Annotated in this window: 41 protein-coding genes (2 of these 41 cut by a window edge); 28 read left to right on the forward strand and 13 right to left on the reverse strand. The window is 74.6% G+C overall.

The features are described from left to right. Positions 1-256, reverse strand: the start of a protein-coding gene (locus AC1050_RS12065; RefSeq protein ID WP_482387646.1) for an alpha/beta fold hydrolase. 2354 nt of this gene lie to the left of the window's left edge; 256 of the gene's 2610 nt are visible here — the first part of the coding sequence; it begins with the start codon at positions 254-256; the stop codon falls past the left edge of the window. After that, entirely contained in the window at positions 253-1275 is a 1023-nt protein-coding gene (locus AC1050_RS12070) for a 3-oxoacyl-ACP synthase III (protein WP_482387647.1), read from the reverse strand. The genes AC1050_RS12065 and AC1050_RS12070 overlap by 4 nt, the downstream gene beginning before the upstream one ends. A 220-nt stretch (positions 1276-1495) precedes the next feature. On the opposite strand from AC1050_RS12070, the gene AC1050_RS12075 reads away from it, so the two are divergent. From AC1050_RS12075 to AC1050_RS12085, 3 genes are read left to right on the forward strand one after another with little or no spacing between them, the layout of a single operon-like run. After that, on the forward strand, positions 1496-1897 hold the full coding sequence (locus AC1050_RS12075) for a VOC family protein (protein ID WP_482387648.1): 402 nt from the start codon (positions 1496-1498) through the stop codon (positions 1895-1897). Next, complete coding sequence (locus AC1050_RS12080; protein ID WP_482387649.1) at positions 1894-2196, forward strand: hypothetical protein; 303 nt, start codon at positions 1894-1896, stop codon at positions 2194-2196. Before AC1050_RS12075 ends, AC1050_RS12080 begins: the two co-directional genes overlap by 4 nt. A gap of 49 nt (positions 2197-2245) precedes the next feature. Next, entirely contained in the window at positions 2246-3079 is an 834-nt protein-coding gene (locus tag AC1050_RS12085) for a sulfurtransferase (protein WP_482387650.1), read from the forward strand. Here AC1050_RS12085 and AC1050_RS12090 read toward each other — a convergent pair. The 4 genes from AC1050_RS12090 to tkt form a co-directional block, all read right to left on the reverse strand. Beyond that, entirely contained in the window at positions 3076-3786 is a 711-nt protein-coding gene (locus AC1050_RS12090; RefSeq protein ID WP_482387651.1) for a DUF5701 family protein, read from the reverse strand. The two genes, AC1050_RS12085 and AC1050_RS12090, sit on opposite strands and share 4 nt — an antisense overlap. Before the next feature lie 64 nt (positions 3787-3850). Next, positions 3851-4960: a non-homologous end-joining DNA ligase gene (gene ligD, locus AC1050_RS12095; RefSeq protein WP_482387652.1), complete on the reverse strand. Its 1110-nt coding sequence runs from the start codon at positions 4958-4960 to the stop codon at positions 3851-3853. Between the two features lie 39 nt (positions 4961-4999). Then, on the reverse strand, positions 5000-5434 hold the full coding sequence (gene nrdI / locus AC1050_RS12100; RefSeq protein ID WP_482387653.1) for a class Ib ribonucleoside-diphosphate reductase assembly flavoprotein NrdI: 435 nt from the start codon (positions 5432-5434) through the stop codon (positions 5000-5002). 219 nt (positions 5435-5653) lie between these two features. Beyond that, positions 5654-7819, reverse strand: coding sequence for a transketolase (gene tkt / locus AC1050_RS12105; protein ID WP_482387654.1), 2166 nt, complete (start codon positions 7817-7819; stop codon positions 5654-5656). Positions 7820-8027: 208 nt separating this feature from the next. On the opposite strand from tkt, the gene AC1050_RS12110 reads away from it, so the two are divergent. Then, positions 8028-10703: a phosphoenolpyruvate carboxylase gene (locus AC1050_RS12110; protein WP_482387655.1), complete on the forward strand. Its 2676-nt coding sequence runs from the start codon at positions 8028-8030 to the stop codon at positions 10701-10703. Between the two features lie 72 nt (positions 10704-10775). Here the strand turns inward: AC1050_RS12110 and AC1050_RS12115 are convergent, their stop codons facing one another. From AC1050_RS12115 to AC1050_RS12125, 3 genes are all read right to left on the reverse strand, one after another. Beyond that, positions 10776-11984: a cobalamin-independent methionine synthase II family protein gene (locus AC1050_RS12115; protein ID WP_482387656.1), complete on the reverse strand. Its 1209-nt coding sequence runs from the start codon at positions 11982-11984 to the stop codon at positions 10776-10778. A gap of 97 nt (positions 11985-12081) precedes the next feature. After that, on the reverse strand, positions 12082-12780 hold the full coding sequence (locus AC1050_RS12120; RefSeq protein WP_482387657.1) for an alpha/beta fold hydrolase: 699 nt from the start codon (positions 12778-12780) through the stop codon (positions 12082-12084). 179 nt (positions 12781-12959) lie between these two features. Continuing rightward, the gene (locus tag AC1050_RS12125) at positions 12960-15926 is read right to left on the reverse strand and encodes a helix-turn-helix transcriptional regulator (RefSeq protein WP_482387658.1); all 2967 of its coding nucleotides are present in this window, start codon (positions 15924-15926) and stop codon (positions 12960-12962) included. A gap of 425 nt (positions 15927-16351) precedes the next feature. Between AC1050_RS12125 and AC1050_RS12130 the strand changes: the two genes are divergently transcribed. Together AC1050_RS12130 and AC1050_RS12135 are read left to right on the forward strand one after the other, a co-directional pair. Further along, the gene (locus AC1050_RS12130; RefSeq protein ID WP_482387659.1) at positions 16352-17065 is read left to right on the forward strand and encodes an HAD-IA family hydrolase; all 714 of its coding nucleotides are present in this window, start codon (positions 16352-16354) and stop codon (positions 17063-17065) included. A 124-nt stretch (positions 17066-17189) separates the two neighbouring features. Beyond that, positions 17190-17531 carry a PspC domain-containing protein gene (locus tag AC1050_RS12135; protein ID WP_482387660.1) on the forward strand — a complete coding sequence of 114 codons (342 nt, stop codon included), beginning with the start codon at positions 17190-17192 and terminating at the stop codon, positions 17529-17531. A gap of 75 nt (positions 17532-17606) precedes the next feature. On the opposite strand, the gene AC1050_RS12140 is transcribed toward AC1050_RS12135, so the two are convergent. Together AC1050_RS12140 and AC1050_RS12145 are read right to left on the reverse strand one after the other, a co-directional pair. Next, positions 17607-17855 (reverse strand): hypothetical protein, encoded by a 249-nt coding sequence (locus AC1050_RS12140; protein ID WP_482387661.1) that lies wholly within the window; start codon positions 17853-17855, stop codon positions 17607-17609. A 44-nt stretch (positions 17856-17899) separates the two neighbouring features. Continuing rightward, complete coding sequence (locus tag AC1050_RS12145; RefSeq protein ID WP_482387662.1) at positions 17900-19390, reverse strand: DHA2 family efflux MFS transporter permease subunit; 1491 nt, start codon at positions 19388-19390, stop codon at positions 17900-17902. Between the two features lie 170 nt (positions 19391-19560). On the opposite strand from AC1050_RS12145, the gene AC1050_RS12150 reads away from it, so the two are divergent. Continuing rightward, complete coding sequence (locus AC1050_RS12150; protein WP_482387663.1) at positions 19561-20007, forward strand: ATP-binding protein; 447 nt, start codon at positions 19561-19563, stop codon at positions 20005-20007. A gap of 132 nt (positions 20008-20139) precedes the next feature. Here the strand turns inward: AC1050_RS12150 and AC1050_RS12155 are convergent, their stop codons facing one another. Beyond that, positions 20140-20925 (reverse strand): endonuclease/exonuclease/phosphatase family protein, encoded by a 786-nt coding sequence (locus AC1050_RS12155; protein WP_482387664.1) that lies wholly within the window; start codon positions 20923-20925, stop codon positions 20140-20142. A gap of 59 nt (positions 20926-20984) precedes the next feature. On the opposite strand from AC1050_RS12155, the gene AC1050_RS12160 reads away from it, so the two are divergent. From AC1050_RS12160 to AC1050_RS12210, 11 genes are all read left to right on the forward strand, one after another. Next, positions 20985-21611, forward strand: a complete 627-nt coding sequence (locus AC1050_RS12160) for a nucleotidyltransferase family protein (protein ID WP_482387665.1) — start codon at positions 20985-20987, stop codon at positions 21609-21611. A 94-nt stretch (positions 21612-21705) separates the two neighbouring features. Continuing rightward, positions 21706-22212, forward strand: a complete 507-nt coding sequence (locus AC1050_RS12165; RefSeq protein WP_482387666.1) for an RNA polymerase sigma factor — start codon at positions 21706-21708, stop codon at positions 22210-22212. A gap of 101 nt (positions 22213-22313) precedes the next feature. Then, entirely contained in the window at positions 22314-23762 is a 1449-nt protein-coding gene (locus AC1050_RS12170) for a hypothetical protein (RefSeq protein ID WP_482387667.1), read from the forward strand. Between the two features lie 120 nt (positions 23763-23882). Next, positions 23883-24419 carry a hypothetical protein gene (locus AC1050_RS12175; RefSeq protein ID WP_482387668.1) on the forward strand — a complete coding sequence of 179 codons (537 nt, stop codon included), beginning with the start codon at positions 23883-23885 and terminating at the stop codon, positions 24417-24419. Positions 24420-24692: 273 nt separating this feature from the next. Then, on the forward strand, positions 24693-26711 hold the full coding sequence (locus AC1050_RS12180; RefSeq protein ID WP_482387669.1) for a beta-galactosidase: 2019 nt from the start codon (positions 24693-24695) through the stop codon (positions 26709-26711). A gap of 134 nt (positions 26712-26845) precedes the next feature. Beyond that, complete coding sequence (locus AC1050_RS12185) at positions 26846-28090, forward strand: sugar ABC transporter substrate-binding protein (protein ID WP_482387670.1); 1245 nt, start codon at positions 26846-26848, stop codon at positions 28088-28090. Between the two features lie 98 nt (positions 28091-28188). Next, entirely contained in the window at positions 28189-29841 is a 1653-nt protein-coding gene (locus tag AC1050_RS12190) for an ABC transporter permease subunit (protein WP_482387671.1), read from the forward strand. 1 nt (position 29842) lies between these two features. After that, positions 29843-30709, forward strand: a complete 867-nt coding sequence (locus AC1050_RS12195; RefSeq protein WP_482387672.1) for a sugar ABC transporter permease — start codon at positions 29843-29845, stop codon at positions 30707-30709. Between the two features lie 89 nt (positions 30710-30798). After that, positions 30799-33456 (forward strand): glycosyl hydrolase 53 family protein, encoded by a 2658-nt coding sequence (locus tag AC1050_RS12200; RefSeq protein WP_482387673.1) that lies wholly within the window; start codon positions 30799-30801, stop codon positions 33454-33456. A 129-nt stretch (positions 33457-33585) separates the two neighbouring features. Next, complete coding sequence (locus tag AC1050_RS12205) at positions 33586-34596, forward strand: LacI family DNA-binding transcriptional regulator (RefSeq protein ID WP_482387674.1); 1011 nt, start codon at positions 33586-33588, stop codon at positions 34594-34596. A gap of 55 nt (positions 34597-34651) precedes the next feature. Next, complete coding sequence (locus AC1050_RS12210) at positions 34652-35659, forward strand: 5'-3' exonuclease (protein ID WP_482387675.1); 1008 nt, start codon at positions 34652-34654, stop codon at positions 35657-35659. Positions 35660-35877: 218 nt separating this feature from the next. On the opposite strand, the gene AC1050_RS12215 is transcribed toward AC1050_RS12210, so the two are convergent. Continuing rightward, positions 35878-40077, reverse strand: coding sequence for a S8 family serine peptidase (locus tag AC1050_RS12215; RefSeq protein WP_482387676.1), 4200 nt, complete (start codon positions 40075-40077; stop codon positions 35878-35880). Between the two features lie 340 nt (positions 40078-40417). Here AC1050_RS12215 and AC1050_RS12220 point away from each other — a divergent pair, with 340 nt between their 5' ends. The 10 genes from AC1050_RS12220 to fusA form a co-directional block, all read left to right on the forward strand. Further along, positions 40418-42112, forward strand: a complete 1695-nt coding sequence (locus AC1050_RS12220; RefSeq protein WP_482387677.1) for a M15 family metallopeptidase — start codon at positions 40418-40420, stop codon at positions 42110-42112. A gap of 103 nt (positions 42113-42215) precedes the next feature. Continuing rightward, positions 42216-42656 carry an OsmC family protein gene (locus tag AC1050_RS12225; RefSeq protein WP_482387678.1) on the forward strand — a complete coding sequence of 147 codons (441 nt, stop codon included), beginning with the start codon at positions 42216-42218 and terminating at the stop codon, positions 42654-42656. 209 nt (positions 42657-42865) lie between these two features. Beyond that, positions 42866-45736, forward strand: a complete 2871-nt coding sequence (locus AC1050_RS12230; protein WP_482387934.1) for an FAD-binding and (Fe-S)-binding domain-containing protein — start codon at positions 42866-42868, stop codon at positions 45734-45736. Between the two features lie 319 nt (positions 45737-46055). Then, entirely contained in the window at positions 46056-46583 is a 528-nt protein-coding gene (gene rplJ / locus AC1050_RS12235) for a 50S ribosomal protein L10 (RefSeq protein WP_482387679.1), read from the forward strand. Positions 46584-46664: 81 nt separating this feature from the next. Continuing rightward, positions 46665-47057: a 50S ribosomal protein L7/L12 gene (gene rplL / locus AC1050_RS12240; RefSeq protein ID WP_482387680.1), complete on the forward strand. Its 393-nt coding sequence runs from the start codon at positions 46665-46667 to the stop codon at positions 47055-47057. Positions 47058-47815: 758 nt separating this feature from the next. Further along, positions 47816-51322, forward strand: coding sequence for a DNA-directed RNA polymerase subunit beta (gene rpoB / locus AC1050_RS12245; RefSeq protein ID WP_482387681.1), 3507 nt, complete (start codon positions 47816-47818; stop codon positions 51320-51322). Positions 51323-51449: 127 nt separating this feature from the next. Next, positions 51450-55316 (forward strand): DNA-directed RNA polymerase subunit beta', encoded by a 3867-nt coding sequence (locus AC1050_RS12250; RefSeq protein WP_482387682.1) that lies wholly within the window; start codon positions 51450-51452, stop codon positions 55314-55316. Between the two features lie 446 nt (positions 55317-55762). Then, positions 55763-56131 carry a 30S ribosomal protein S12 gene (gene rpsL, locus AC1050_RS12255; protein ID WP_122147700.1) on the forward strand — a complete coding sequence of 123 codons (369 nt, stop codon included), beginning with the start codon at positions 55763-55765 and terminating at the stop codon, positions 56129-56131. 4 nt (positions 56132-56135) lie between these two features. Then, positions 56136-56606: a 30S ribosomal protein S7 gene (gene rpsG, locus AC1050_RS12260; protein ID WP_179687208.1), complete on the forward strand. Its 471-nt coding sequence runs from the start codon at positions 56136-56138 to the stop codon at positions 56604-56606. Positions 56607-56647: 41 nt separating this feature from the next. Then, positions 56648-57671, forward strand: the 5' portion of a protein-coding gene (fusA, locus tag AC1050_RS12265; protein ID WP_482387683.1) for an elongation factor G. 1094 nt of this gene lie beyond the right edge of the window; only the first 1024 of its 2118 coding nucleotides appear in the window; its start codon is at positions 56648-56650; its stop codon lies off the right edge, out of view.

Below are 57671 nucleotides of genomic sequence, written 5' to 3' on the forward strand. Positions count from 1 at the left end.
CGACCCGCCAGACCGGGCCACCCGCGGCTGCCGCGTCCAGGGTCGCGCCGAGCAGCGCCCGCCAGAGGTAGGACCAGGTCGGGTTGCCGTGCACGGCCAGGATCGTCCCGGCCGGGGTCAGCCCGCGTGCGGCGAGCTCGGGGCCGGTGTCCAGGTAGTGCCAGTCGCCCTGCACCTGGCTGAACCGGGCGTCGAGGCCGGGCAGGCCGGCGGGGGCGTGCGTGGCCGGACGGGTGGTGCGGGTCGTGCCAGTCACCAGGCGAGCTCCAGCATTGCGGTGTTGATGCCGGAGCCGACGCCCATCAGCAGCACCCGGTCGCCGTCGCGCAGCGAGTGCTGCTCCTCGACCAGCGTGATCGGCACCGACGCCGGGCCGACGTTCCCCAGGTGCGGGTAGGTGGTGGGGACGCGCTTGCGGTCCAGGCCCACGGCCTTGACGATCGCGTCGGTGTGCACCCGGGACACCTGGTGCGTGATGTAGCGGTTCATCGAGGACCAGTCCCACTCGGACGCGGCCTCGCGCCAGGCGTCGACCACCAGGTCCAGGCCGCCCTCGAGCAGCGCGCGGGCGTCCGTGAACATGCCGTCCGCGCTGCCGACGCACAGGTCGTGGAACCGCGTCGCCGCGCGGGTGACGCCGCCGAGCACGCGGTGCCCGCCGGGGTTCTCGTCGGTGCGGCCGAGCACGGCGGCGGCCGAGCCGGAGCCGAGCGTCAGCGTGGCGAACTCCTGCAGGAAGTCCTCGCGGCCGATCTCGGCGCCGAGCAGCCGCTCGATGGTCGCGGTCTGGATGTCGTCGGCGTCCTCGCCGTTGACGACGATCGCGTACCGGATCTGCCCGGACTCGATCATCCCCGCGGCCAGGCTCATCCCGTTGATGAACCCGAGGCAGGCGTTGGCGACGTCGAAGTTGACCGCGGAGCTGGGCAGCCCGAGCCCGTGGTGCAGCCGGACGGCGACCGACGGCTCCAGGTGCTTGCGCGTCACCGAGGTGTTGATCAGCAGCCCCACGTCACCCGGGTTCACGCCGGCGTCCCGCAGCGCCTGAGCCCCCGCGGCGACCGTGGCGTCGTGCACGTCCTCGCCCGGTGCCCAGTTGCGGCGCTCCTCGACGCCCGCCACGCGCTGCAGCACCGTGCGGGGCAGGCGGAGCCGGCGCAGCGCCGACCCGAGCCGCTCCTGGATCTCGGCCGACGTGGTGACGCGGCTGGGCAGCCGGCTGGCGACCGACAGCAGCGAGACGTTCCCGAACCGGGTGGTGGCGTTACCGGACACTCAAGCTCCAAAAGCGGACGACGGCGTGGCGGTGCGTGCCGCCTGAGGACGCCAGCATGCTGCACGGGGCCGCGTCGCGCCCCACGAGGGTGCAGCGTGCGCCGACCGGGAGACCGCCGAGCGTCCGACGGCGGGCACCGCCGTGCCCAACGGGCGACGGGCTGCCGGAGTTCCGCGGGGGCGGGGTGAACTCGGGCACAGCGCCTGCTACGAAGGGGGGATGGAGCCCCGACTCAGCCTGATCACCCTCGGCGTGACCGACCTCGCGCGTGCCCGCGCCTTCTACGAGGCGCTCGGCTTCCCGCCGCCGCAGCAGCCCGACGACGAGGTGTGCTTCTTCCAGCTGGGCGGCACGGCGTTCGCACTGTGGACCCGGGTCGGCGGGCACGGCGCCCCGGGCGTGGAGCTCGCGCACAACGTGCGGACGCCGGAGGAGGTCGCGCCGGTGCTGGACGCCTCCGTCGCGGCCGGCGGGACGCTCGTGCGCCCGGCCGAGCGCGCGTCCTGGGGCGGGACCTCCGGTGCGTTCGCCGACCCGGACGGCTACGTGTGGGAGGTCGCGCACAACCCGGCGTGGGCGCTCCTCGCCGACGGCAGCGTGCGCATCACGGGCGACGCGTGACGTCGTACCGCGTCGTGCTGGTGGTCGGGCTGCTGCGACCCGGTGCCGACCCCGCGGCGGTGCTGCCGGCCGCGGCCGCGGCGGCGCAGGCCGTGACGAAGGTGGAGGCGCGCGACCTCGCCGTCGTCGCAGGGGAGGCGCGGGTGGTCGTCCGGTACCTCGCGTCGGACGACGCGGCGGCACGCCGGATCGGCGACCGCGTGCTGGCCGGGGTGCGCGAGCTGGCGGAGGTGGCCCGGTCGACCGTCGACCGCCGGTCCGGCCCGCGCTGGCTGCCGGTGCGCGGACCGGCGCGCTGACCTGCCCGGCCCCTCGCGCCGGCCCGCCCGCGCGTCGTAGCGTGGCGGCGTGCCCGACGTCATCGTGTCCGCAGCCGACCTCGCCCGTGCGCTCGCCGGGCCCCGACCGCCCCGGCTGCTCGACGTCCGCTGGGCGCTGGGCGGTCCGCCCGGGATCGACGCGTACCGCGCGGGTCACCTCCCCGGCGCCGTGTTCGTGGACCTGGACGCCGACCTGGCCGCCGCGCCGACCGCCGCCGACGGCCGGCACCCGCTGCCCGACGTCGCCGACCTGCAGGCCGCCGCGCGGCGCTGGGGCCTGCGCGCCGGGGAGCCCGTGGTCGTGTACGACGACTCCGGCGCGATGTCGGCGTCCCGGGCCTGGTGGCTGCTGCTCTGGGCGGGGGTCGCGGACGTCCGGATCCTCGACGGCGGGCTGGCGGCGTGGACCGCGGCCGGCGGCGCCGTCGAGACGGGGGACGTCACGCCGGCGCCCGGCGACGTCGAGCTGTCCGGCGGCCACCTGCCGACCGTCGACGCCGACGGCGCCGCGCGGTGGGCCGACGAGGGCGTGCTGCTGGACGCCCGCGCCGCCGAGCGGTACCGCGGCGAGGTCGAGCCCGTCGACCCGCGCGCCGGGCACATCCCCGGGTCGGTCAGCGCCCCGACCACGGACAACCTCGACGGGGACGGCCGGTTCCGCCCGGTCGACGACCTGACGGCCCGGTTCGCCGCCCTCGGGGCGGCCGAGGGCGGCGAGGTCGCGGTGTACTGCGGGTCGGGCGTGACCGCGGCGCACCAGGCCGCGGCCCTGATGCTGGCGGGCCGCACCCCGGTGCTCTACGCCGGGTCGTGGTCGCAGTGGTCGAACGACCCGGACCGCCCGGTGGCGACGGGGTCCTAGGCGCCGGTCCGGGAGCCCGCGGACGCCGCGCCGAGCCAGGTGTGCGGGTTCCGGTCCCAGCACCAGCCGAGCTTCGGTCGGCGCTCGCTGATCCAGAGGGCGGGCACCCGCTGGTTCTGCGCACGCGACCCCATCAGCGAGAAGCACCGGTGGGGGCGCAGCATGTCCGGGCGCACGACGACGAGCGCGAGGCCCTCGGCGACGGTCAGCGGGACGCGGCCGCGCTCGCGGACCGTGGTGAGCGCCTGCTCCGGCGGCACGGAGCAGAACTCCGTCCCGGTGTCGACGTCGCGCAGCAGGTACGGGCCCGCGGGCGCCGTCGCGTCGGGCAGCGGCAGGTACCCGGCCAGCTCCTCGTCGTCGATGACGCTGACGCCCGCCCGCGGGCCGCGGCGCAGCGCCGGGACGACGGCGTTGGCCCGGGCGGTGCCGCCGTCGAGCACGAGCACGAACGGCACGTGGTCGTCGGGGTCGACGTCCGACGACGGCGTGGACGCGCCGAGCGCCGCCCGCAGCGGAGCGACGGCGGCGTGCAGGCCGTCGGCGGACCAGCCGTGCAGGGCCGCGACGCCCAGGTCGACGTAGGCCTGCACCTGGCGGTCGAGCTCGGCACCCGGCTCGGCGGCGGGGTCGAACGGGGCCGCGGCCCGGTCAGCGGCGGCGACGGTGGGCCAGGCGGGATCGGCGGGGACGACGGGGACGGGCATCGGCGCTCCTCGATCCGGCGGGGAGCGGGTCAACGCCCCGGCGTCCCGGCGAGTTCCCGCCGGCTCAGTCCCCCGCGGGCTCCTTCGGGCGGTCGCGGTCCTTGCTCGGCTGCACGCGCTTGGGCTCGCCCGGCATCTTCGGGTACTCCGGCGGGTAGGGCAGGTCCTCGAGGCCGTGGTCCCGCTCGTCCCGCGCCGCGAGCTCCAGCAATCCGTCCAGCGCGCCCGGCGGCACCGCGTCCGTCCCGTCGGCGGGGGAGGTGCGGGACACCAGCGGGGCGAACAGGTCCCCCACCTCGGCGAACCGCGCGGGCATCGTCGTGACGTCGAAGTCGTCGGGGTGCACGTCCGGCACCTCGTCCCAGCGCAGCGGCGCGGACACGGTCGCCCGGCGGTTCGGCCGCACCGAGTACGCCGAGGCGATCGTGCGGTCGCGGGCCATCTGGTTGTAGTCGACGAAGATCGCCTCGCCGCGCTCCTCCTTCCACCACTTGGTCGTGACCTGCCCGGGCAGCCGGCGCTCGAGCTCGCGGCCCAGGGCGATGGTCGCGCGGCGGCACTGGGTGAACGACCAGCGCGGCTCGATGGGCACGAAGATGTGGATGCCGCGACCGCCGGACGTCTTGGGGAAGCCGGTCAGCCCGTGCTCGGCGAGGATCTCCCGCACGTGCGGGGCCACCCGGGCGGCGTCGTCGAAGTTCGTGCCCGGCTGCGGGTCCAGGTCGATGCGCAGCTGGTCGGGCGCCTCGACGTCGGCGCGCGTGACGGGCCACGGGTGGAACGTGAGCGTGCCGAGGTTCGCCGCCCACGCGACCACCGCGAGCTCGGTCGGCGTCACCTCGTCGGCGGTCCGGCCCGACGGGAAGGTGATGGTCGTCGACTCGACGTAGTCGGGTGCGCCCTGCGGCACCCGCTTCTGGAAGAACGCGTCGCCCTTGTTGTCCACCCGCGTGGACAGCTTCGCGCCCTCGAACCAGCCGCGCGGCCAGCGCTCCAGGGTGGTCGGGCGGTCGCGCAGCGCGCCGAGGATGCCGTCGCCCACGCCGAGGAAGTACTCGACGACCTGCAGCTTGGTGATCCCGCGATCGGGGAAGTACACCTTGTCGGGGCTGGAGACCCGCACGGTGCGGCCGCGCACCTCGATCTCCTCGGCGGGCACCTTCGACGGGCTCATACGGCTCACCGTAGGGCGGTGGCACCCCGCCTGCACAGGTCAGGCGGCCGGTGCGTCCCCGCCCGCGGCGAGCGCGGCGTCCAGGTCGGCCAGGATCCGGCGGCACTCGACCACGTCCCAGGGCGTCCCGGCGATCTCGAACTCGAACAGCACCGGCCGGCCCGAGCGCGCCGCGATGTCCCGCGCCGCGTGCTGGTAGTACCGCCCGAAGTTGCGGTTGCCGCTGCCCAGCACCCCGACCATCCGCCGCCGGTTCACCGGCGAGCGCAGGAACCGGCGCACGGCCTCGGGGACGGTGTCGTTGGCCTCGTTGCCCGTCTTGTACGACGGCGTCAGCAGCACCCAGCGCCCGTCCGCCTCGCTCTGCCGGACCTCGCGGCGCGCCAGGTCGTGCACCGGCCGGTCGAGCCGCTCCGCGAAGGACCGCACGAGCCCCGACGCGGACGAGTAGTAGTACACCGGGGTCTGCCGCACGCTCACCACCCCCCGAGCCAACCCGCGCGACACCCGCCCCGAGCGGGCCCTAGGTCCCGCTCGACCGTCCGCCACGCCGAGCGGACAGCAGATGTCCCCTCAGGATGGCGCGAGGCGACGTCTGCTGCCCGCTCGGCGGACGCGCGGGCCGCGGGGCCCGGGGAGCAGGACGGCCGGGTCGCCCCCGCGAGGGGGCGGCCCGGCCGTGGTCGTGCTGGGTCAGAGCTGGTCGCCCGTGCCGCTCGTCGACGGGGCGTCGGCGTCCGACTTCGGGCCGGCGTCGCCGGCGGCGGCCGCGATGGACTCGCGGGCCGCGGCGACCACGGCGTCCGCCGTGATGCCGAACTCCTCGTAGAGCGTCTCGTACGCCGCGGAGGCGCCGTAGTGCTCGAGCGAGACGGCGCGGCCGGCGTCGCCGAGGATCTTCCACCAGGACAGCGCGATGCCCGCCTCGACGGACACGCGGGCGCGCACCGAGGACGGCAGCACCGACTCGCGGTAGGCCTCGTCCTGCTCGGCGAACCACTCCAGCGACGGCGCCGAGACCACGCGGGTCGGGACGCCGGCGGCCTCGAGCTGCTCGCGGGCGGCGACCGCCAGCTGCACCTCGGAGCCGGTGCCGATCAGGATGACCTCCGGCGTGCCGGAGGACGCCTCGAGCAGCGTGTACGCGCCGCGCGCGACGCCCTCGGCGGACGCGAAGCCCTCCTCGCCGCGCGGGAACGTCGGGACGTTCTGGCGGGTGAGGATCAGGGCGGCGGGGCCGTCGGTGCGCTCGAGGATCGCCTTCCAGGCCTGGGCGGTCTCGTTGGCGTCGGCCGGGCGGACCACGGCGAGGCCGGGGATCGCGCGGACGGCGGTGAGGTGCTCGACCGGCTGGTGCGTCGGGCCGTCCTCGCCCAGGCCGATGGAGTCGTGCGTCCACACGTAGATGGCCGGCACGCCCATGAGCGAGGCGAGGCGGACCGAGCCGCGCATGTAGTCGGAGAACGTGAAGAACGTGCCGCCGTACGCGCGGGTCAGGCCGTGCAGCGTGATGCCGGACAGGATCGCGCCCATGCCGTGCTCGCGGATGCCGAAGTGCAGCGTGCGGCCGTACTCGTTGCCCGCGAACTCGTGCGTGGAGCGCTCGGCCGGGATGAAGGACGGCTCGCCCTTCATCGTGGTGTTGTTCGAGCCGGCCAGGTCGGCGGAGCCGCCCCAGAGCTCGGGCAGCACCGGCGCGAGGGCGTTCAGCACCTCGCCGGAGGCGGCGCGGGTGGCGACGGCCTTGCCCGCCGGGAACGTCGGCAGGGCGTCGGCCCAGCCGGCCGGCAGCTTGCCGGCGCGCAGCCGCTCGAGCAGCTCGGCGCGCTCCGGGTTGGCCTCGCGCCAGGCGTCGAAGGACCGGGTCCACTCGGCCTTGGCGGCGGCGCCGCGCTCGAGGGCCTTGCGGGTGTGCGCGATGACCTCGGGGTCGACGTCGAAGGACTTCTCCGGGTCGAAGCCCAGGATCTCCTTCAGGCCGCGGACCTCGTCGGTGCCCAGCTTGGAGCCGTGCGAGCCGTGGGTGTTCTGCTTGGTCGGCGAGGGCCAGGCGATGATGGTCCGCAGGCCGATGAACGACGGCCGGTCGGTGACGGCCTTGGCGGCCTCGATCGCGGCGTGCAGCGCGTCCACGTTCTCCGTGTACTCGCCGCCCTCGGTCCAGTCGACGAACTGGACGTGCCAGCCGTAGGCCTCGTAGCGCTTGACGACGTCCTCGGTGAACGCGATCTCGGTGTCGCCCTCGATCGAGATGTGGTTGTCGTCCCAGATCGCGATGAGGTTGCCGAGCTTCTGCGTGCCGGCGATGGACGACGCCTCGGAGGACACGCCCTCCTGCAGGTCGCCGTCGGAGGCCAGCGTGAAGACGTAGTGGTCGAACGGGCTGGTGCCCGGCGCGGCGTCGGGGTCGAGCAGGCCGCGCTCGCGGCGGGCCGCCATCGCGAAGCCGACGGCCGAGGAGATGCCCTGGCCGAGGGGGCCGGTGGTGATCTCGACGCCCTTGGTGTGCTTGTACTCGGGGTGACCGGGGGTCTTGGAGCCCCAGGTGCGCAGCGCCTCGATGTCCTCGAGCTCCAGGCCGAAGCCGGCCAGGTACAGCTGGATGTACTGGGTCAGCGAGGAGTGCCCCGCCGACAGGATGAACCGGTCCCGGCCCAGCCACTGCGGGTCCGCCGGGTCGTGCCGCAGCACGTTCTGGTAGAGCAGGTACGCGGCCGGGGCCAGGCTGATCGCCGTCCCGGGGTGGCCGTTGCCGACCTTCTCGACCGCGTCCGCGGCCAGGACACGCACCGTGTCGACAGCCTTGACGTCGAGCTCGGTCCAGCCGACCTGCTGGGCCACAGGAGCCTTCGCGTTCACCGCACCTCATTTCCGCCCGGACCTCGGCGGCCCGGATCATCGGGGGTTCTGCCCGCCCGGTCGCTGGGCGGCCGCGGGCACTGCCACCGAGCCTAGACTCCCGCGCGCATCCCGCAGGACATCGGTCCCAGGGCCCGGCTCCGCGGAACGGGTAACCGACAGGCGGACAACCGTCTCGGGCGTCGGACGGTTGACCTACGCTTGACCCGTGACCGACCCCCAGCCCTCGCTCGAGGCCCGCCGCGGCCTCGCGCGCCACGAGGTCCCCGACCCGTTGCGCAACGACGTCCGGATGCTCGGCGAGTTCCTCGGCCGCGTGATCCGCGAGTCCGGCGGCGACGACCTGTTCGACGACGTGGAGCGCGTGCGCGCGCTGACCATCCGCGCCCACGACGAGCAGGACCCGTCCGCGCTCACGGAGGCCGAGGAGCTCGTCGCCTCGTTCTCCATCGAGCGCGCGCAGCAGGTGGCGCGCGCCTTCACCTGCTACTTCCACCTGGCCAACCTGGCCGAGGAGCACCACCGCGTGCGCGTGCTGCGCGCCCGTGAGGCGGAGCTCCCGGTCGGCGAGCTGATGCAGGACGACTCCCTGCCCGCCGCCGTCGACGCCCTGGCGCAGGAGGTCGGGCGCGAGGAGGCGCTGCGCCGGCTGCAGGCGCTGGAGTTCCGCCCGGTGCTGACCGCGCACCCGACCGAGGCGCGCCGCCGCTCGGTGTCCCGCGCGATCCGCCGCGTGTCCGACCTGCTGGCGGAGCGCGACGCGCTCGCCGCGGGCGGCACGTCCCGCGCGGAGAACGACCGCCGGGTGCTCGAGGAGATCGACACCCTGTGGCGCACCTCCCCGCTGCGCGCGCAGAAGCCGACGGTGCTGGACGAGGTCCGCACCGTGATGAACGTCTTCGACACCACCCTGTTCGACACGTTCCCGACCGTCTACCGCCGGCTGGACGACTGGCTGGGTGCCGAGGGCGCCGGCCGGGAGCAGCCGAAGGTGCAGCCGTTCGTGCGGCTGGGGTCCTGGATCGGCGGCGACCGCGACGGCAACCCGAACGTCACCGCCGAGGTGACCCGGGCCGCCGCCGCGCTGGCCAACGAGCACGTGCTCACCGCGCTGGAGGACGCCGCCCGCAAGATCTCGGCGAAGCTGACGCTCGACGACTCCGGCACGCCGGCCAGCGCCGAGCTGACCGCGCTGTGGCAGCGGCAGCGCGACCTCTCCGAGGACGCCGCCGCCAAGGCCGCGAACGAGGTCCGGCACCAGCCGCACCGCCGCGCGCTGCGCATGGTGGCGGAGCGCGTCGCGGCCACGAAGCGGCGCGACGCGGACCTGTCGTACGCCGGGCCGGAGGAGATGCTCGCGGACCTGGAGGTGGTGCAGCGCTCGCTGCGCGAGGCCGGCGCCACCCGCGTGGCCTACGGCGACCTGCAGCGGCTGATCTGGCAGGTGCAGACCTTCGGGTTCCACCTGGCCGAGCTCGAGGTGCGGCAGCACTCGCAGGTGCACGCCGCCGCCCTGGCGGACATCGCCGAGCACGGCGTCGACGGCGAGCTGGAGCCCCGCACCGTCGAGGTGCTGGAGACCTACCGGGCCATCGGCTCGGTGCAGCGCCGGTACGGCGTCGCCGCCGCCCGCCGGTACATCGTCTCGTTCACGCAGGCGCCCGAGCACCTCGCCGCCGTCTACCAGCTCGCGGAGCTGGTGTTCCCGGACCCGGCGACCCGTCCGGTGATCGACGCGATCCCGCTGTTCGAGACCTTCGCGGACCTCGAGGCGAGCGTCGACATCCTCGAGGAGATGCTCACGCTGCCCGCCGTGCAGGCGCGGCTGGCGGAGAACGGCCGGCGCGTCGAGGTCATGCTCGGCTACTCGGACTCGTCCAAGGACGTCGGCCCGGTGGCCGCCACCCTGGCGCTGGACGTCGCGCAGAGCCGGATCGCGCAGTGGGGCCGCAAGCACGACCTGAACCTCACGCTGTTCCACGGTCGCGGCGGCGCGCTGGGCCGCGGCGGCGGCCCCGCCAACCGGGCCGTGCTGGCGCAGCCGCCGGGCTCGGTCGACGGCCGGTTCAAGCTCACCGAGCAGGGCGAGGTGATCTTCGCCCGGTACGGCAACCCGATCATCGGGGCCCGGCACATCGAGCAGGTCGCCGCGGCGACCCTGCTCGCGGGGGCGCCCTCCACGGAGCAGCGCAACGCGAGCGCCACCGAGCGGTTCGCCGACCTGGCCGGCGCGCTGGACGCCTCGTCGCGCACCCGGTTCTACGAGCTGGTGCGCGCGCCGGGCTTCCCGCAGTGGTTCGCCCAGGTGACGCCGCTGGAGGAGATCGGGCTGCTGCCGATCGGCTCCCGCCCGGCCCGCCGCGGGCTGTCCGTGGAGTCGCTCGACGACCTCCGGGCGATCCCGTGGGTGTTCTCCTGGTCGCAGGCGCGCACCAACCTGGCCGGCTGGTTCGGCCTGGGCACCGCGCTGGAGGCCGTGGGGGACCTGGACGAGCTGCAGGCCGCGTACGCGCAGTGGCCGCTGTTCAGCACCATGATCGACAACGTCGAGATGTCGCTGGCCAAGACGGACGACCGGCTCGCGCAGCGGTACCTGGCGCTGGGCGACCGCGACGACCTCGCCGCGCTGGTGCTGGAGGAGATGGCGCTGACCCGGCGCTGGGTGCTGGCGATCACGGGCTCCGAGCAGATCCTGTCCCGGCGGCGGATCCTCGGGCGCGCGGTGCAGCTGCGCAGCCCGTACGTCGACGCCCTGTCCCTGCTGCAGATCCGTGCGCTGCGCGCGCTGCGGACCGGGGAGTCGCAGGACCTCGTCGAGGACAACAAGCGGCTGCTCCTGCTCACCGTGAACGGCGTGGCCGCCGGCCTGCAGAACACCGGCTGAGCCACCCGGCCCGCACGCACGACGGCCCGGCACCCGCGAGGGGTGCCGGGCCGTCGTGCGTGCGGCGGGGGATCAGCCCCAGAGGCGCTTCGTGGCGATCTCGGCGCCCTGCACCAGGGTCTCGAGCTTCGCCCAGGCGATCTGCTGGTGGATGCGCCCGCCCAGGCCGCAGTCCGTCGCCGCGACGACGTTCTCCCGGCCGACCAGGCGCGCGAACCGCTCGATGCGGTCGGCGACCAGCTCCGGGTGCTCGACCACGTTGGTCGCGTGCCCGACGACGCCCGGCAGGATCAGCCGGCCCTCGGGCAGCGTGACGTCCTCCCAGACCTTCCACTCGTGCTCGTGGCGCGCGTTGGCCGCCTCGAACGAGTAGGCGCCCGCGTTGACCTTGAGCATCGTGCGGACGATGTCCTTCATCGGCAGGTCGGTGGTGTGCGGGCCGTGCCAGGAGCCCCAGCACAGGTGGTACCGGATCTGGTCCTCCGGCAGCCCGCGCAGCGCGTGGTTCAGCGCCTCGACGCGGAGCTCCGTGAACTTCACGTAGTCCTCGACCGACGGCTCGGGGGTGATCTGGTCCCAGTTCTCGGCCATCGACGGGTCGTCGATCTGCAGCACGAGGCCGGCCTCGATGATCGCGACGTACTCCTCGCGCATCGCGTCGGCGAGGGCCCAGACGTACTCCTCGTCCGTGCCGTAGAACTCGTTGTCCATGCGCGCGGCGCTGCCCGGGGCGATCGAGGTGATGAAGCCCTCGCGCGCACCGGTGGCCTCGAGCGCCCGGCGCAGGTTCGCGGCGTCCTGCGCCACGGCCTCCTGGCCGGTGTACGTGACCGGGGCGACGGCCGTCGGGAACGGCTTGGGGTCGCCGCCGTGGAACACGCCGCTGGTCGGGTCGGCGTACGCCTCCTCGAACGCGGCACGGTCGCGACGGCGGCCGAAGCCGGTCACCCGCACGTCGCCGGGGGCGGACTGCACGTCCTTGAAGATCCAGCTGGCGCCGTCCCGCAGCTCCAGGCCGCCCAGGCGCTGGAACGAGTAGGACCACCACGCGCCGTAGTCGATGGCGCTGCTCATGGCCTTGCCGAACTCGCCGTCGCCGGGCACGTCGATGCCCAGGTCCACCTGGCGCCGGACGAGACCGGTCACCGCCTCGCTGAGCAGCTCCGCGTAGCCGGCGGCGTCCTCGCCGGCCTCCCGGGCGGCGTTCGCCGCGATCAGCTCCGGCGTCCGGGGCAGGCTGCCCGCGTGGCTGGTGAGGATGTGGTCGGTGCTGCGGATCATGCGGTTCTCCCGGCTCTGGGCGTGCGTGCGCCGCTCATCGTTCCACAGAGCCGGTGCCGGGCCCGGGAGCGTCCGCGCAGGCGGGTCCGGCGGGTGCTCAGGCGGCGAGGCGGCTGCGCAGCGGCGCGGGCAGCCGCGGGTGCGCGAGCTCGTGGAGCACGTGCTGCAGGATCCGGTTGAACGCGACGGGGGCGTGGCTGTTCACGTCGTGCCCCGCGTTCGGGACCACCCACTGCCGGGCGCCCGGGTGCGCGCCGAGGTACCGCCGCGCGCCGAACCGCAGGGGGTCGCGCGCGCCGTTGACCAGCCACACGGGCAGCCCCAGGCGGCGCAGGTCCTGCACCGGCGTGTAGCCGTGCAGGGCCGCGAGCATGTCGGTGACGACGTGCCAGGTCCCGCCGCCGAGCCCGAGGGCGTCGACGACCCGGCGCGAGGCGCGGCGGTACGCGCGCAGCGGCTTGCCCTTGAGGTCGGTGGAGCACCCGGCGAGCACCACGCCCGCCAGCCGGTGCTCGTTCCGGGCGGCGTAGGCCAGCGACATGTAGCCGCCGAGGGACAGCCCGACCAGCAGCGGGGGAGCGGGGCACGCGCGGACGGCGTCGTCGATCGCGGCGAGGCCGCCGGCGAAGGTCAGCCGCTCGCCGGAGCGGCTGCCGTGCCCGGGCAGGTCGATCGCCACGGTGGCGTGCCCGTCGTGGGACAGGGCACGGACCTGGTCGTCCCAGATCCTCGACGACGTGCGGGTGCCGTGCACGAGCACGATGGGGTGCGGGCTCTGCGGGGTGGTGGGGGTCATGCGCCCTTCCGGGGAGGGGGCACGGCCTGGAGCGGCCGGCGGCTGCGCGCCGCGGCGGTGACCGGACCGCGGGGCTCTGCGTCCAGGGTAGGTCCGGCACCTGGGCGCCGCCTGGGGACGGCACGGATCACCCGGGTGAGCCCGGTCACGCCGGCGACGGGCTTGGACCAGGCCTCCGGTCAGACGCCGATCAGGCCGCGGCGGTGCGCGATCGTCACGGCCTCGGCGCGCCCGCCCGCCCCCAGCTTGTCCAGCACGCGCGAGACGTGCACCGACACCGTCTTGCCGCTGATGAACAGCCGCTCACCGATCTGCCGGTTGCTCAGCCCCTCTGCGACCAGGGCCAGCACCTCGCTCTCCCGGTCCGTCAGCAGGCCGCCGCCGGACACGGGCACGCCGGGCAGGTCCAGCCGCCCGCGGCGTGCCAGGTCCGCGACCGCGGTGGCCAGCGGCACGGCCCCGATCTCCCGGGCGACGGCCAGCGCGGCCGCGGCCTCCCGGTGCGCGCCGTCCCGGTCGCCGGAGCCCAGCAGGGCCTCCGCCCACCGCCACCGCGCGCGGGCGAGCTCGTACCGGTAGCCGTAGTCGAGCTCCGCCACGGCCTGCGCCCAGGCCGCCGGGTCCGGGACGCCGGCCAGTCGGGCGTGCTCCGCGTGCGCCCGCGCCAGCCAGGCGCGGCCCTCGGGACCGAGCTGACCGCCGCGGGGCCGCCCGCGGTCTGCAGTAACAACCGCGCGGTTGAGCAACCGCGCGCCTGCGTCCAGCCGCGGTGCCGGGTCCCGCCCGGCCAGGCGGTCCGAGGCCGCCTGGTCGGCGAGCGCCGCCAGGCCGAGCGCGGACAGCCAGATGCCGCCGAGGAAGTAGTCGGACCAGACCCGGCTGATCTCGTCGATCAGCTCGTGCGCGAGCGCGACGGCCTCGTCCAGCCGGCCCGCCGTGGTCAGGGCGTCGACGGTGCAGCCCCCGGCGATCAGCGTGATCATCGTGTCGCCGTGCTGCCCGTGCAGCAGCGCGAGCCCCCGGTCCACGGCATCCGCGTCTCCCCGGGCCGCGGCCGCGTACATCTGCACGCCGTCGACGGCCGAGGCGGCGCGCGGCGGGCCGGGGTCGGCGCTGGGCGGGGGCGGCGTCAGGTCGCCCCGCGCGTAGCGGACGATCTCGGCGAACAGCCGCAGCTCCACGCCGTACACGCTCCAGGTCAGCCCGGACAGCGCCGCGAGCTCCAGCCCGGCCGCCGTGGTGGCCGCGGCGTCGTCGAGCCGGCCCGCGTAGTACCGGTTGGCGGCGAGGTTGTAGGTGCAGCGCAGCTCGGTCGTGACGTCCCCGGCGTCGCGGGCGCGGTGCAGGGCGACGGTGAGCAGCTCGGCGGCCCGGTCGCGGTCGTCGACCACGAGCACGGCGAGCGAGATGAGGGCGTCCGCCTCGGCGTCGGCCGCGCCCGCGGCGCGCGCCTCGTCCACGGCCGCGGTCGCGGACAGCTCGGCCTGGTCGTCCAGGTCGGAGTTGAGCGCGGCCCGCGCGTGCGTGGCCAGGGCCCAGGCCCGGTCGGCGTCGGGCGTGCCGTCCAGGTCGGCCAGCGCCGCCAGCGCCCGGTCGGTCTCCAGCAGCGCCTCGTCCACCCGCTCGACGCCCAGCAGGTGCCGGGCCAGCGAGGTGCGCAGCGCGGCGACCCGGCGGGTGGCGTCGTGCGACCCGGCCGGTCCGGGCGCCCCGGCGTCGACGACGGCCACCGCCTCCCGCGCCATCGCGACCGCCCGGTCCCCGAGGCCCGCCCGGCTGCCCGCCGCGGCCGCCGCGAGCAGCACGTCCACCCGCTCCTCGCCCAGGTCCTCGGCGGCGGTCGGCACGCCGGGCCACAGCCGCAGCACCGTCTCCAGGTGCCGCAGCTCCTCGGCCGGGGCCAGCACCCGGCCCGCCTCGCGGGCGGCGTCCCGGGACGCGAGCAGCGCGAGGCGGCTGTCGTGCGACAGCAGCGCGTGGCGCGCGCGCTCGGCCGAGGTGGCCAGCGTCGGGTCCTGCTCCGCCGCGAGCAGGTAGTCCCGGTGCAGGGCGACCTGCTCGCCCGGCAGCAGGTCCGCGTACACGGCCTCGGCCAGCAGGGCGTGCCGGAACGCGATCCGCCCGTCCTCGCCGACCAGCACGTGGTGGGCGACGGCGTCCCGGAGCGCGGCGTCGAAGGCCGCGTGCCGGGCCGCCGTGTCCGCGTCCGTGCCCGCCCCTCGTCCGGCCACCACGGCGCGCAGCAGCGGCTCGTCGACCCGCCGCCCGGCCGCGGACGCGGCGCGGGTCAGGCGCTGGACCTCGGGGTCCAGCAGCTCGAGCCGGGCGCGGAGCACGTCGGCCAGCGTCCCCGGCAGGTCCGTGCCGGCACCGCGCGCCTCCAGCAGCTCCTCCGCGAAGTAGGCGTTGCCCTCCGACCGGGTCTGGATCCGGCGCAAGGCGTCCTCGGGCAGCGGGTGGCCGGCCAGGGCGGTCGTGAAGGCGCGCAGCTCCTCGGGGGTGAAGGGCGGCAGGTCGATGCGCTCGACCCGCGGGTGCCGTCCGAGCTCGACCAGCACGGGGCGCAGCGGGTGCCGGCGGTGCAGGTCGTCGGCGCGGTAGGAGGCCACCAGCAGCACGGCCTCGGTGCGCAGCCGCGCGACCAGGAACCGCAGCAGGTCCCGGCTCGACGCGTCGGCCCAGTGCAGGTCCTCCAGCACCAGGACCAGCGGCGCACCCGGCCGGCCGGCGGCGGCGAGCACGGCGGCGACGCCGTCGAACAGCTGCAGCCGCTCCGCCTGGTCGTCCGACGTGGTCGGGCCGGCGGCGGTGGACGGCAGCAGCCGGCGCAGGGCGGGCCGCGCCTCGACGACCTCCGCCACGCCCGGGCAGCCGCCCGCGACCAGCTGGTGCAGCGCCTCGGCGAACGGCAGGTACGGCAGCCCGATCTCGCCCAGGTCGATGCTGTGGCTCACGACCACGGTGGCGCCCCGCTCCGTGGCGAGCCGGGCCGCGTGCGTGAGCAGCCGGGTCTTGCCGACGCCCGCGTCCGCGCCCAGCAGCACCAGCCCGGGCTCGCCGGCGCCGGCGCGCGCCACCGCGGAGAGCAGGGTCGCCACCTGCTCGTCGCGGGCGACGAACGGGGCGTGTCCCACCGACCGGCTCATGAGGTCGATGGTGGCAGCCGGTACCGACACGCGTCTCTCCCCTTCTGCTGCCGGCGTCAGCGCCGGCGCCGCCGCCAGCGCCACCCGAGGTCGGACCCGCGCACCGCGGCGCGCACGACCTCCTGCCGGTAGGCCACCTCGGCGTCGAGCGCCGGACCCCAGATCGTGTCCATGTCGGTTCCCCTGTCCGTGACCGGCCCGCGCGGTGCGGGCCCCGCCGGACGTCCCGGCGGCACATCCCACACTGGTGCTGAGGCACCCGGCCGCGGATCCGTCGACCGACCCGTCCTGGCGCGACGTCCGGGCGGAGCAGCACCTGAGGCGGGGCTGAGGTGGCCCTGAGGCGGCCCTGAGGTGCGTCGCAGCCTCCCGGACCCGACGCTGCGGCCGCAGCGGTGCCGGGCGCGACGTGCCAGCCTGGGGCCATGCCGACCACCACCAGCACCCCGGACCCCCGCCCCGACACCGCCCGCGACGTGCTCGGCGAGGTGTTCGACGCCGTGCTGTTCGACATGGACGGGACGCTCATCTCGTCCACCCGCTCCGTGGAGCGGTGCTGGTTGCGGCTCGCGGACGAGTTCGCGATGCCGACCGAGGACCTGGCGCCCTTCCGGTTCCACGGCGTCCCCGCGCGGGCCATCCTGGCCGAGCTGCTCGCCGGCCGGAGCCCCGAGGAGCGGGCCGCCGCGCTGGACCGCGTGGTCGAGCTGGAGGTCGCCGACACCGACGGCATCGCGGTGCTGCCGGGGGCCGCGGCCGCGCTCGGGGCGCTCGCGGAGGACGGCCGCGCGGCGGTCGTCACGTCGTGCGGCACGCGCCTCGCCGCGGCGCGGTTCGGTGCCGTGGACCTCCCGTCGCCGGCGGTGACCGTCACCGCGGACGACGTCACGCACGGCAAGCCCGACCCCGAGCCGTACCGGACCGGCGCGGCGCGGCTGGGCGTGGACGTGCGGCGCTGCCTGGTGGTCGAGGACGCGACGTCCGGGGTGGCGTCGGGCCGGGCGGCGGGCGCGGCCACGCTCGGCCTGCGCACCAGCAGCCCGGAGGGTCCGGGCGGCGGCGCGGACCTGGTGGTCGACGACCTCGCGCACGTGCGCTTCGTCCGCACGGAGGACGGCGTCCGGGTGCTGCCGGCGTGAGGTTCAGGGTGCCGGTCAGGGTCGTGCCAGGGTGGGTCCCGGATGTGCCCGCCGTCGCGGGACGGCACCGTAGGAGGTGTCGCAGCAGCGACGAGCCACCCGGCCGAACGAGGAGAGACGCATCATGACCGGCATCTACGAGTCCCTGTGGCGCAGCGGCCTGGTCCGGCCGCAGGAGGGCCGCGTGCTCGGCGGCGTCTGCGCCGGCCTGGCGCGGCGGTTCGGCATGGACGCGTGGCCGATGCGCTGGCTGTTCCTGATCGTGCTGATCGTCCTGCCCGGCAGCCCGCTGCTGATCTACCCGCTGCTGTGGATCTTCATGCCGGGCGAGGACTGGGTCGCCCGCGTGCACGGGCCCTCGGCCTACCCGAACGCGTTCCCGACCACGGCGCGCCCCGCCGCCCCGCAGCCGCCGTACGGCGCGCAGCCGTACGGGACGCAGCCGCCGGCGGGCCCGACCGACTGAGCGTCGGCTCCGAAGCACGTCGACCGCGGGGCAGGGGGGAGGGCCCCGGCCCCGCGGATCCGGCGGCGGGCCCGCTCACCCCAGCACGTCGACCGTGACCTCGAAGGCGAGGTCGTCGAGGATCTCCGCCGCGTGCGTGCGGGCGGCGCGGACGGCGGTCTCCAGGTCCGGGGCCTCGCCCCGCAGGTCGAACGTCACCGGTGCCGGCCCGGTGAACCCGGGCGGGGCGTCGTCGCGCAGCGCGCCGAGCGCGTCGCCCATGCCGGCGCGCGTCTCGTCGTCGGGCACGTCGGGGACGGTGAGGTGGGCGACGTAGTCGGGCATCCCGACATGCTGCCGCACACCACCGACACCACCGACGCGCCAGGTCAGTCCCGCGGTGCCGGGTCCACCTCGGCCGGCGCCTCGGGATCCGCTGCCGGCGTCGCCTCGGGCGGCGGGGCGACCGCGGCCGCCGTGGACGGGATCGCGATCGCCGACACCACCGCCCCCGCCGCCATCAGCACCGCGCACGCCAGCATGGCGCGGGGGTGCGCCTCGGCCAGCACGTCGGGGTCCGACAGCCCGGCCCCGACGCCGGCCACGAGCGGCAGCACCGCGACCGCCAGCAGGCCGGCCACCCGCGCCACGGCGTTGTTCGTCGCCGACGCCACCCCCGCGAGGTGGTCGGGCGCCGCGGCCAGCGCGGTCGACGTCAGCGGCGCGACCGTGAGCACCAGCCCGGCGCCGACCGCGAGCACGCCCGGCAGCACGTCCGGCGCGTACGCCGAGCCGACCCCGATCCCGCCCAGCAGCACCGCGCCCAGGCCGGCCAGCAGCGGGCCGACGGTCATCGGGATGCGGGGGCCGATGCGCGCACCGAGCGCGCCGCCCTGCGCGGACAGCAGCAGCATCAGCAGCGTCACCGGCAGCGAGGCCACGCCGGCCGCCAGCGGCGACCAGCCGGTGACCACCTGCAGCGTCACGGGCAGGAAGAAGAAGATGCCGGTGAGTGCCGCGTACACCAGCAGCGTCGCCAGGTTCACGGCGGCGAACGGCCGCCAGCGGAACAGGCCGAGCGGCAGCGCCGGGTGGTCGGAGCGCGCCTCCGCCACGCCGAAGGCGACCAGGGCGGCGACCCCGACCGCCCCGACCGCGGCCACCGTGCCGGTCAGGGCACCCCGCTCGGACCAGGCCGTCAGCGACCAGGTCAGCGTCCCGAGCCCGACCGCCGCCAGGGCGGTGCCCAGCACGTCCATCCGGTCCGACGCCTGCGGGTCCGCGGACTCCGGCACCCAGCGCAGGGCCACCACGACCACCAGCGCGGCCAGCGGGATGTTGATCCCGAACACCCACCGCCAGCCCGCCTGCTCGATGATCCAGCCGCCCAGGAACGGCGCGACCGCTCCCACCGCGCCGCCGAGCCCCGACCACGCCCCGATGGCCTTGGCGCGGTCGGTCCCCGCGAACGACGACTGCAGGATCGCCAGCGACCCCGGGGTCAGCAGCGCCCCGCCGACGCCCTGCAGCGCCCGCGCCGCCACCAGCAGCCCGGTGGTGGGGGCGAGGGCGCAGAGCACCGACGCCGCGGCGAACGCGACCGTCCCGATCAGGAACACCCGCCGCCGGCCGAACCGGTCGCCCAGCGAGCCGCCGAGCAGGAGCAGCGCCGCGAGGGTCAGCGCGTAGCCGTTGACCGTCCACTGCAGGCCCGCGCTGGTCGCACCGAGGTCGGCCGCGACGGCCGGCAGCGCGATCCCGACGACCGTGCCGTCCAGGAACACCAGGGCCGAGCCGAGCACCGTCGCCAGCAGCGTCCCCCGGCCCGCGGCCGACCGGAGGGTCAGGGGTGCCGGCGGGGTCGCTCCGGCGGCGGGCATGAGGCCTCCGATCAGCCCGGCGTGGGCCGTCGCGGCTGGTCCGCCACGTGCCGGGCCCTGCGACAGTACGGCCGGCGGACCCGCTCGGGAACCCCGCCGAGCAGGCCGACACGCCCGGGCGTCAGGCCGTTCGCGCGGCGGACCGGCCGAGCGTCGGGCACAGTATTCGCGTGGGTGATGTCAGGGACCTCCGTTCGGCACCGGGTGCCAGGCGTGCAGACGCGCGCGCCGAGCACGACGAGCTCGTCCTGGACGCGCGTCGCTCGGCACCTCGTGCGGCACGGCACTGGATCATGCACCGGGTCGCCGCGTCCGGCGTGTCCGGGTCGGCGAACCAGGTGATCGAGCTGCTGACCGGGGAGGTCGTGGCGAACGCCGTCGTGCACGGGCCGGAGCACGGGCGCGTCCGCGTCGCGGTCCGGATCGACCACCGCGGCGTGCGCGTCGCCGTCACCGACGAGAGCCCGGCCCGTCCCCAGGTCCAGCACCCCGCCCCCACGGCCGTCAGCGGCCGCGGCATGGCGCTGGTCGAGGCCCTGTCCCGCACGTGGGGCGTGGACGAGCACGGCGACGAGGGCAAGACGGTCTGGTTCCTGGTCGACCCCGAGGCCGACTGACCCCGAGCCCGCCGGCCCGGGTACGCAGGCCCGTGCCCGCATCGAGTGTCCACAAACTCATGCGGTCTGGGCGGTTTTGTCCGCAGGTTTCTGGACACTCACCGAGCCGACCCGACCCGAGCGGGCCGGGGGTCAGGCGCGGCGGCGGGCCGCCGCGCCGACCGCGAGGTCGACCACCAGCGCGCGGTGGTCGGACATCCCGGTGTCGACGGCGATCGGCTCGCTGGTGGGTTCCACGTCGCCGTCGAGCAGCACGTGGTCGATCTGCCGGTCCGGGACGGCCACGGGGAACGTGTCGACCCGGCCGACGGAGCGCCACCCGGTGAGCCGCTGCGGGGTCGTCCCCTCGAGGTTGAGGTCGCCGGTCACGGCGACGGGGCGCGGGAGGGCGTGGCAGGCGCGCACCAGGTGCCGCAGCTGCATCACGTTCCAGCCGGTGATGAACGTCAGGTGCGTCGCCACCACGGTCATCGGCCCGTCCGGCGTCTCGACCACCGCGGCCAGCGCGGCGCGCTGCTCGTCCTGCACCAGGGACGGCCGCCGGTTGCCGCGGTGGATCATCGGCACGCGGCGGCGCAGGGTCGGCAGGGTCAGCACCCGCCACGCGGACACCGGGTACCGGCTGAGCAGCGCGATGCCGTAGGCGGCGATCGACGGCTGGTCCTCGCCGGTGGCGGCCGTCCAGGTGCCGGGGTGCCCGTGCAGCGTGGCCACGAACCGGTGGTGCCCGGCGCCCATGGCCTCCGCCGCGACGGCGGTCAGGTCGGCCTGGTGGGACCGGGGCTGGTCCCGGTCGACCTCCTGGAGCGCGAGGACGTCGGCGTCCAGCCCGCGCACGGCCGTGGCGAACCGGTCGAGGTCCACCTTGCCGTCGCTGAGGCTGCGCCCGTGCAGGATGTTGAAGGTCGCGAGTCGCACGTCGGCGATTCTTCCCGTCGTCCTGCGGACGCGCGCGTCGTCGTGCAGACTCCCGTGCCATGAGCTCCGAAGCCGCGACCACCGCAGCCCCGGGTGCCGTCGGTCCGGGCAACGCCGGACCGCCCGACCCGCGGACCGCCCTGCAGGACGCGCTGCGCATGTCGGCGGTCGCCCTGGAAGAGGCCGGCGTGCCGTTCGCGCTGGTCGGGGGGTACGCGGCCTGGGCGCGCGGTGCGCCGGAGCCGGACCACGACGCGGACTTCGCGATCCCCGAGTCGGAGGTCGCGCGGGCGCAGGAGGCGCTCGCGTCCGCCGGCCTGGAGGTGCGCGAGCCGGCGGAGAACTGGCTGTTCAAGGCGTTCCACCACGGCGCGATGGTGGACATCCTGTTCCGGATGGTCGGGGAGCCGATCACCCGGGAGATGCTGGACCGCAGCGACACGATGGAGGTGCTCGCCGTCCGGATGCCCGTCCTCGACGCCACGGACATCATCTCGGCCAAGATGCGCGTCCTCGGGGAGCACTACTGCGACTTCACGCGGATGATCGCGATGGTCCGCGCCCTGCGGGAGCAGGTCGACTGGCACCGCGTGCGCCGCGAGACGGCCGAGACCCCGTACGGGCGGGCGTTCCTGCTGCTGGTGCACGAGCTCGGCATCTCGCCCGTCGGCCCGGAGCCGCGCTGATCTGCTGCGCGACCGGTGCAAGGACGGACCCGGACGCGACACAGTAGGGGCACAGGCGCAGCCGTGCGCCCGGTCGTCGACCCGAGGGGATCGCGTGCACACCCGTCAGGAGCCCGCCACCGGCAGCGTCCGGGACGAGGCCTGGTTCGAGGACCTGTTCCAGCGGCACGCCGCCGCCGTGCACCGCTACCTGGTGCGCCGGGGCGCCGGGGCCGACGCCGAGGACCTCGCGGCCGACGTGCTGACGGTCGCGTGGCGCCGGCGCGCCGAGCTGCCCGACGGCATGGAGCTGGCCTGGCTCTACCGGACGGCGGGGTTCGTCCTGGCCAACCACCGGCGCAAGGGCCGCCCCGTCCCGGTCGCCGAGGTGCCGGACGAGCCCGACCCCGACGACCCGGCCGTCCGCGCGGTGCAGGACGAGCGCGTGCGCGAGGTGCTGGGGCGGCTCAGCGCCCGGGACCGCCAGGTGCTGCTGCTGACCGCCTGGGAGGGCCTGTCCGGCGACGACCTCGCGCTGGTGCTGGGCGTCACGCGCGGCGGCGCCGACGCGGCCCTGTCCCGTGCCCGGTCCCGGCTGCGCGAGGTCTGGGCCGCGGACTGACCCCGGGATCGGGCGCAAGGGTGCGCCGGCCGGGGACACAGACGGGGTGGAGGCGCCTCCTCCGCGAGGGCGGGGGCGCACGGACCACCAGGAGGGCACCCGTGGACGAGCACCGCGACCAGCATCCCGACGCCGACGACGCCTACGCCCGGCTGCAGGCCTCGGACCCCGCCGCCGACGCCCGCCTCGACACCGCCGCGCTGCGGGCCGCGGTCGCGCGCCGCGCCGGCGAGGAGGCGGACGGGGGGACGGACGACGCCGCCGTCACCCGGCTGGCACCGCGCCGCCGCACCCGGTGGCTGCAGGTGGCGGCCGTCGGCGTGGGCGCGGCGCTCGTGGCGGGCGCCGGGGGCTACGCCGTCGGCGCGGCCGACGGTGACGACAGTGGCATCACGGCCGCGGCGCCGATCACGCTGGGCGGCACGGGCACCGGGGGCCAGGAGGCGATGGCTGCGGACAGCGCCGCCGCCGCCGACATGCGGATCGCGCCCGGGTTCGGCCAGCGGGCCGTGTTCTCGTCCGAGGGACTCGCCGACGACGGCGGGTCCGCGCGGGCCTGGGCGCTGGACGCCGCCTCGGTGTTCTCGGCGGAGACCGCGGCACGGGTCGCGGGCGTGCTCGGCGTCGCCGGGGAGCCCGAGCAGCAGTACGGCGCGTGGACGGTCGGGCCGCAGGACGGCACCGCGCCGAACGTCACCCTGCAGCCGGACGGCAGTGCGAGCGTCAGCTACTACGACCCCACCCGGGACCCGTGGGCGTGCGTCGCCTCCGCCCCGGACCAGCCCGACACCGGCACGGCCGACACCGGCACGGCCGACGACGGCACGTCCGCCGCCGAGCCGGCGCCCGGCGCCGCGACGGTCGACCCGCAGCTGGTCGACCCCGCGCTGCCGTCGACCCCGGCGCCGGCCTGCGACGCGGTCGGGGTGGCGCCGACGGGGGACGCGGCGATCGGGCAGGTGCGCGACCTGCTCGCCGCGCTGGGCCTCGACCCCGACGGGTTCCAGTACGAGGTCGCCGACCAGGGCGAGCCGGCCGACACCCGCGCGGCGACGGTCCTCGCGGCCCAGGTGGTCGGTGACCAGCAGACCGGCCTCACCTGGAGCGTGACCCTCGTCGAGGACGGGGTGCAGGGGCTGTACGGCTCGCTCGCCCCGCTGGTCGACCTGGGCGAGTACCCCGTGGTCGGTGCGGCGACGGGCGTCGAGCGGCTGAACGACCCGCGGTTCGGTGCCGGCTACGGCGGCGTGATGCCGCTGGCGCGCGCAGGCGTCGCGGACGGCACGCGGACGGCGACAGACGTGCCGGAGACCTCCGGGCCGGCCGAGGCGACCCAGCCGACCGTCCCGCCGACCGCGCAGCCGGGGTCGGCGATCGCGTGGCCGGTGCAGCAGGTGGTCATCACCGGGGCCCGGCTCGGGCTCACCCAGGTGACCCAGGCGGACGGGGCGGCCCTGCTGGTGCCGGCGTACGAGCTCACCGACGCCGAGGGCTCGGCGTGGAGCGTCGTCGCCGTCGACGAGGGCTCGCTGGACCTCGCGGCCCGCTGACCGGCGTGCCCGGCCGCCCCGAGGCGGCCGGGCACCCGGCCCCCGCGCGACCGGGGCCGGCACGCGACCGGGGACCCCGCTCGGGTTGCCGACCGGGCCGGGAAGCGACACCGTCGGGTGATGGCCCGACGACACGACCACGCCGCCCGACGGACGATCATCGACCCCACCGTCGCCCACCCGCCGCGGCAGGGTCCGGCCGCGGCGGCCCGCGTGCGCGGCAGCGCGCTCGGGCTCGTCGTCCGCAGCGCCGTCCTCGGCGTGGCGTCGGGGCACCGCGCCTCGCTGGCGCTCGCGGCCCCGACGCTGGCCGACCCGCGACGCGGCAGGGTCGCGCGCCTGGGTGCCTGCCTCGGCGTCGTGGCCGAGCTGACGGGCGACAAGCTGCCGAGCACCCCGAGCCGGCTGGTCCCGCCCGGTCCGCAGAGCCGCGCGTTCGCCGCCGCGCTGGGCGGGGCGGCCCTGGCCCGGCAGCGGGGCCGCAACGTGCTGCTCCCGGCGGCCACGGCGGCGACGTTCTCGCTCGCGGGGACCGTCGGCGGGGCGGCGTGGCGCGCCTGGGCCGGCCGGCGCGGACCCGACCTGCGCGGGGCGCTCGCCGAGGACGCGGTCGCCGTGACGCTCGCGACGCTGGCCTGCCGCACCCGCCGGGGCTGACGCCGAGGCCGCAGTCCCGGCCCCGGCGCCGCCCAGCACCGCGCGGCGGTCCACCGGCGGCACGCGCGGCGCCGTGACCAGGCGATCCGTGACAGCCGGTCCGCGCCCGCGGCCGGGCCGCGGCGCGGCGCGCTCCTTCGCGCTGCCCGGGGACACGCCTGTGCTAGACCGTGCACGATCACAGTAAGGTCACGAATCTCCACAGATGCTCGCCCTCCCACACGCACGCCACCTACTGTGACCGTGCACAGCAACGCGAGGGAGCGACGACGGATGACGGAGTTCGGCTGGCCCACCGGGGGCATCGCCTACGGCGGGGACTACAACCCCGAGCAGTGGCCGCGCCACGTCTGGGACGAGGACGTCGCGCTGATGCGCGAGGCCGGGGTCAACCTGGTCAGCGTCGGGATCTTCTCCTGGGCGCTCCTCGAGCCGCGCGAGGGCGAGTACGACTTCGGCTGGCTCGACGACGTGCTGGACCTGCTGCACCGCAACGGCATCGCCGTCGACCTCGGCACCCCGACGGCCGCCCCGCCGGCCTGGTTCTACGACGCGTACCCGCAGGCGCGGGTCGTCACCCGCGACGGCGTCGCGCTCGGCCCGGGGTCGCGCGGCATGGTCTCGCCCAGCTCGCCCGAGTACCGCGCCGCGGCCGTCCGGATCGCCGGCCAGCTCGCCCGCCGGTACGCGCAGCACCCCGCGGTCGTGCTGTGGCACGTGCACAACGAGTACGGCGCCCCGGTCGGGGAGGACTTCTCACCGGCGGCGGTCGCCGCGTTCCGGGTGTGGCTGCGGAAGCGCTACGGCTCGCTCGAGGCGCTGAACGACGCGTGGGGCACCGCGTTCTGGGGGCAGCGCTACGGCTCCTGGGAGCACGTGGGCGCGCCCGCCGCCACGGCCTCCACCCCGAACCCCGCGCAGCGCCTCGACTTCGCGCGGTTCACCGACCACCAGCTGCGCGCCTGCTTCTGCGCCGAGCGCGACGCGATCCGCGAGCACGCCCCGCAGCCGGTCACCACCAACTTCATGGCGCACCAGTCCTGGAACACGGACCTGTGGCGCTGGGCGCAGGAGGTCGACGTCGTCTCCGACGACCACTACCTGTGGTCGCCCGACCCGGACGCGCACGTCGGCCTCGCGATCGCGGCGGACCTGACCCGCTCGGTGGCGCGCGGCAAGCCGTGGATGCTCATGGAGCACTCGACGTCGGGCGTGAACTGGCAGGGCCACAACATCGCCAAGCGGCCGGGGGAGATGCACCGCAACGCCCTGACCCACCTCGGCCGCGGCGCCGACGCGATCATGTTCTTCCAGTGGCGGGCCTCGCGCTCCGGCGCGGAGAAGTTCCACTCGGCGATGCTGCCGCACGCCGGCACCGGCTCCCGGGTGTTCCGCGAGGTCGTCGACCTGGGCGCCCGGCTCGGCCGGCTGGCCGAGGTGCAGGGCTCGCGGGTCCGCGCCGACGTCGCGGTCCTGTACGACTGGGAGTCCCTGTGGGCCCAGGACCTCGAGTGGCGCCCGTCGGACCGGCTCGGGTTCCGGGAGCGGGTCCGCGCCTACTACGAGCGCCTGTGGCGCGACGGCGTCGCGGTCGACTTCGCGCACCCCGAGGACGACCTGTCCGGCTACCGCCTGGTCGTCGCCCCGGCGTCGTACCTGCTGACCGCGGCCGCCGGGAAGAACCTCACCGGCTACGTCGAGCAGGGCGGCACGCTGCTGGTGTCCTGCTTCTCGGGCGTCGTCGACGAGGACGACGCGGTGCACCCGGGCGGGTTCGGCGCGCCGCTGCGCACGGTCCTCGGCGTGGCCGTCGAGGAGCTGCTGCCGATCCGTCCCGAGGACACCACCGCGGTCGACCTGGACGGCACGGCGCTGCCCACCGACGTCTGGAGCGAGCACCTCGTGCTGGACGGCGCCCAGGTGCGCGGCACGTACCGCGGCGGTCCCGCGGACGGCGGGCCCGCGGTCACCCGGCACGCGCACGGCGCGGGCACCGGCTGGTACGTCAGCACCCGGCTGGGCGTGGACGCGCTCGCGCCGGTGCTGGCCGCGGTCTACGCGGACGCCGGCGTCACCCCGACGGCGCCGGCGGACGGCGTCGAGCTCATGACGCGCCACGGCGCGGACCACGACTACCTCGTGGCGGTCAACCACCGCGAGGACGCCGCCACCGTGCAGGTGGCGGGCACCGAGCTGCTCTCGGACACGGTCGCCGAGGGCAGCTACCGGCTCGCGCCGGGCGACGTCGCGGTCTTCCGCACGTCGGCGACCACGCCGGGGGGTGGTCGCTGACCGACTCCCGCGCGCGGCCACCCGGGCCGCGCACGGGGCACTTCCGCGGGGACGCACCACGACCCCGCACACCCACCACGGGTCGCGACGACGCGACGACGCGTCGCGGCGACCCTCCTGGAAAGGACGTATCGATGCGCAGGCACTTCGCAGCCGGTGTCGCCGCCGTGGCGGCCGTGACCCTCCTCGCCGCGTGCAGCGGCGACCCCGCCCCGTCGACCTCCGAGTCGGCCCCCGCGGCGGACGGCGCGGCCGGTGAGCTCGTGATCTGGTCGGACGCCGAGCGCGCCGAGGCCATCAAGAACGCCGCGGCGGACTTCGAGGCCGGCACCGGCGCGACCGTCACGGTCGTGCAGAAGAACTTCGAGGACCTGCGGGCGGACTTCCTCGCCCAGGTCCCGACCGGGGAGGGCCCGGACATCACGGTCGGCGCGCACGACTGGCTCGGCGAGTTCGTCGAGTCCGGCGTGGTCGACACGATCAGCCTCGGGTCCCGGGCCGACGACTTCGAGCAGGTCACGCTCGACGCGTTCACCTACGACGGCCAGCTCTACGCGCTGCCCTACGCGCAGGAGGCGGTCGCGCTGATCCAGAACGTCGGCCTGGTCGGTGCCGAGGCGCCCGCCACGTTCGACGAGATGATCCAGATGGCCACCGACGCCGGCTTCGCCGAGCGGCCGTTCGTCCTCTACACGAACGGTGCGGAGGGCGACATGTACACGTCGTACGCCTTCCAGACGTCGTTCGGCGCCCCGGTGTTCGAGCAGGCGGAGGACGGCTCCTACACGACCGAGGTCGGCATGGGCGGCGAGGCCGGCCTGGAGTACGCCCGCTGGATCCACGCCAACGGCTCCGCCGGCACCGGCTACTTCACCGACACCGTCGACTACGACATCGGCAACGAGCTGTTCGCGTCCGGCCAGTCGCCGTTCATCGTCCAGGGCCCGTGGACCATCCCGACGTACCAGGACGCGGGCGTCGAGGTCGCGGTGCACCCGATCCCGTCGGCCGGCGGCGAGACCGCGGCCCCGTTCGTCGGCGTGCAGGGCTTCTACCTGTCCGCGCAGTCGTCGAACGCGCTGCTCGCCAACGAGTTCCTCGCGAACTACGTGGCGACGGACGAGGCGCAGCAGGCCCTCTACGAGGCGGACCCGCGCATCCCGGCGCTGACCGCCGTCGCGGAGGAGGTCGCGGGCGACCCGATCATCGCCGGTTTCCTCGCCTCGGCGCAGAACGGCGTGCCGATGCCGAACATCCCCGAGATGGGCGCCGTCTGGGACTACTGGAACGCCGCGCAGATCGCGCTGATCACCGGTCAGGACCCGGACGCCACGTGGACGTCCGCGGTCGGCAGCATCGAGTCCGCCATCGGCGGCTGACGGGGCCCGACCGCCTGATCGCCGCCCGGCCGGGGCGTCCCGCACGCCCCGGCCCGGCGGACCCCCGCACGACCCCACCCCTGCCACGAGGAGCAACGATGTCCGTCGGCCAGCGCACAGCGGAGCACCCGCCCGGGTCCCCGCCCGGCGAGCCCGGCACCCTGCCCGGGGAGCCCGCGCCTCGCGAGTCCCACGCCCGCGACTGGCGCGGCCTCGGCTGGGGCTTCCTCGTGAAGCTGCTGCTGATGATGGTCGTGAACGCCGCGGGCGTCACGGCGATCCTGTCGGCGTACCGCGTCGAGGCGTGGGCGGTCCTGGCCCTGCTCGTCGTGCTGCTGCTCGCGGCCGACTGGATCTACTTCGCCCGGAAGACCCTGCCGCTGAAGTACCTGCTGCCCGGCCTGGTGTTCCTCGCCGTGTTCCAGGTGTTCACGCTGGGCTACACGGGCTACGTCGCCTTCACCAACTACGGCACCGGGCACCTGGGCTCCATGCAGCAGGCGGTGGACGCCGCGCTGATCCAGGACGAGCGGCAGGTCGAGGACTCGCCGGAGTACCCGCTCGCGGTGGTCCGCGACGGCGACGCCCTCGGCTTCGCGGTCGCGGACGCCGAGGCGGACGAGGTGCTGGTCGGCACCGCGGAGCAGCCGCTCGAGGTGGTCGACGGCGCGCAGCTCGACGACCGCGGTGCTCCCGCGGTGGTCCCCGGCTGGGAGGTCGTGCCCCGGGCGCAGCTGTTCTCCGACGCCGACCTGCAGGAGGCCGTCGTGGCCCTGCGGGTGCCGGTGTCCGACGACGCCGAGGACGGCTCGCTGCGCACCCGGGAGGGCGCGACGGCCGCGGTGTACACGTCCAGCCTGGTCTGGGACGCCGACGCGCAGACGATCACCGACACCGAGACCGGCGTCGTCTACAGCGCGAGCGACCGGGGCCAGTTCGTCAGCCCCGACGGCGACCGGCTCGCGGCCGGCTGGTACGTGAACGTCGGCTTCGACAACTTCGTCCGGGCGTTCACCGACGCGGCGTACGCGGGCCCGCTGCTCAAGGTGGCGGTGTGGACCTTCGCGTTCGCGACGCTGACGGTGCTCACCAGCTTCGGGCTGGGTCTGCTGTTCGCGCTGATCTACAACGACCCGCGCATCCGCGGCCGCAAGGTCCTGCGGACGATCTTCATCCTCCCGTACGCGTTCCCGGCGTTCATGTCGGCGCTGCTGTGGCGGGGGATGCTCAACTCCGAGTTCGGCGTCGTCAACGAGTGGTTCTTCCTCGGGGCGGACATCAGCTGGCTCGGCGACCCGTGGCTCGCGAAGCTCGCGATCCTCTGGGTCAACCTGTGGCTCAGCTACCCGTACTGGTTCCTGGTCACCACCGGCGCGCTGCAGGCGCTGCCCGGCGACGTGATGGAGGCCGCCCGGGTGGACGGCGCGGGGCGCTGGCGGCAGTTCCGGTCGATCACGCTGCCGATGCTGATGGTCTCCACCGCGCCGCTCGCGATCGCCTCGTTCGCCTTCAACTTCAACAACTTCACGATCATCTACATGCTGACCGGCGGCGGCCCCGCGTTCCCCGGCACCAGCACCCCGATGGGGTCGACGGACATCCTCATCTCCGCGATCTACCAGATCTCCGGGGTCTCGGGCGGGCGGGCCGACTACGGCCTGGCCAGCGCCCTGTCGATCGTCGTCTTCGTCGTCATCGGCGTCGTCTCCGCCCTGGCGTTCCGCCGGACCCGCAAGCTCGAGGAGATCTGACATGGCTGGCACCGTGCGCACCCGGCGCTCCCGCTGGTGGGGCGAGGTCGGCTGGAAGTACCCGGTCGCCGTCGTCATCGTGTTCTACGCCGCGTTCCCGCTGGTCTACGCGCTGTCGGCGGCGCTGGACCCGAGCGGCTCCCTGGCCGGGTCCAGCACCCTGTTCCGGCAGGTCGGGCTGGACAACTTCGCCGCCCTGGGCGACACGATGTACTGGACCTGGGTGACCAACACCCTGCTGATCGGCGGGGTCGCGGCGTTCGGCGCGGTGCTGATGGGTGCCGCGGCGGCCTACGCGTTCTCCCGCTTCCGGTTCCGGGGACGGCGGGTCTCGCTGACCACCCTGCTCATCATCCAGATGTTCCCGCAGACCGTGGCGTTCGTCGCCGTGTTCCTGCTGCTGATCGCGCTGGGCAACGTGGTGCCGGCGCTCGGCGTGAACTCCCGGGTCGCGCTCATCTGCGTGTACCTGGGCGGGGCGCTCGGGGCCAACACGTTCCTCATGTACGGGTTCTTCAACTCCGTCCCGCGGGAGATCGACGAGGCCGCCACGATCGACGGCGCGAGCCACTCGCAGATCTACTGGCGGCTGATCATGCCGCTGGTGACGCCGATCCTCGCGGTGGTCGCCCTGCTGGCCTTCATCTCCGCGTTCGGCGACTTCATCCTGGCCCGCATCGTGCTGACCAGCGAGGAGAACTGGACCCTCGCGGTCGGCATGTACCAGTGGGTCTCGAACCAGCTGACCTCGCGCTGGGGGCTGTTCGCCGCCGGTGCGGTGATCGGCTCGATCCCGGTGCTCGCGCTGTTCCTGTCGCTGCAGCGGTACATCGTCGGCGGCCTGTCCGCCGGCTCCGTCAAGGGCTGACGCGGCCCGCCCGCACCCCGTACGGCACGACCCCGCCGGCGCACGGAGCGCCGGCGGGCGGATCGACGACGACCGGAGAGGACACGTCAGTGACGACGAGACCACGACGACGGACCGCCCCCGCCCTCGGCGCGGCGGCCCTGGCGGCGGTGCTGGCCCTCGGGACCACCGCCGGCGCGACGAGCGCCGCCGCGGCGGACCCGGAGCCGGTGCCGGCCGGCATCACGGTGCCGCTGGTGGACGGGATGGGCCCGGACTGGATCAACGGCGCCGACTTCTCCAGCGTGCTGTCGCTGGAGGAGTCCGGGGTCGTGTTCCGGGACTTCGACGGGCAGGAGGCGGACCTGTTCGAGGTCCTCGCCGACAACGGCGTGAACTGGGCCCGCATCCGGGTGTGGAACGAGCCGTTCGCCAGCGCCGACCCGGCTCAGGGCTACGGCGCGGGGAACGTGGACGCCGCCCGCGCGGTCGAGATCGGGAAGCGGGCCACGGCGGCCGGCATGCGCGTGCTGGTGAACTTCCACTACTCCGACTTCTGGGCGCACCCCGGCCAGCAGAGGTCACCGCGTGCGTGGCGGGGGATGGACCTGGACGCGCGGGTGCAGGCGCTGCACGACTACACGGCCGAGACCCTGCAGGCGTTCGAGGACGCCGGGGTGGACGTCGGCATGGTGCAGATCGGCAACGAGACCACGGGCGGCGAGGTGGCGGGCGAGTCCGGCTGGGACCGCACCGCCCGGCTGTTCCAGGCCGGGTCCCGGGCCGTGCGCGAGACGCTCGGCCCGGACGTCAAGGTCGCGGTGCACTTCACCAACCCCGAGCGGGCCGGCCAGTACGCGTCGGTCGCGAAGGCGCTGGACGACCGCGGCGTCGACTACGACGTCTTCCTCAGCTCGTACTACGCGTTCTGGCACGGGAGCCTCGCGAACCTCACCGCGGTCCTCGACCACGTCGCCACGACGTACGACAAGGAGGTCGGGGTGGCGGAGACGTCCTGGGTGCACACCCTGGAGGACGGTGACGGCACCCCCAACTCCGTGTCCACGGCGCCGAGCGCCTACTCCGCGTCCGTGCAGGGCCAGGCCCTCGCGGTCCGGGACGTGATGCAGGCGGTGGCGGACGTGTCCGGCGGCCGCGGCATCGGGACGTTCTACTGGGAGCCCGCGTGGCTGCCGGTCGGCCCGCCGGACCAGCTCGAGGCGAACCGGGAGCTGTGGGAGCAGCACGGGTCGGGGTGGGCCAACCCCGCGGCGCAGGAGTTCTACGACCCGGACGGCGCCCTCGGCGGTGTGTGGGCCGACGAGTACGGCGGCTCCGGCTGGGACAACCAGGCGCTGTTCGCGTTCGACGGCACGCCCCTGGAGTCGCTGCGGGTGTACGACTACGCCCGCACCGGGTCGGTCGCGCCGCGGCAGGTGGACGCCGTCGAGCAGCCGCAGCTGACCGTGGCCGCGGGCGACCCGGTCGTGCTGCCCGGCACCGTGCGGGTCGCGTACACCGACGGCACCGCCGAGGCGGAGGCCGTGACGTGGCGGGGCGACCCGGCTTGGGTGCTCGGCCCGGGCGGCTACACGTTCGACGGCGTCACCGCCGGCGGGCACCCGACGACCGCCACGGTCACCGTGCTCGCGGACGCCGCCGCGGGCGCGAACCTCGTGGTCAACCCCGGCTTCGAGGACGGCACCGCCCCCTGGACCGGCACCGGCACGGGGTACACGATCAGCTCCACGGACGACCCGTACGCGGGGGCCCGGTCGACGCACTTCTGGTCGGCGACCCCGTACGCGTTCACGGTCGAGCAGACCGTGCGCGACGTGCCGCCGGGCCGGTACCGGCTCTCCGCGCGGGTGCAGGGCGGCGACACCGGTACGGGCGACACCGTCCGGCTCGTCGCGAGCTCCGGGATCTCCTCGGTGACCGCGGACGCCCGGCTGCAGGGGTTCGTGAACTGGCAGCACCCGCAGACGGCGCCGATCACGGTCGCCGCCGACGGCGTCGTGGTGGTGTCGGCGTCGTTCGACCTCGGCGGGGGCGCGTGGGGCACGCTCGACGACGTCGCGCTCGTGGCGGTCCCCGACGCGCCGGCCGTGGACACGGCCCCGCTGCAGGGGCTGGTCACCGACGCCGAGGGCGTGGACCGCGACGCGTACACGGCGGACTCGGTCACCGCCCTCGACCGGGCCCTGGAGCGGGCGGCGTTCGTGCTGCGGGCCGTGACGCCCGCGCAGGCGAGCGTCGACGGCGCGGCCGAGCAGCTCCGCACGGCGCTCGCGGGCCTGGCCGCGGTGCCGGGTCCCGGCCCGACCCCCGGCCCGAACCCGGGTCCGACGCCCGGCCCGACGCCCGGACCCGGCCCGGTCGAGCCCGCGCCGGCGCCGAGCATCGCCGCCTCGGCCACCACGCTGCGGCCCGGCGACCGCGTCACGCTCACCCTGGCGCACGTCCCCGGCGCCGAGGCCGAGGTCGGGATCGCGTCCGCGTACCGCCGGCTCGCGACGGTGCCGCTGGCCGACGGTGCCGCCACCGTCACGGTGACGGTCCCGCTGGACGTCACGGCCGGGACGCACCACCTGCAGGTCCGGGACGAGGACGGCGCGCTGCTCGCCGAGCTGCCGGTCACGGTCCTCGCGGCCGGCGGCGCGCTGGCGAGCACCGGGGCGACCGTTGGGCTCGCCCTCGCGGGCGCCGTCGCGCTGCTGGGCGCGGGGGCCGGGCTGGTGCTCGTCCGCCGCCGGGCCCGTGGCTGACCGCCGGTGACGGGGCAGGGGGTGCCGGCGCCCGGCACGGGTCCGCGGCACCCCCTGCCCGCCGACGCGGGGGAGCGCACCGGCGTGCTGCGCCGGGCCGCCCGCGGCGGAGCCGTAAGGTCAGGGTTCGTGGACACGACCGCGCGCCGGCGCCCGACCATCCGCGACGTCGCGGCGGCCGCCGGCGTCTCCCGGGGCACGGTGTCGCGGGTGCTGAACGGCGGCCACTGGGTGTCGCCGGAGGCGCTGGCCGCCGTCCAGGAGGCCATCCGGTCCACCGGGTACTCCGCGAACCAGCACGCGCGCAGCCTCGTCACCGGGCGGTCCAACTCGGTGGCGTTCCTGCTGACGGAGCCGCAGCACCTGCTGTTCGAGGACCCGACCTTCTCCATCCTGCTGCGCGCCGCCGCCGAGGCGCTCGCGGCCCGCGAGATGCCGCTGCTGCTCATGGTCGCGGGCACCCAGCAGGAGCGCCGCCGCATCACCGAGTACGTCGCCGCCGGGCACGTCGACGGCGTCCTGCTGATCTCCTCGCACAAGGGCAACCCGGTGGTCGGGGACCTGCTGCGCCAGGGCGTGCCCACCATCGCGTGCGGCGAGCCCCTGGGGTACGAGGACCGGATCGGCTGGGTGTCCGCCGACGACTTCGGCGGGGCCCGGCGGATGACGTCGCACCTGCTGTCCCGCGGGCGCACCCGGGTCGCCACGATCACCGGCCCGCAGGACACCCCCGGCGGCCTCCGGCGGCTGGCGGGCTACCGCGAGGCGCTCGGCGACGCCTACGACGAGAGCCTGGTCGCGCACGGCGACTACACCCGCGGCAGCGGCCAGGTCGCGATGCGCGCGCTGCTCGAGCGCCGGCCGGACCTGGACGCGGTGTTCGTCGCGTCCGACCTGATGGCCGCCGGGGCGCTGGTGGCGCTGCGCGAGGCCGGACGCTCCGTGCCGGGCGACGTGGCGGTCGGCGGCTTCGACGACTCCGGCCTCGCCGCCACCCTCGAGCCGCCGCTGACCACGATGCGCCAGCCGTTCGAGCGGATCGCCGCGGAGATGGTGCGGCTGCTGCTGGAGGTCGTCGAGGGCGCGGAGCCCGCGCGCATCACGCTGCCGACCTCGCTGGTGGAGCGCACGACGACCTGACCGGTGCGCCGGAGGGCGCGCGACGCGGCCCGGGGGCGTCGCGTAGGTTCGCCGCATGGCCGACCGTCACGCGCTGATGCTGCTCGACTCCGCGTCCCTGTACTTCCGGGCCTACTACGGCGTGCCCGACTCGGTGAAGGCACCCGACGGCACGCCGGTGAACGCCGTGCGCGGGCTGCTCGACATGATCGCCCGCCTGGTCACCGACCACCGCCCCGACCGCCTGGTCGCGTGCTGGGACGAGGACTGGCGCCCCGCCTTCCGGGTGGCGGCGATCCCCTCGTACAAGGCGCACCGCGTCGTGGGCGGCGCCGACGCCGCGGCGGCGGCGGAGGCCGGCGGCGCCGTGGCGGCCGAGGAGGTGCCCGACACCCTCGCGCCCCAGGTCCCGGTGATCGCCGAGGTGCTCGCGGCCCTCGGCATCGCGCGGGCCGGCGCGGCCGGCTACGAGGCCGACGACGTCATCGGCACGCTGACGGCCCGCGAGGTCGCGCGCCCGGCGGGGGAGCGGTCGCCCGTGCTCGTCGTCACCGGTGACCGCGACCTGTTCCAGCTGGTCGACGACGCCGCGCCCGTCCGCGTGCTGTACACCGTCCGCGGCATCAAGGACATCGAGGTGGTGGACGGCGCGCGGCTGCGCGAGCGGTACGCGGTGGCGTCCGGTCCGGCGTACGCCGACATGGCGGTGCTGCGGGGCGACCCGAGCGACGGCCTGCCGGGCGTGCCGGGCATCGGGGAGAAGACCGCGGCGGCCATGCTCGCCACGTTCGGCGACCTGCCCGGCATCCTCGCGGCGCGCGACTCCGGGGACGCGGGCCTCACGGCGACCCAGCGCCGCCGGCTGCTCGAGGCGGACGCCTACCTGGCGGTCGCGCCCGCGGTCGTCCGCGTGGCCCCCGACGCGGACGTCGAGCTGGCCGGCGCGCCCGGGGTCCCCGCCGACCCCGACGCCTTCGTGCTGCCCCGCGAGCCCGCGGACGGCGCCGCGCTGGTCGACCTGACGGAGCGCTGGGGCCTGGAGTCGAGCGTCCGCCGGGTCCTGTCCGCCCTCGCCAACCGCTGACCCCGGCGCGTCGGGCCCGGGGCGGTCGTCGCCCCCGGCACGCCGAAGGGGGTCACCGCCCCCGGTGACCCCCTCGCGGCGGGGTCGCTCCTGGATCTCCCCGGAACGATCCCGCCGCCCTCAGCACGGGTGGTGCGGCGTGGCCGGCGCTGCGGGCATCCCCCGTGCCCGCGGCGTCCGCCGCGCCACCCGTGTGCGTGTCGCGGTGCTGGTGCTGGTCAGCGCACCCGCAGCACCCCCACCGTCAGCGTCGGGGTGTAGCCGCCGTCGCCGGTGTACAGCGCGGTGACCGTGGTGGTCCGGCTCAGCGCCGGCAGGGTGACCGTGGCGGCGCCGTCGGTCAGCGGCACCGTGGCCACCGGCCGGATGCCGGCGAGCACCGTCACCTTGCCGCCCGCGACCGGGGCGCCCTCGCCGCTGCCGCGGACCGTGACGGTGACCTCCGGCGTGGCGCCGCGGGCGACCGTCCAGGACGGCGTGCCGATCTCGATCGTCGGCACCGTGGCCAGCACGCGGTAGGCGCGCTGGGTCGTCGACGTGCCGACGTCCGTGCTGCCGGTGTAGACGGCGGTCAGCGTGTGCGAGCCGGCCTTGAGGTCCCGCGGCAGGGCGATCGTCGCCGTCGCCGCGGTGCCGGTGCCGGCCACGAGCTCGCCGGTCGCCAGCACGGTGTCGCGCTCGCGGATCTCCACGGTGCCGGTGGGCGTGACGCCCTGGCCCGTGACGGTCACGGTGGCGTTGACCTCGGAGCCGTACCGGCCGGAGTTCTGCGACAGCGTGACCTTGGTCGTCGAGCCCGCCTTCGTCACGTCGACCGCGACCGGCTCGGAGGTCGAGCCCGCCCACGCCGCGCTGTCCGGGGTGAACACGGCCGTGAGGCTGTGCGCACCACCGCCCAGTCGGGCGGTAGCCGTCGCGGTGCCGCCCGAGACGGGGGCGGTCGCGATCTCGGTCTCGCCCTCGCGGAACGACACCGTGCCCGTGGCCTCGGCCGGGGCGACCGTGGCGGTCAGCGTGAGGTCCTTGCCGACCCGCGCCGGCCCGGTGACCGCCAGCGTCGTGGTGGTCGCCGTCGCGGCCGGCACGGCGACGTCGAGCACCTGGGCCCGGGTCGTCGGGTCGGCGTTGTGGCTGTGCAGCACGAGCAGCCGGTCCGTGGTGACCGCCGAGGTGGTCGACCGGTGGGTGGTGATCTCCGTGTCGTCCGCGCCGACGTACCAGAGCGCGTCGGTGACCCCGGCGTCGAACCAGTACGGCGGGTCGAACGGGTCGACGGTGAACGGCTCGGTGGCGTCGACCTGGCCGCCGGGGTCGGCGGCGTAGTCGGAGTAGGTCCAGACGGTGACCGACGGGGTGGCGCCGGGCTCCAGGCCCAGCGCCGCGATGCCGACCGGGGCGACCAGGACCGAGTTGTCGAACACCGTGGTGTCGACGTCCCCGAAGTACCCGTTGACGGCCTGGACGTCGAGCGTCTCGCCGGTGTCGTAGTCGCCCGTCACGGCCACGGTGACGTCGGTGGCCTCGTTGAGCTTCTGCACGACGGTCTGGGCGTCGGGCGTGCCGTCCGCGTCGAGGTCCCAGTCGACGACCGGGAGCACGGCCTGGCCGAGCGTGGCCCAGTCCCCGTCGACCGCGATGCCGACGCCGAGGTAGCCCTCGGCGGGGTCGCCCCCGGCGGCGGCGTGCTGCGGCGCGGTGGACGCCCAGCCGGCCCAGCGCAGGTCGCCGGACGCCACGGCCGACTCCGAGGTGACGAAGCCGGGCACGTCCTCCAGCTGAGGGCTGGTGGCGCCCAGGTTGAGCGGCGCGACCAGGGAGGTCCAGCCGCCGGAGTCGACGCCGCGGCCCGACAGGGTCAGCGGCGCGGTGCCGGCCGCGGCGTCCGCGAAGGCCAGCGGGTCGGCGGTCAGCTCGGAGACCAGGCGCGGGGCGGCCTGCACCGGCACGCGCAGCTCCGAGTCGCCCGAGGTGAGCACCAGGCGGCCGGACAGCGCCGCCACGTACTCGCGGGGGACCCCGCCCTGCGACGTGGCGGAGGTCGGGTCGAGCTCCCGCTCGAGCGTGGCCGGGTCGGCGGTCAGGGTCAGCGTGACCAGCCGCTGCTGCCCGGCCGGGACCGTCAGCGTGGCCGGCGAGGTGGTGATGGTCGCGCCGCCGGTGGTGGTCGCCGCGGCGAACGCGGTGCCGTACTCGACGGCCGCCGACCCGGTGTTGTGCACCGTCACGGTCTTGCGCAGGGTGACCGGCGCGTCGGCCACGTCGACGACCCCGAAGGTCACGGAGACCTGGTCCGGGTCCTCCGAGCCGTACGCGAGCACGGTGTCGGCGACGGCGGCGCGGGCGTCCACCCGGCCGGAGCCGACCCGCTGCGGGCCGTACGCCGTGCCGGACTGCCGGGCGCCGGTCCAGACGTCGTGCGTGGCGGTGTTCATCACGGCCGCCTTGACCTGGGCGGGCGTCCAGCCGGGCTGGGTGGCGCGGACCAGGGCCGCGATGCCCGCCACGTGCGGCGAGGCCATCGAGGTGCCGGACAGCGAGTGCGCGGCGGCGCCGGTGCCGGAGGCCGCCGAGAAGATCAGCGTGCCGGGCGCGGCCACGTCGGGCTTGATGATGCCGAGCGAGCCGTGCGCCCCGCGCGACGAGCCGGGGTTCAGGGCGTCGCCGATCTCGTCCGAGGTGACGGTCCCCGCGAGCGACGGGCCGATGTGCGCGGTGACGCCGCCGGCCTGGATGGCGGGCAGCAGCGCGTCGGTGGACGAGGCGGTCAGCTGGGCGCCCGGGATGGTCGGGTTGCCGGAGATGCCGGCCGAGAAGACGGTCGACTCCGTGCCGATCAGGACGCCGACCGCACCGGCGGCCTCGGCGGCGTTCCAGCGGGCGACGCTGCCGCAGGCGCGGGTGGCGTCGTCGTCGTCCCACCACAGGTAGACGATGTTCCCGGCGATCTGCGGGGCGTAGTCGGTGAGCGGGGTGCAGCCGTCGACGCCGTCGCCCAGGTAGACGACGGGGGCGGTGACGTCCTCGGTGCCGGTGTAGGCGATCGAGTTCTGCGCCGCCCAGGTGCCGACCGCGGCGGGGTCGGGCGCGGCGGTGACCTCGACGCCGTCGTACGTCTGCGGGCTGCCCACGGAGTTCGCGACGGTCAGGCCGGACGCGGCCGAGCCCGGGGAGCCGCCGACGTCGGTGATGTCGGCCGAGTTGCCGGCGGACAGCACCGCGAGCGTGCCGAGGTCGGACAGCCGGTCGATCAGCAGGTTGTCCGGGTCGTCGGACGGGGTGGCGGAGGCGCCGAGCGACAGGTTCACCACGTCGAGGTGGTCGTTGAAGTCGCCGTCGCCGTCCGGGTCCGCAGCCCAGTCGAGCGCGAGGCCGGTCAGGTCGGTGGACCCGCCGATGTCGCCGAACACCTTGAGCCCGTAGAGGCCGGCGCCGGGCGCGGAGCCCGGCCCGACCTGCCAGTTGGACAGGTCGGTGAGGTCGGCGTACTCGCCCCGGAACGTGGTGCCGTCGGGCTGCACGCCGTACCCGGCGGCGGTGCCGGCGACGTGCGTGCCGTGGCCGGAGTTGTCCGACGTGGAGAGGCTGTCGATCGGGTTCGCGTCGGGCGACGGGGTCGTCGTGGCGCCGGGCAGCTCGGACGCCGGGTCGGCGTCGTACAGCGGGCCGGCGAAGTCGTACCCGCCCAGGTACTTGGCCGGGTCGTACAGCCCCTCGGGCACCGGCTGGGTGCCGTCCTCGCCGTACGCGGCGGCGTACGCCTCGACCGTGCCGGGGCCGCCGAACGCGGCGTGCGTGTAGTCGATGCCGGTGTCGATGACGCCGATCCGGACGCCCTCGCCGGTCTGGCCCGTGTCCTGCCACACCTGCAGCGCCCGCGTGAACGCGTCGGAGGAGGAGTTGTCGGCCGTCTTGGTGGTCACGCGGTAGACCGCGACGACCTGGTCGGAGCCGGCCAGGTCGCGGACCTGCGCGGCGTCGCCGGTGACCAGCGTCCCGGACACCAGGTTGGACAGCGTCGCGATGCGCTGCGGCGCCACCGCGGCGGCCCGGGCGCCGGTGGACTCCTCGGGGACCACCGCCTCGGCGACCTGCGCGACCTGCTCGGTCGCCTCGAGCACCGCGGCGGCGTCGCCGCCGTCCTCGGCCACGTCCAGGCCCGACGGGGTGTCCAGCTGGACGAAGGCGGTGACCGTGCCCTCGGCGTCGGCGAGGCCGGGGGCGACCTTGCCCTCCAGCGGTGCGAGGACGTCGTCGGGCGCGACCGGGTCGCCCGCGCCCTGCGCGAGCCCGTTCGGCGCGGACGGCGCCGCCGGGCTGGTCGTGCCGGGCGTGGCCGAGGCGACGCCGCCGGCCCCGAGCGTGGTGGTGGCGGCGAGCGCCAGGACGGTCAACGAGGCACGGAGCGGGCGTCGCGTCATGGGATTCCGTTCTACGGGCAGGGCGGACCTGCACGGTCATGACTGAGCGTCATGCCGGAGGTGACTGCGGGCTCACGATACGAAGTTCTGGGCGATTCGTCACGGTTTCCCCACACATTGGTCGCTCAGCGTCCGCACAGGCGTCGCTAGGATGGGTGACCTGGGCCACACCCGGGGCGGGTCGACGCCCTGACCAGCGACGGCGGGCCGGCACCCGCGACGCCGCGCGAGCGTGTGCGCATCCTGTGAAGATCGCGCCGGAGCATCGTCACGGGATCTTCGCGACCTGGTCGCGTCCCTCACCAACGGCCCCGAGGTCCGCTGCCTAACCTCGACGACCGTGAGTGACAGCATGCCCGCCGCGCGGCACCCGTCCCGCGGCCGGCACGCAGCCCCGCGCGACCTCGCGGACCCGGCCGACGCCACGCACGCCCAGCCCCACCGTCACGGACGGGAGACGGGCGCGGACGTGCCCGGCGGCCGGATCGCCGCCGCAGCGACGCCCGCCCCGATCCCGACCGAAGGTGCAGCCCCCGAGCCCGTGACGTCTTCGCCCGCCACCCCTGACACCACCGCCCCCGAGCAGACCGCCGCCCCCGACCCGACCGCCGCCCCGGTGCGGGCCCGCGGTCGTCGCGCGGCCGCCCCGTCGGACGCGTCCCCGGACCTCGCCCGTGCCGGTGCGCCGTCCGGCCGTCGTGCCGCCGCCCCCGGCGGCCGCCGTGCCGCCGCCTCGTCGTCGGCCACCCGCGGCAGCCACCGCGCCGACGGCCGTCCGTCCGTGCGCACGCCCTCCCGCGGCGTCCCGGTCGCGACCCTCGCCTCCGCCGACGCGCCCCTCAACCGCGCCGACCGCCGGCGCCGTCGCGCGCCCCGCCGGTCCGCGACCCGGGTCGCGCAGGGCGCCGTCGCCGTCGGCCTGGCGCTCGGCGTCGGCGGCTTCGCCCTGACGCCGACCGCCGCCCAGCGGGCGGCCGCCGGTGCCGAGGGCGCCGCCACCACCGAGGAGGACGCCGCCGCCGTCGAGGCGACGCCGCGGCTGTCGTCCGACGTGGTGCAGGAGCGGCAGGCCGCCGTCGTGCTGGCCAGCTCCACCGTGCAGCAGGCCGACACCGTCAAGGCGGACGCCGTCGCGTCCGCCGTCCCCGCCGAGGCCGTCACGCCGCTGTCCACCGCGGTCGCCGAGCTCGACACCCTGATCGCGGCGACGCAGTCCGAGCAGCCCGCGATCACCGCCCTGGAGGGCGAGCGGGCCGCGGCGCCGGTCCTGAGCGGCGAGGTGCTGGCGTCCGCCGTCGAGCTGGCCGGGTCCGACGCGCTGGCCGACGCGGCCGCCGCCGACGGCGCGACCTCGACGTCCGACGAGGCCGCCGCCGAGCCGACCGCCGAGCCCACCGAGGAGGCCGGCGGGACCGACGCGGCCGCCGACGCCGAGGGCGACGACCTCACCGGCACCGCGGCGGACGTCGCGGCGACCCCCGAGGACCCGGCCGCGGCGCGCCTCACGGCGGCCGTCGACCGGGTCGCCACCCTCACCGCGGAGCTGCAGGTCGTCACGCAGCAGACGCAGGAGGCAGCCGCTGCCGCCGCTGCGGCCGCGGAGGCCGCCCGCAAGGAGGCGCAGCGCACCTCGCTCGACTCCTACAGCAACGGGCAGATCCCCGCGTCGGCCCTGGCGGACCTCGCGTTCGCCCCCGGCCAGCAGCTGCGCGCGGACGCCGCCGAGTCGCTCGAGCAGCTCAACGTCGCCTTCACGGCCGCGTTCGGCACCAACCTCGTGATCACCGACTCCTACCGGTCCTACGGCCAGCAGGTCGCCTGCCGCGCGCAGAAGGGCAGCCTCTGCGCGACTCCCGGCACGTCCAACCACGGCAACGGCACGGCGATCGACCTGGGCGGCAACGCGTACTCGTTCGGCACGGACCAGCACGACTGGATGCTCGCGCACGCCGAGGAGTACGGCTGGACGCTCCCGGACTGGGCCCGCGCGACCGGCTCCAAGCCGGAGCCGTGGCACTGGGAGTACGTGGGCTGACCGTCCTCGCGGGACGCGCGTGCATCGGCGGGCCGGCCCGCCTAGCGTGGGCGTGGCGCCGGCCGGCCGGCCGGGCGCCCACCCGCCCGTGAGGAGCCACGACATGCCCACACGCACCGCTCGCACCGCCTGGAACGGCACCCTCAACGAGGGTGGCGGCCAGGTCGAGCTGACCAGCTCGAAGGTCGGCACCTACGACGTGTCGTTCCCGAAGCGCGCGGCCGAGGACGCCGGGGGCACCACCAGCCCCGAGGAGCTCATCGCCGCCGCGCACTCGTCGTGCTTCGCGATGCAGCTGTCCGCGGTGCTCGCCGAGGCCGGCGGCACGCCCGAGTCCCTCGAGGTCACGGCCGACGTCTCGCTCGGCCCGGACCCCGCCGGCGGCTTCCGCATCACCGGCATCGCGCTGAAGGTCCGCGGCGAGGTCAGCGGCCTCGACGAGGCCGGCTTCCTCGCGGCCGCGGAGAACGCCAAGGCGACCTGCCCCGTCAGCAAGGCACTCACCGGCACCGAGATCACGCTGGACGCCGCGCTCGAGAGCTGAGCACCCCCGTACGTGCGCCCCCGCGCCCGGCCCGACGGCCGGACCCGGGGGCGTCGTCGTCCGGCGCACCCGGCCGTGCCCCCGCCCGGGTGCTGGACGCGTGCCCCGCCCGGTCCGCCGGCGGTGGAACACTGGGCGGCGTGTCGACCGCCACGTCCCTCCCCCCGGGCGGCAGCCCCCGCGCAGCCGCCGGCCCCGACGCCGCCGAGCTGACCCGCGCCCTGCGCGCGGCCGTCGCCGGCTCCGTGGACGACTCGACCCGGCGCCGGGCCGAGTACGCGACGGACGCCTCGAACTACCGCGTCGTGCCGTCCGTGGTCGTGTTCCCGCGGGACGTGGACGACGCCCTGGCCGCGCTGGAGGTCGCCCGCGGTCTGGGCGCCCCGGTGACGTCCCGCGGCGGCGGCACCTCGGTGGCGGGCAACGCCGTGGGCACCGGCGTCGTGCTCGACTGGTCCCGGCACGTCAACCGCGTGCTGGACGTCGACCCCGGCACGGCGACCGCCCGGGTCGAGCCCGGCGTCGTCATGGCGATGCTGCAGCGCGAGGCGGCCCCGCACGGGCTGCGGTTCGGGCCCGACCCGTCGACCCAGGCCCGCGCCACGCTCGGCGGGATGATCGGGAACAACGCCTGCGGGCCGCGCGCCGTCGCCTACGGCCGGACCGCCGACAACGTGCTGGAGCTCGACGTCGTCGACGGCCGCGGCCGCCGGTTCACGGCCGGCAAGGGGCTGGACCCGGTCGCGGGCCTGGACGCCCTGGTGCGGGCCGAGATGGCGACGCTGCGCACCGAGCTCGGCCGGTTCGGCCGCCAGGTGTCCGGGTACTCGCTCGAGCACCTGCTGCCGGAGAACGGCGCCGACCTGGCCAAGGCGCTCGTCGGCACCGAGGGGACCGTCGTCACGCTGCTCGGGGCGACCGTGCGCCTGGTCCCGGTCTCGGCCGCGCCGGTGCTGGTCGTGCTCGGGTACCCCGACATGGCGACCGCCGCCGACGCCGTGCCCGCGCTGCTCGCGCACCGGCCGCTCGCCATCGAGGGCATGGACGCCCGGCTCGTCGACGTCGTCCGCCGGGTCAAGGGCGCCGCCGCCGTGCCGCCGCTGCCCGAGGGCGCGGGCTGGTTGATGGTCGAGGTCGCCGGGGACACGGTCGACGAGGCGCTGCAGCGCGCGCGGGCGCTCGCCGCGGACGCCGGCACCGGGGCCGTCGGCGTCTTCCCGCCCGGGCCCGAGGCCGCCGCCATGTGGCGAATCCGCGAGGACGGGGCGGGGCTCGGCGGCCGGACGCCGTCGGGGGAGCAGGCCTGGCCGGGGTTCGAGGACTCCGCGGTGCCGCCCGAGCGGCTCGGCGCCTACCTGCGCGAGCTCGAGGCGCTGATGGCGCAGCACGGCGTCGACGGCCTGGCCTACGGGCACTTCGGCGACGGCTGCGTGCACCTGCGGCTCGACGTCCCCATGGAGCGGTCCGGGGACCCGATGCGCGCGTTCATGACCGATGCCGCGCACCTGGTCGCGTCGCACGGGGGCTCCCTGTCCGGCGAGCACGGCGACGGCCGCGCGCGCTCCGAGCTGCTGCCGGTCATGTACTCGCCCGAGGCGATCGGCGCCTTCGAGGCGTTCAAGGCGCTGCTCGACCCGGATGACCTGCTCAACCCCGGTGTGCTGGTCCGGCCGAGGCCGCTGGACGCCGACCTGCGCCGCCCGCACGCGCACCCGATCCCGGCGGGCCACGGCGGGTTCGCCTACCAGCACGACCACCAGGACTTCACGACGGCCGTGCACCGGTGCGTCGGCGTCGGCAAGTGCCGGGCCGACTCCTCGGCGTCGGGCGGCTTCATGTGCCCGTCGTACCTGGCCACCCGCGACGAGAAGGACAGCACCCGCGGCCGGGCCCGGGTGCTGCAGGAGATGGCCAACGGGACGCTGGTCTCGCGCGGCTGGTCCTCGCCCGAGGTGCACGACGTGCTCGACCTCTGCCTGTCCTGCAAGGCGTGCTCGTCCGACTGCCCCGCGGGCGTCGACATGGCGCAGTACAAGGCGGAGGTGCTGCACCGCACCTACCGCGGGAAGCTGCGCCCGGTGAACCACTACGCGCTGGGCTGGCTGCCGCGCTGGACCCGCCTCGTCACCGGGGTGCCGGGGCTCGCGCGGGTCGCGAACGCCGTGCTCGGCGTCCGGCCGCTCGCGAAGGCCGTGCTCCAGCTCGGCGGCATGGACACGCGGCGGAAGATGGTCGACTTCGCGCCGTCGCCGTTCCGGTCCCGCGTGCGGCGCGGCGAGGTCGACGTGCGCCGCGACGGCGCGCCGACCGCCCAGGGCGCCGGCGCGATGTCGGTGACCGGGACCTCCGGCCGGCCACCGGTGCTGCTGTGGACCGACTCGTTCAGCGACGCGCTCGCCCCCTCGATCCCGGTCGCCGCGGTGCAGGTGCTGCGCCACGCCGGCTACGAGGTGCTGGTGCCCGAGCACGACGCCTGCTGCGGGCTCACGTGGATCTCGACCGGGCAGCTCGACGGCGCCCGCAAGCGGCTGACCCACCTGCTCGAGGTGCTCGGCCCGTACGCGGTCAACGGCGTGCCGATCGTCGGGCTCGAGCCGTCGTGCACCGCGGTGCTCCGGTCCGACCTGCTCGACCTGCTCCCCGACGACCCGCGCGCCGTCGCCGTGGCCCGCAGCACCCGGACGCTCGCCGAGCTGCTCACCGCGCCGGCCCCCGTCGGGCCGGGGGACCGGTGGCAGCTGCCCGACCTGTCCGACGTCACGGCCGTCGTGCAGCCGCACTGCCACCACCACGCCGTCATGACGTACACCGCCGACCGCACGCTGCTGCGCGAGGCGGGCGCGTCCTTCTCGGCGCTGGCCGGCTGCTGCGGGCTCGCCGGCAACTTCGGCATGGAGGCCGGGCACTACGACGTCTCGGTGCAGGTCGCGGAGCACGCGCTGCTGCCCGCGCTGCGGGACGCCGCACCCGGGGACGTGTTCCTGGCCGACGGCTACTCCTGCCGGACGCAGGCCGACCAGCTCGCCGGGGTCCAGGGCGTGCACCTCGCCGAGCTGCTGGCGGCGCACCTGCCGCGCTGACGTGCGCGGCCGGTCCGGGCCGGCTCGGGCCGGGTCGCGCCGGGCTGTGCGGGGCTGACGTGCGGATTTGGTCGCGGTGCGGGTGTGCCGTAGTCTTGCCGCTGCCCAAAGACCGCAGGTCGTCGGCTCGGTGTGCTCTCCCGCTTCCGCGGGGTGCGCCCGCGAGCCGCCCGAAGTCCCGCTCCGGCGGAGGCCCGCGCAGGTTGAGTTTCGATGGTCGTGCATCAGCACGTGCAACGAGCCCCGGCCTGCGCCGGGGCTCTTCTCGTGTGCGGGGTCGAGGACGACGCCCGGCGGCACCACCACCGGAAGGATTGCCATGGCGAGGCCGGACAAGGCAGCCGCTGTCGCAGAGCTCACGGACCAGTTCCGTGAGTCGAACGCGGCCGTGCTGACCGAGTACCGCGGGCTCACCGTCGCGCAGCTCAAGCAGCTGCGACGGTCGCTGAGCGGCAACGCGAACTACGCCGTGGTGAAGAACACGCTGACCGCGATCGCGGCCAAGGAAGCCGGCATCGAGGGGATCGGCGAGCTCTCGGGCCCGTCCGCCATCGCCTTCGTCACCGGTGACCCGGTCGAGGCCGCCAAGGGTCTGCGTGACTTCGCCAGGGCGAACCCCGCGCTGGTCATCAAGGGCGGTGTCCTCGACGGACGCGCCCTGACCGCCGCGGACGTCACCAAGCTCGCGGACCTCGAGTCCCGCGAGGTCCTGCTGGCCAAGGCGGCCGGTGCGATGAAGGCCAAGCTGTTCCAGACGGCTTACCTCTTCACCGCGCCCGCCTCGAAGGCCGTGCGCACCGTCGAGGCGCTGCGCGCCCAGCAGGAGACCGCCGACACCGCTGCCTGAGCCACCCCGGCTCAGACGCTCCCCACACTGCCCCGCACGGTCGCCCCGGCCGGCGAGGAACGAACGGAAGGAACCGCCATCATGGCGAAGCTCACCACCGACGAGCTCATCGAGCAGTTCAAGGGCCTCACCCTCATCGAGCTCTCCGAGTTCGTGAAGGCGTTCGAGGACGTCTTCGAGGTCACCGCCGCCGCTCCGGCCGCCGTGGCCGTCGCCGCCCCCGCCGGCGGTGCCGGTGACGCTGCTGCCGCCGAGGAGGAGAAGTCGGAGTTCGACGTCATCCTCGAGGCCGCCGGCGACAAGAAGATCCAGGTCATCAAGGAGGTGCGCGCCCTGACCTCCCTCGGCCTGAAGGAGGCCAAGGACCTCGTCGACGGTGCCCCCAAGCCCGTTCTCGAGAACGTCGCCAAGGACGCCGCGGACAAGGCCAAGGCCGCCCTCGAGGGCGCCGGCGCCACCGTCACCGTCAAGTGACCTGCTCCGGAGGTCGCGCGCTCGCGCGCTGACCCCCGGGACGCCTCGCGCGAAGGCCCGCACCCCCTCCGGGGTGCGGGCCTTCGCCGTCCCCGGCCGCCCCGTGCCGTTCCCACCGACGCCTGCGCCGGCGAGCCGGTGCCCTGCCCGGACGCCTCTCCGCGCCCGCGCCCGCGCTCCCGCCCCCGCTCCCGCCGCCGCCACGACCCGCGCCGCCAGCCGTTTCTCGCACCGCCCACCGATCTCCCGGCTGGCGATGCGAGAACCAGCGGGCGCCCCGCCTCGACCAAGCCGGCGCGGCGAGCGCCGCGCTGCCCCGCCTGCCGCGCTCGCGACGCGGCTTGCCCGGCCTGGCACGGGCGCGTCGCCAGCGCTTTCTCGCGTCGCACACCGGTGTTCCGGCTGGGGACGCGAGAATCGGCTGGCGATGCCGCCGGCCGAACCCGCACCGACGCGCCAGCGACCAGCGACCAGCGGGGGAGCGCGCGGAATGCCGCAGCAGGGTGCGGCGTTGCACCCGTTCGCAGGCCTCGGCGTGGTGTCGCCGTCGGCGGTGTGGCGCAGGTCCCATACCACGACGACTGGACTTGCCACCAGGTCTGTACTAGGCTAGCGCTTTGCGCTGGCCTGTGCCCGCGACCCCGTATAACCCGCGCCCACCAGGCATCGTAGTACGCGATGCCCGAAGGCCCGAGGCCGGGGGGTCGCGAACCGCCGGGCACGGCGCAGGGAACTCGATCTGCTGGGAAGGACCCCTCTTGGCTGCCTCGCGCACCTCCTCCGCAACGTCCGAAGCCATCGCGAACCGCACCATCTCCCGCCGTGTCTCGTTCGCCCGGATCAACGAGCCGCTCGAGGTCCCCGACCTCCTCGGCCTGCAGACGGACAGCTTCGACTGGCTGCTCGGCAACGAGAAGTGGCAGGCGCGCGTCGCCGCCGCTCTCGAGGCCGGCAACCAGGACGTCCCGGAGACCGCTGGACTGGAGGAGATCTTCGAGGAGATCTCCCCCATCGAGGACTTCGGCGGCACCATGTCGCTGTCGTTCCGCGAGCACCGTTTCGAGCCGCCGAAGTACACGGCCGACGAGTGCAAGGAGAAGGACTTCACCTACGCCGCGCCGCTGTTCGTCACCGCGGAGTTCGTGAACTACACCACCGGTGAGATCAAGAGCCAGACGGTCTTCATGGGCGACTTCCCGCTCATGAGCGAGCGCGGCACCTTCATCATCAACGGCACCGAGCGCGTCGTCGTGTCGCAGCTGGTCCGCTCCCCGGGCGTGTACTTCGAGCGCGCCGCCGACAAGACGTCCGACAAGGACGTGTTCTCGGTCAAGATGATCCCGAGCCGCGGTGCTTGGCTGGAGTTCGAGATCGACAAGCGCGACAACGTCGGCGTGCGCGTCGACCGCAAGCGCAAGCAGAACGCCACCGTGCTGCTCAAGGCCCTCGGCATGACCGAGTCGGAGATCCGCGAGGAGTTCGCGCAGTTCCCGGCCGTCATCGACACCCTGGAGAAGGACCACGTCCAGACCCAGGACGAGGCCCTGCTCGACCTGTACCGCAAGATCCGCCCGGGCGAGCCGCCGACCGTCGAGGCCGGTCGCGCGCTGATCGAGAACTTCTACTTCAACCCGAAGCGCTACGACCTGGCGAAGGTCGGCCGCTACAAGCTGAACAAGAAGCTCGGCATCGACGTCCCGCTGGCGGACTCCGTGCTGTCGCGCGACGACATCGTCGCCGCGATCAAGTACATGGCCGCGCTGCACGCCGACGTCGCCACCCTCCCGGGCACCCGGGGCGGCGAGCCGGTCGAGATCCGCGTCGAGACCGACGACATCGACCACTTCGGCAACCGCCGCATCCGCGCCGTGGGCGAGCTGATCCAGAACCAGGTCCGCACCGGTCTGTCCCGGATGGAGCGCGTCGTGCGCGAGCGCATGACGACGCAGGACGTCGAGGCGATCACGCCGCAGACCCTGATCAACATCCGTCCCGTCGTGGCCTCCATCAAGGAGTTCTTCGGGACCAGCCAGCTGTCGCAGTTCATGGACCAGAACAACCCGCTCGCCGGCCTGACGCACAAGCGTCGTCTGTCCGCGCTGGGCCCGGGTGGTCTGTCCCGCGACCGCGCCGGCATGGACGTCCGCGACGTCCACCCGTCCCACTACGGCCGCATGTGCCCGATCGAGACCCCCGAGGGCCCGAACATCGGCCTCATCGGCTCGCTCGCGTCGTTCGCGCGGATCAACCCGTTCGGCTTCATCGAGACGCCGTACCGCAAGGTCGTCAACGGCGTCGTCACGGACGAGGTGCACTACCTCACCGCCGACGACGAGGACCGCTACGTCATCGCCCAGGCGAACGCCGAGGTCGGTGCGGACAACCGCTTCGTGCAGGACACGGTGCTGGTCCGCGTCAAGGGCGGCGACACCGAGGACGTCCCCGCCGACGTCGTCGACTACATGGACGTCTCGCCGCGCCAGATGGTGTCGGCCGCGACGGCCCTGATCCCGTTCCTCGAGCACGACGACGCCAACCGCGCGCTCATGGGCGCCAACATGCAGCGTCAGGCCGTGCCGCTGGTCCGCTCCGAGGCGCCGCTGGTCGGCACCGGCATGGAGTGGCGCGCGGCGGTCGACGCCGGCGACGTCATCGTGGCCTCCAAGCCCGGTGTGGTCACCGAGGTGTCGGCGGACCTGATCACGGTCGCGAACGACGACGCCACCACGTCGACCTACCGCGCGGCGAAGTTCCGCCGCTCGAACCAGGGCACGTCCTACAACCAGCGCGTGCTGGTCGACCAGGGCGCCCGCGTCGAGGTCGGCTCCGTGCTGGCCGACGGCCCGGCCACGGACGAGGGCGAGCTGTCGCTCGGCCGCAACCTGCTGGTCGCGTTCATGTCGTGGGAGGGCCACAACTACGAGGACGCGATCATCCTGTCGCAGCGCCTCGTGCAGGACGACGTCCTGTCCTCGATCCACATCGAGGAGCACGAGGTCGACGCCCGCGACACCAAGCTCGGCCCGGAGGAGATCACGCGGGACATCCCGAACGTCTCCGAGGACGTGCTGGCGGACCTGGACGAGCGCGGCATCATCCGCATCGGCGCCGAGGTCTCCGCGGGCGACGTGCTGGTCGGCAAGGTCACCCCCAAGGGCGAGACCGAGCTGACCCCGGAGGAGCGCCTGCTGCGCGCGATCTTCGGCGAGAAGGCCCGCGAGGTCCGCGACACGTCGCTGAAGGTGCCGCACGGCGAGTCCGGCACGGTCATCGAGGTCCGCACGTTCAACCGCGAGGACGGCGACGAGCTGCCCGCCGGCGTGAACGAGCTCGTCCGCGTCTACATCGCCCAGCGCCGCAAGATCACGGACGGCGACAAGCTCGCCGGCCGCCACGGCAACAAGGGCGTCATCTCCAAGATCCTGCCCGTCGAGGACATGCCGTTCCTCGAGGACGGCACGGCAGTGGACATCGTCCTGAACCCGATGGGTGTCCCGGGGCGCATGAACGTCGGCCAGGTCCTGGAGGTCCACCTCGGGTGGATCGCCAAGCAGGGCTGGAACGTCGAGCTGGCTCAGGGCGACCTGTCCTGGGTCGACCAGGTGCCCGACATCGCGAAGTCGTCCGAGCCGGGCGTCCCGGTCGCGACGCCGGTGTTCGACGGCGTGCCGGAGGAGACCCTCACCGGTCTGCTCGGCGCCACGCTGCCGAACCGCGACGGCGAGCGCATGGTCGGCGTCGACGGCAAGGCCCGCCTGTTCGACGGCCGCTCCGGCGAGCCGTTCCCGGACCCGGTGGCCGTCGGCTACATGTACATCCTCAAGCTGCACCACCTGGTGGACGACAAGATCCACGCCCGCTCGACCGGCCCGTACTCGATGATCACGCAGCAGCCGCTGGGTGGTAAGGCGCAGTTCGGTGGCCAGCGGTTCGGCGAGATGGAGGTGTGGGCCCTCGAGGCGTACGGCGCCGCCTACACGCTGCAGGAGCTCCTCACCATCAAGTCGGACGACATCCCCGGCCGCGTGAAGGTGTACGAGGCGATCGTCAAGGGCGAGAACATCCCCGACTCGGGGATCCCGGAGTCCTTCAAGGTCCTCCTCAAGGAGATGCAGTCGCTCTGCCTGAACGTGGAGGTGCTGTCCTCGGACGGCGTGTCCATCGACATGCGCGAGAACGACGACGAGGTGTACCGCGCCGCCGAGGAGCTGGGCATCGACCTGTCGCGGCGCCCGAACGCCGCCAGCACCATCGACGAGATCTGACGCCGAGCGCCGCCGGCCCCCCGCCCTCCTGGGCGACGGGCCGGCGGTCCGCCCGCACCCCTTGCACCATTCCGTTCCGCCGGGCCGCGACATCGCGGGAGCCGGCAAGCGAAGGAAGTAGGACCCCTTGCTCGACGTCAACGTCTTCGACGAGCTGCGCATCGGCCTGGCCACGGCCGACGACATCCGGACCTGGTCGCACGGCGAGGTCAAGAAGCCCGAGACCATCAACTACCGCACCCTGAAGCCGGAGAAGGACGGGCTCTTCTGCGAGAAGATCTTCGGCCCCACCCGGGACTGGGAGTGCTACTGCGGCAAGTACAAGCGCGTGCGCTTCAAGGGCATCATCTGCGAGCGCTGCGGCGTCGAGGTGACCCGCTCGAAGGTCCGCCGTGAGCGCATGGGCCACATCGAGCTCGCCGCGCCCGTCACGCACATCTGGTTCTTCAAGGGCGTGCCCTCGCGCCTCGGCTACCTGCTCGACCTCGCCCCGAAGGACCTCGAGAAGGTCATCTACTTCGCGGCGTACATGATCACGTGGGTCGACGTGGACGGTCGCCAGGAGGACCTGCCGAACCTCCAGAACGAGATCGACCTGGAGCGCAAGGAGATCGCGGACCGCCGCGACAACGACATCAACACCCGCGCGTCGAAGCTCGAGGCCGACCTGGCCGAGCTCGAGGCCGAGGGTGCCAAGGCCGACGCCCGCCGCAAGGTGCGCGACTCCGCCGAGCGCGAGATGGCGCAGATCCGCAAGCGCGCGGACGCCGAGATCGAGCGTCTCGACACCATCTGGGACCGGTTCAAGAACCTCAAGGTCGCCGACCTCGAGGGCGACGAGCTGCTCTACCGCCAGCTGCAGGACCGCTACGGCAACTACTTCGAGGGCTCGATGGGCGCCTCGGCGATCCAGAAGCGGCTCGAGGCGTTCGACCTGGAGGCGGAGAGCGAGAACCTGCGCGAGATCATCCGCTCGGGCAAGGGCCAGCGCAAGACCCGGGCGCTGAAGCGCCTCAAGGTCGTCAACGCGTTCCTCACCACGACGAACTCGCCGACCGGCATGGTGCTGGACGCCGTCCCGGTCATCCCGCCGGACCTGCGCCCGATGGTGCAGCTCGACGGTGGCCGGTTCGCCACGTCCGACCTGAACGACCTGTATCGCCGCGTGATCAACCGGAACAACCGCCTCAAGCGGCTCCTGGACCTGGGCGCGCCGGAGATCATCGTCAACAACGAGAAGCGGATGCTCCAGGAGGCCGTGGACTCGCTGTTCGACAACGGCCGCCGCGGCCGCCCGGTCACGGGCCCCGGCAACCGTCCGCTGAAGTCGATCTCCGACATGCTCAAGGGCAAGCAGGGCCGGTTCCGCCAGAACCTGCTCGGCAAGCGCGTCGACTACTCGGGCCGTTCGGTCATCGTCGTCGGCCCGCAGCTCAAGCTGCACCAGTGCGGTCTGCCCAAGCAGATGGCGCTCGAGCTGTTCAAGCCGTTCGTGATGAAGCGCCTGGTCGACCTGAACCACGCGCAGAACATCAAGTCGGCCAAGCGCATGGTCGAGCGCGCGCGCCCGGTCGTGTGGGACGTGCTCGAGGAGGTCATCACCGAGCACCCCGTGCTGCTGAACCGTGCGCCCACGCTGCACCGTCTCGGCATCCAGGCGTTCGAGCCCCAGCTGGTCGAGGGCAAGGCGATCCACCTGCACCCGCTCGTCTGCGGCGCGTTCAACGCCGACTTCGACGGCGACCAGATGGCCGTGCACCTGCCCCTGAGCGCGGAGGCGCAGGCCGAGGCCCGCATCCTCATGCTCTCGAGCAACAACATCCTGAAGCCGTCCGACGGCCGCCCCGTGACCATGCCCTCGCAGGACATGATCATCGGCCTGTTCCACCTGACCTCCGACAAGGAGGACCCGGTGGGTGCCGGCCGTGCGTTCAGCTCGGTGTCCGAGGCGATCATGGCGTTCGACCAGGGGTCCCTGGACCTCAACGCGGTCGTCAAGATCCGCATGGAGGGCCTCGTGCTGCCCGAGGACCAGCGCCCCGAGGGCTGGGACGGCGGGACGATCTCGTTCGAGACCACCCTGGGCCGCGCGCTGTTCAACGAGCTGCTGCCGGTCGACTACCCGTACGAGAACGGCGTCGTCGACAAGAAGCGGCTGTCGGTCATCGTCAACGACCTGGCGGAGCGGTACCCGAAGGTCGAGGTCGCCGCGTCGCTGGACGCCCTGAAGGAGGCCGGCTTCCGCTGGGCCACCCGCTCGGGCGTGACCATCGCGATCTCGGACGTCGCGGCGCCGACCGCCAAGGCGGAGATCCTCGCGGAGCACGAGGCGCGCGCGACGAAGGTGCAGGGCCAGTACGACAAGGGCCTCATCACCGACGACGAGCGTCGCCAGGAGCTCATCGAGATCTGGACGCAGGCCACCGACAAGGTCGCCAAGGCCATGCAGGAGAACTTCAACTCCCGCAACACCGTGTTCCGCATGGTGGGCTCGGGTGCGCGAGGCAACTGGATGCAGGTCCGGCAGATCGCCGGCATGCGCGGCCTGGTGGCGAACCCGAAGGGCGAGATCATCCCGCGCCCGATCAAGGCGAACTACCGCGAGGGCCTGTCCGTCCTCGAGTACTTCATCGCGACGCACGGCGCCCGCAAGGGTCTGGCGGACACCGCGCTGCGGACCGCCGACTCGGGCTACCTGACCCGTCGTCTGGTGGACGTGTCGCAGGACGTCATCGTCCGCGAGGAGGACTGCGGCACCGAGCGCGGCCTGACCATGCCGATCGGCGTGGCCACCGCGGGCGGCACGCTGCGCCGCCACGACAAGGTGGAGACCTCGGTCTTCTCCCGCACGCTGGCGACCGACGCCGAGATCGACGGCCAGGTCATCGGCAGCGCCGGTGACGACATCGGCGACGTGCTGCTGGACCGCCTGCTGGCGGCCGGCGTCGAGTCGCTGAAGGTCCGGTCCGTGCTGACCTGCGAGTCCCGCGTGGGCACCTGCGCCAAGTGCTACGGCCGCTCGCTGGCCACCGGCAAGCTCGTCGACATCGGCGAGGCCGTCGGCATCATCGCGGCGCAGTCCATCGGTGAGCCCGGTACCCAGCTGACGATGCGTACCTTCCACACCGGTGGTGTCGCGTCGGCCGAGGACATCACGCAGGGTCTGCCGCGTGTCCAGGAGCTGTTCGAGGCCCGCACCCCCAAGGGTGAGAGCCCCATCGCCGAGTTCTCCGGCCGGATCACGATCGACGAGGCCGACCGGACCCGTCGCCTCGTGCTCACGCCGGACGACGGCTCGGAGGAGATCGCCTACCCGATCACCAAGCGCTCGCGCCTGCTGATCAGCGACGGCGACCACGTCGAGGTCGGCACCCAGCTGGTCCAGGGTGCGGTGGACCCGAAGAAGGTCCTGCGCATCCTCGGCCCGCGCGCCACCCAGAAGCACCTGGTGGACGAGGTCCAGGAGGTCTACAACTCCCAGGGCGTGGACATCCACGACAAGCACATCGAGGTCATCGTGCGGCAGATGCTGCGTCGCGTGACCGTGCTCGACTCGGGTGACACGGGCCTGCTGCCGGGCGAGCTGGCCGAGCGCGGCCGGTTCGAGGACTTCAACCGGCGTGCGGTCGCCGAGGGCGGTCAGCCGGCCTCGGGTCGTCCGGAGCTGATGGGCATCACGAAGGCGTCGCTCGCGACGGACTCGTGGCTGTCGGCGGCCTCCTTCCAGGAGACGACCCGCGTCCTCACCGAGGCCGCGATGTCGGGCCGCTCCGACCCGCTGCTGGGCCTGAAGGAGAACGTGATCCTCGGCAAGCTGATCCCCGCCGGTACGGGCCTGCCCCGCTACCACGAGGTGTCGGTGGAGCCCACCGAGGAGGCGAAGGCCGAGCTGTACCCGTCCTTCGGCTACGACGAGATCGACTTCCCCGCCCTGGGCCTCGGCTCGGGCGAGGCGATCCCGCTCGAGGACATCGACTTCGGCGACTACCGCTGACGTCACGTCCTGACCGGTCCGAGGGGGTCCGCCGCGCACGTCGCGACGGGCCCCCTCGGCCGTGCGGCCCGCGCCGGCCGGCCCGCCGGGAACACCCGGCGGGGGAGCGGCGTTGTGCTCACGACCGACGTGCTCGGACCCGCACGCACCGGCTTTGACGGTGCGGGGACCGGCGAGTAACGTTGGACACCGTGCCCGCGCCGTCGGGCCCTCGCGCGCGCTCTGCAAGGAGCGCAGGGTGAACACCCCCTGAAGCCGCACCTCGACCCCGTCAGCGGGGGAGAAGCGTGGGGCAGGACGGGGCGACACGCCCGGGCGCGGGGGTCGGTTCGGGACGCAAGACCGACCGGGGTAGTCGCGCGACGGGCGACGATCCGGGACTTTCGCCGGCCGTCCAGGGTGACGGGTGCCGGTCAGACCAGACTTCACCTAGCGACGGAGACGTAGTGCCTACGATCCAGCAGCTGGTCCGCAAGGGCCGGACGCCGAAGACGAACAAGTCGAAGACCCCTGCCCTGCAGGGCAGCCCGCAGCGCCGCGGCGTCTGCACCCGCGTGTACACGACCACCCCGAAGAAGCCGAACTCGGCTCTCCGCAAGGTCGCGCGCGTCAAGCTCTCCTCGGGCATCGAGGTCACGGCCTACATCCCCGGTGAGGGCCACAACCTGCAGGAGCACTCCATCGTGCTCGTCCGCGGCGGTCGCGTGAAGGACCTCCCCGGTGTGCGTTACAAGATCATCCGTGGTGCTCTGGACACCCAGGGCGTGAAGAACCGTAAGCAGGCGCGTAGCCGCTACGGCGCGAAGAAGGGCTGAACCGATGCCTCGTAAGGGTCCGGCTCCCAAGCGGCCGCTCATCATCGACCCGGTCTACGGATCGCCCGTCGTCACCCAGCTGATCAACAAGGTCCTCCTCGACGGCAAGAAGTCCGTCGCCGAGGCCATCGTCTACGGCGCGCTCGAGGGCGTCCGCGAGAAGACCCAGGGCGACCCGGTCGTCGTGCTCAAGCGCGCGCTGGACAACGTCCGCCCGTCGCTCGAGGTGCGTTCCCGCCGCGTCGGTGGTGCGACCTACCAGGTCCCGGTCGAGGTCCGCCCCGTCCGCCAGACCACCCTCGCCCTGCGCTGGCTCACGGACTACTCCCGCGCCCGCCGCGAGAAGACCATGACCGAGCGTCTGATGAACGAGATCCTCGACGCGTCCAACGGCCTGGGTGCCGCGGTGAAGCGCCGTGAGGACATGCACAAGATGGCCGAGTCCAACAAGGCGTTCGCCCACTACCGCTGGTAATCCCAGCAGTAGGCGAACCCCACTACCGAGGGGCTGAACCTGTGGCACTGGACGTGCTGACGGACCTGAACAAGGTCCGCAACATCGGCATCATGGCGCACATCGATGCCGGCAAGACGACGACGACCGAGCGGATCCTGTACTACACGGGCGTCAACTACAAGATCGGCGAGACCCACGACGGTGCGTCGACGACGGACTGGATGGAGCAGGAGCAGGAGCGTGGCATCACGATCACGTCCGCTGCTGTGACCGCCTTCTGGAACAAGGGCAAGTCGAACGAGACGCAGATCAACGTCATCGACACGCCCGGTCACGTCGACTTCACCGTCGAGGTGGAGCGCTCGCTGCGCGTGCTCGACGGCGCGGTCGCGGTGTTCGACGGCAAGGAGGGCGTGGAGCCCCAGTCGGAGACCGTCTGGCGCCAGGCCGACAAGTACGAGGTCCCCCGCATCTGCTTCGTCAACAAGATGGACAAGCTGGGCGCGGACTTCTACTTCACGGTCGACACCATCGTGAACCGCCTCAAGGCCAAGCCGCTGGTCATCCAGCTGCCGATCGGCTCCGAGAACGACTTCATCGGCGTCGTCGACCTGGTCGAGATGCGCGCGCTCGTGTGGCGTGGCGAGACCGAGATGGGCGCGAAGTACGAGATCGAGGAGATCCCGGCCGACCTCCAGGACCGGGTCGACAAGTTCCGCAGCGAGCTGCTCGAGGCCGTCGCCGAGACCGACGACGACCTGCTCGAGAAGTTCCTGGGCGGTGAGGAGCTCACGGTCGCCGAGATCAAGTCCGGCATCCGCAAGCTCACCATCTCCGGCGAGGCGTTCCCGGTCCTGTGCGGCTCGGCGTTCAAGAACAAGGGCGTCCAGCCCATGCTCGACGCCGTCGTCGACTTCCTCCCGTCGCCCCTCGACGTCCCGGCCATCCAGGGCCACGACGTCAAGGACGAGGAGGTCGTCATCGAGCGGCACCCGGACGCCACCGAGCCGTTCTCGGCCCTGGCGTTCAAGATCGCCGCGCACCCGTTCTTCGGCAAGCTCACCTTCATCCGCGTGTACTCGG

It is taken from the genome of Cellulomonas sp. NEAU-ZC6 (genome assembly GCF_056844425.1).

Bases quoted from the DNA above. Each gene is read 5' to 3' on its own strand.
- AC1050_RS12075 (WP_482387648.1), top strand. From the start codon at position 1,496: ATGGAGCCCCGACTCAGCCTGATCACCCTCGGCGTGACCGACCTCGCG.
- AC1050_RS12090 (WP_482387651.1), bottom strand. From the start codon at position 3,786: ATGCCCGTCCCCGTCGTCCCCGCCGATCCCGCCTGGCCCACCGTCGCC.
- ligD (WP_482387652.1), bottom strand. From the start codon at position 4,960: ATGAGCCCGTCGAAGGTGCCCGCCGAGGAGATCGAGGTGCGCGGCCGC.
- AC1050_RS12115 (WP_482387656.1), bottom strand. From the start codon at position 11,984: ATGATCCGCAGCACCGACCACATCCTCACCAGCCACGCGGGCAGCCTG.
- AC1050_RS12120 (WP_482387657.1), bottom strand. From the start codon at position 12,780: ATGACCCCCACCACCCCGCAGAGCCCGCACCCCATCGTGCTCGTGCAC.
- AC1050_RS12125 (WP_482387658.1), bottom strand. From the start codon at position 15,926: ATGAGCCGGTCGGTGGGACACGCCCCGTTCGTCGCCCGCGACGAGCAG.
- AC1050_RS12130 (WP_482387659.1), top strand. From the start codon at position 16,352: ATGCCGACCACCACCAGCACCCCGGACCCCCGCCCCGACACCGCCCGC.
- AC1050_RS12135 (WP_482387660.1), top strand. From the start codon at position 17,190: ATGACCGGCATCTACGAGTCCCTGTGGCGCAGCGGCCTGGTCCGGCCG.
- AC1050_RS12140 (WP_482387661.1), bottom strand. From the start codon at position 17,855: ATGCCCGACTACGTCGCCCACCTCACCGTCCCCGACGTGCCCGACGAC.
- AC1050_RS12145 (WP_482387662.1), bottom strand. From the start codon at position 19,390: ATGCCCGCCGCCGGAGCGACCCCGCCGGCACCCCTGACCCTCCGGTCG.
- AC1050_RS12160 (WP_482387665.1), top strand. From the start codon at position 20,985: ATGAGCTCCGAAGCCGCGACCACCGCAGCCCCGGGTGCCGTCGGTCCG.
- AC1050_RS12175 (WP_482387668.1), top strand. From the start codon at position 23,883: ATGGCCCGACGACACGACCACGCCGCCCGACGGACGATCATCGACCCC.
- AC1050_RS12180 (WP_482387669.1), top strand. From the start codon at position 24,693: ATGACGGAGTTCGGCTGGCCCACCGGGGGCATCGCCTACGGCGGGGAC.
- AC1050_RS12185 (WP_482387670.1), top strand. From the start codon at position 26,846: ATGCGCAGGCACTTCGCAGCCGGTGTCGCCGCCGTGGCGGCCGTGACC.
- AC1050_RS12190 (WP_482387671.1), top strand. From the start codon at position 28,189: ATGTCCGTCGGCCAGCGCACAGCGGAGCACCCGCCCGGGTCCCCGCCC.
- AC1050_RS12195 (WP_482387672.1), top strand. From the start codon at position 29,843: ATGGCTGGCACCGTGCGCACCCGGCGCTCCCGCTGGTGGGGCGAGGTC.
- AC1050_RS12210 (WP_482387675.1), top strand. From the start codon at position 34,652: ATGGCCGACCGTCACGCGCTGATGCTGCTCGACTCCGCGTCCCTGTAC.
- AC1050_RS12215 (WP_482387676.1), bottom strand. From the start codon at position 40,077: ATGACGCGACGCCCGCTCCGTGCCTCGTTGACCGTCCTGGCGCTCGCC.
- AC1050_RS12225 (WP_482387678.1), top strand. From the start codon at position 42,216: ATGCCCACACGCACCGCTCGCACCGCCTGGAACGGCACCCTCAACGAG.
- rplJ (WP_482387679.1), top strand. From the start codon at position 46,056: ATGGCGAGGCCGGACAAGGCAGCCGCTGTCGCAGAGCTCACGGACCAG.
- rplL (WP_482387680.1), top strand. From the start codon at position 46,665: ATGGCGAAGCTCACCACCGACGAGCTCATCGAGCAGTTCAAGGGCCTC.
- rpsG (WP_179687208.1), top strand. From the start codon at position 56,136: ATGCCTCGTAAGGGTCCGGCTCCCAAGCGGCCGCTCATCATCGACCCG.